46 protein-coding genes (1 of these 46 only partly in view) are annotated in these 57,671 nt (G+C 37.3%); 40 read left to right on the top strand and 6 right to left on the bottom strand.

Annotated elements, in window-relative coordinates; all coding sequences use genetic code 11:
• Nucleotides 1-140: 140 nt before the first annotated feature.
• Nucleotides 141-2,177 (top strand): glucose-specific PTS transporter subunit IIBC, encoded by a 2,037-nt coding sequence (ptsG, locus tag MKY65_RS18865; protein ID WP_339179544.1) that lies wholly within the window; start codon nucleotides 141-143, stop codon nucleotides 2,175-2,177.
• A 125-nt stretch (nucleotides 2,178-2,302) separates the two neighbouring features.
• Entirely contained in the window at nucleotides 2,303-2,542 is a 240-nt protein-coding gene (locus MKY65_RS18860) for a 4Fe-4S binding protein (protein ID WP_077601899.1), read from the top strand.
• Nucleotides 2,543-2,684: 142 nt separating this feature from the next.
• On the opposite strand, the gene MKY65_RS18855 is transcribed toward MKY65_RS18860, so the two are convergent.
• Complete coding sequence (locus tag MKY65_RS18855) at nucleotides 2,685-2,831, bottom strand: hypothetical protein (protein ID WP_193064245.1); 147 nt, start codon at nucleotides 2,829-2,831, stop codon at nucleotides 2,685-2,687.
• Nucleotides 2,832-3,165: 334 nt separating this feature from the next.
• Between MKY65_RS18855 and MKY65_RS18850 the strand changes: the two genes are divergently transcribed.
• The 6 genes from MKY65_RS18850 (at nucleotide 3,166) to MKY65_RS18825 (ending at nucleotide 10,550) form a co-directional block, all read left to right on the top strand.
• A complete protein-coding gene (locus MKY65_RS18850; protein ID WP_339179538.1) occupies nucleotides 3,166-3,918 on the top strand; it encodes an SDR family oxidoreductase in 753 nt (250 codons plus the stop codon).
• 318 nt (nucleotides 3,919-4,236) lie between these two features.
• Nucleotides 4,237-5,220, top strand: coding sequence for a LacI family DNA-binding transcriptional regulator (locus MKY65_RS18845; protein ID WP_042530096.1), 984 nt, complete (start codon nucleotides 4,237-4,239; stop codon nucleotides 5,218-5,220).
• Between the two features lie 211 nt (nucleotides 5,221-5,431).
• On the top strand, nucleotides 5,432-6,748 hold the full coding sequence (locus tag MKY65_RS18840; RefSeq protein WP_339179535.1) for an ABC transporter substrate-binding protein: 1,317 nt from the start codon (nucleotides 5,432-5,434) through the stop codon (nucleotides 6,746-6,748).
• A gap of 226 nt (nucleotides 6,749-6,974) precedes the next feature.
• Nucleotides 6,975-8,297, top strand: a complete 1,323-nt coding sequence (locus MKY65_RS18835; RefSeq protein WP_339179533.1) for an ABC transporter substrate-binding protein — start codon at nucleotides 6,975-6,977, stop codon at nucleotides 8,295-8,297.
• 145 nt (nucleotides 8,298-8,442) lie between these two features.
• Entirely contained in the window at nucleotides 8,443-9,714 is a 1,272-nt protein-coding gene (locus tag MKY65_RS18830; RefSeq protein WP_193064323.1) for a sugar ABC transporter permease, read from the top strand.
• Nucleotides 9,715-9,728: 14 nt separating this feature from the next.
• Complete coding sequence (locus MKY65_RS18825; RefSeq protein WP_193064254.1) at nucleotides 9,729-10,550, top strand: carbohydrate ABC transporter permease; 822 nt, start codon at nucleotides 9,729-9,731, stop codon at nucleotides 10,548-10,550.
• Nucleotides 10,551-10,639: 89 nt separating this feature from the next.
• On the opposite strand, the gene MKY65_RS18820 is transcribed toward MKY65_RS18825, so the two are convergent.
• From MKY65_RS18820 to MKY65_RS18810, 3 genes are all read right to left on the bottom strand, one after another.
• Complete coding sequence (locus tag MKY65_RS18820; RefSeq protein WP_339179530.1) at nucleotides 10,640-11,623, bottom strand: Gfo/Idh/MocA family oxidoreductase; 984 nt, start codon at nucleotides 11,621-11,623, stop codon at nucleotides 10,640-10,642.
• Nucleotides 11,624-11,682: 59 nt separating this feature from the next.
• Nucleotides 11,683-12,768, bottom strand: coding sequence for a Gfo/Idh/MocA family oxidoreductase (locus MKY65_RS18815; protein ID WP_339179528.1), 1,086 nt, complete (start codon nucleotides 12,766-12,768; stop codon nucleotides 11,683-11,685).
• Between the two features lie 399 nt (nucleotides 12,769-13,167).
• Complete coding sequence (locus tag MKY65_RS18810; protein ID WP_339185204.1) at nucleotides 13,168-14,352, bottom strand: IS110 family transposase; 1,185 nt, start codon at nucleotides 14,350-14,352, stop codon at nucleotides 13,168-13,170.
• Between the two features lie 313 nt (nucleotides 14,353-14,665).
• Here MKY65_RS18810 and MKY65_RS18805 point away from each other — a divergent pair, with 313 nt between their 5' ends.
• The 16 genes from MKY65_RS18805 (at nucleotide 14,666) to MKY65_RS18730 (ending at nucleotide 35,704) form a co-directional block, all read left to right on the top strand.
• On the top strand, nucleotides 14,666-15,478 hold the full coding sequence (locus MKY65_RS18805; RefSeq protein ID WP_339179525.1) for an SDR family oxidoreductase: 813 nt from the start codon (nucleotides 14,666-14,668) through the stop codon (nucleotides 15,476-15,478).
• A 438-nt stretch (nucleotides 15,479-15,916) separates the two neighbouring features.
• A complete protein-coding gene (locus MKY65_RS18800; protein WP_339179523.1) occupies nucleotides 15,917-16,909 on the top strand; it encodes a LacI family DNA-binding transcriptional regulator in 993 nt (330 codons plus the stop codon).
• A gap of 103 nt (nucleotides 16,910-17,012) precedes the next feature.
• A complete protein-coding gene (locus MKY65_RS18795) occupies nucleotides 17,013-18,668 on the top strand; it encodes an alpha-glucosidase (protein WP_339179520.1) in 1,656 nt (551 codons plus the stop codon).
• Nucleotides 18,669-18,687: 19 nt separating this feature from the next.
• The gene (locus MKY65_RS18790; protein ID WP_339179519.1) at nucleotides 18,688-20,136 is read left to right on the top strand and encodes a PTS transporter subunit EIIC; all 1,449 of its coding nucleotides are present in this window, start codon (nucleotides 18,688-18,690) and stop codon (nucleotides 20,134-20,136) included.
• A 255-nt stretch (nucleotides 20,137-20,391) separates the two neighbouring features.
• Complete coding sequence (locus MKY65_RS18785) at nucleotides 20,392-21,861, top strand: sucrose-6-phosphate hydrolase (protein WP_339179518.1); 1,470 nt, start codon at nucleotides 20,392-20,394, stop codon at nucleotides 21,859-21,861.
• 319 nt (nucleotides 21,862-22,180) lie between these two features.
• The gene (locus tag MKY65_RS18780) at nucleotides 22,181-23,719 is read left to right on the top strand and encodes a response regulator (protein WP_339179515.1); all 1,539 of its coding nucleotides are present in this window, start codon (nucleotides 22,181-22,183) and stop codon (nucleotides 23,717-23,719) included.
• A gap of 16 nt (nucleotides 23,720-23,735) precedes the next feature.
• Nucleotides 23,736-25,472 (top strand): sensor histidine kinase, encoded by a 1,737-nt coding sequence (locus MKY65_RS18775; protein ID WP_339185309.1) that lies wholly within the window; start codon nucleotides 23,736-23,738, stop codon nucleotides 25,470-25,472.
• 196 nt (nucleotides 25,473-25,668) lie between these two features.
• Entirely contained in the window at nucleotides 25,669-27,345 is a 1,677-nt protein-coding gene (locus MKY65_RS18770) for an extracellular solute-binding protein (protein WP_339179513.1), read from the top strand.
• Nucleotides 27,346-27,655: 310 nt separating this feature from the next.
• Nucleotides 27,656-28,510, top strand: a complete 855-nt coding sequence (locus MKY65_RS18765; protein ID WP_339185307.1) for an ABC transporter permease subunit — start codon at nucleotides 27,656-27,658, stop codon at nucleotides 28,508-28,510.
• A gap of 12 nt (nucleotides 28,511-28,522) precedes the next feature.
• The gene (locus MKY65_RS18760) at nucleotides 28,523-29,416 is read left to right on the top strand and encodes a carbohydrate ABC transporter permease (protein WP_339179511.1); all 894 of its coding nucleotides are present in this window, start codon (nucleotides 28,523-28,525) and stop codon (nucleotides 29,414-29,416) included.
• A 23-nt stretch (nucleotides 29,417-29,439) separates the two neighbouring features.
• Nucleotides 29,440-30,063, top strand: a complete 624-nt coding sequence (locus MKY65_RS18755; protein WP_339179509.1) for a YesL family protein — start codon at nucleotides 29,440-29,442, stop codon at nucleotides 30,061-30,063.
• Nucleotides 30,064-30,396: 333 nt separating this feature from the next.
• The gene (locus MKY65_RS18750; RefSeq protein ID WP_339179508.1) at nucleotides 30,397-31,404 is read left to right on the top strand and encodes a substrate-binding domain-containing protein; all 1,008 of its coding nucleotides are present in this window, start codon (nucleotides 30,397-30,399) and stop codon (nucleotides 31,402-31,404) included.
• 73 nt (nucleotides 31,405-31,477) lie between these two features.
• On the top strand, nucleotides 31,478-32,776 hold the full coding sequence (locus MKY65_RS18745) for an ABC transporter substrate-binding protein (protein WP_339179507.1): 1,299 nt from the start codon (nucleotides 31,478-31,480) through the stop codon (nucleotides 32,774-32,776).
• A gap of 21 nt (nucleotides 32,777-32,797) precedes the next feature.
• Complete coding sequence (locus tag MKY65_RS18740) at nucleotides 32,798-33,730, top strand: sugar ABC transporter permease (RefSeq protein WP_339179505.1); 933 nt, start codon at nucleotides 32,798-32,800, stop codon at nucleotides 33,728-33,730.
• A gap of 3 nt (nucleotides 33,731-33,733) precedes the next feature.
• Nucleotides 33,734-34,558 (top strand): carbohydrate ABC transporter permease, encoded by an 825-nt coding sequence (locus MKY65_RS18735; protein WP_339179504.1) that lies wholly within the window; start codon nucleotides 33,734-33,736, stop codon nucleotides 34,556-34,558.
• 27 nt (nucleotides 34,559-34,585) lie between these two features.
• On the top strand, nucleotides 34,586-35,704 hold the full coding sequence (locus MKY65_RS18730; protein WP_339179502.1) for a glycoside hydrolase family 172 protein: 1,119 nt from the start codon (nucleotides 34,586-34,588) through the stop codon (nucleotides 35,702-35,704).
• A 349-nt stretch (nucleotides 35,705-36,053) separates the two neighbouring features.
• Here the strand turns inward: MKY65_RS18730 and MKY65_RS18725 are convergent, their stop codons facing one another.
• Nucleotides 36,054-36,827 (bottom strand): AraC family transcriptional regulator, encoded by a 774-nt coding sequence (locus MKY65_RS18725; RefSeq protein WP_339179500.1) that lies wholly within the window; start codon nucleotides 36,825-36,827, stop codon nucleotides 36,054-36,056.
• 355 nt (nucleotides 36,828-37,182) lie between these two features.
• On the opposite strand from MKY65_RS18725, the gene MKY65_RS18720 reads away from it, so the two are divergent.
• Genes MKY65_RS18720 through MKY65_RS18705 form a run of 4 tightly spaced genes read left to right on the top strand, consistent with a single transcriptional unit; the run spans nucleotide 37,183 to nucleotide 40,971 of the window.
• Complete coding sequence (locus MKY65_RS18720) at nucleotides 37,183-37,890, top strand: ThuA domain-containing protein (protein WP_339179499.1); 708 nt, start codon at nucleotides 37,183-37,185, stop codon at nucleotides 37,888-37,890.
• A gap of 27 nt (nucleotides 37,891-37,917) precedes the next feature.
• Nucleotides 37,918-38,946, top strand: a complete 1,029-nt coding sequence (locus tag MKY65_RS18715; RefSeq protein ID WP_339179497.1) for a Gfo/Idh/MocA family oxidoreductase — start codon at nucleotides 37,918-37,920, stop codon at nucleotides 38,944-38,946.
• Between the two features lie 6 nt (nucleotides 38,947-38,952).
• Nucleotides 38,953-39,987, top strand: coding sequence for a Gfo/Idh/MocA family oxidoreductase (locus MKY65_RS18710; protein WP_339179496.1), 1,035 nt, complete (start codon nucleotides 38,953-38,955; stop codon nucleotides 39,985-39,987).
• 15 nt (nucleotides 39,988-40,002) lie between these two features.
• Nucleotides 40,003-40,971: a sugar phosphate isomerase/epimerase gene (locus MKY65_RS18705; protein ID WP_339179495.1), complete on the top strand. Its 969-nt coding sequence runs from the start codon at nucleotides 40,003-40,005 to the stop codon at nucleotides 40,969-40,971.
• 286 nt (nucleotides 40,972-41,257) lie between these two features.
• Here the strand turns inward: MKY65_RS18705 and MKY65_RS18700 are convergent, their stop codons facing one another.
• Nucleotides 41,258-43,018: a glycoside hydrolase family 13 protein gene (locus tag MKY65_RS18700; protein WP_339179493.1), complete on the bottom strand. Its 1,761-nt coding sequence runs from the start codon at nucleotides 43,016-43,018 to the stop codon at nucleotides 41,258-41,260.
• 325 nt (nucleotides 43,019-43,343) lie between these two features.
• Between MKY65_RS18700 and MKY65_RS18695 the strand changes: the two genes are divergently transcribed.
• From MKY65_RS18695 to MKY65_RS18640, 12 genes are all read left to right on the top strand, one after another.
• A complete protein-coding gene (locus tag MKY65_RS18695) occupies nucleotides 43,344-44,612 on the top strand; it encodes an extracellular solute-binding protein (protein ID WP_339179491.1) in 1,269 nt (422 codons plus the stop codon).
• Nucleotides 44,613-44,712: 100 nt separating this feature from the next.
• Entirely contained in the window at nucleotides 44,713-46,020 is a 1,308-nt protein-coding gene (locus MKY65_RS18690; protein WP_339179490.1) for an ABC transporter permease subunit, read from the top strand.
• Nucleotides 46,020-46,859: a sugar ABC transporter permease gene (locus MKY65_RS18685; RefSeq protein ID WP_339179488.1), complete on the top strand. Its 840-nt coding sequence runs from the start codon at nucleotides 46,020-46,022 to the stop codon at nucleotides 46,857-46,859. The genes MKY65_RS18690 and MKY65_RS18685 overlap by 1 nt, the downstream gene beginning before the upstream one ends.
• A gap of 86 nt (nucleotides 46,860-46,945) precedes the next feature.
• Nucleotides 46,946-47,965, top strand: a complete 1,020-nt coding sequence (locus tag MKY65_RS18680) for a LacI family DNA-binding transcriptional regulator (RefSeq protein ID WP_339185305.1) — start codon at nucleotides 46,946-46,948, stop codon at nucleotides 47,963-47,965.
• 457 nt (nucleotides 47,966-48,422) lie between these two features.
• A complete protein-coding gene (locus MKY65_RS18675; protein ID WP_339179486.1) occupies nucleotides 48,423-50,078 on the top strand; it encodes an alpha-glucosidase in 1,656 nt (551 codons plus the stop codon).
• A gap of 167 nt (nucleotides 50,079-50,245) precedes the next feature.
• Nucleotides 50,246-51,031 carry a flagellar motor stator protein MotA gene (gene motA, locus MKY65_RS18670; RefSeq protein WP_339179485.1) on the top strand — a complete coding sequence of 262 codons (786 nt, stop codon included), beginning with the start codon at nucleotides 50,246-50,248 and terminating at the stop codon, nucleotides 51,029-51,031.
• A complete protein-coding gene (gene motB / locus MKY65_RS18665) occupies nucleotides 51,024-51,851 on the top strand; it encodes a flagellar motor protein MotB (protein ID WP_339179482.1) in 828 nt (275 codons plus the stop codon). Before motA ends, motB begins: the two co-directional genes overlap by 8 nt.
• Before the next feature lie 17 nt (nucleotides 51,852-51,868).
• The gene (locus MKY65_RS18660) at nucleotides 51,869-53,959 is read left to right on the top strand and encodes a chemotaxis protein CheA (RefSeq protein ID WP_339179481.1); all 2,091 of its coding nucleotides are present in this window, start codon (nucleotides 51,869-51,871) and stop codon (nucleotides 53,957-53,959) included.
• 29 nt (nucleotides 53,960-53,988) lie between these two features.
• Complete coding sequence (locus MKY65_RS18655) at nucleotides 53,989-54,477, top strand: chemotaxis protein CheW (RefSeq protein WP_339179479.1); 489 nt, start codon at nucleotides 53,989-53,991, stop codon at nucleotides 54,475-54,477.
• 215 nt (nucleotides 54,478-54,692) lie between these two features.
• Nucleotides 54,693-55,430, top strand: a complete 738-nt coding sequence (locus tag MKY65_RS18650; RefSeq protein ID WP_339179478.1) for a Cof-type HAD-IIB family hydrolase — start codon at nucleotides 54,693-54,695, stop codon at nucleotides 55,428-55,430.
• A gap of 317 nt (nucleotides 55,431-55,747) precedes the next feature.
• Nucleotides 55,748-55,930, top strand: a complete 183-nt coding sequence (locus MKY65_RS18645; protein ID WP_040978795.1) for a cold-shock protein — start codon at nucleotides 55,748-55,750, stop codon at nucleotides 55,928-55,930.
• 304 nt (nucleotides 55,931-56,234) lie between these two features.
• A protein-coding gene (locus MKY65_RS18640) for an aldehyde dehydrogenase family protein (RefSeq protein ID WP_339179474.1) crosses the window boundary here: on the top strand, nucleotides 56,235-57,671 show its 5' portion. 84 nt of this gene lie beyond the right edge of the window; only the first 1,437 of its 1,521 coding nucleotides appear in the window; it begins with the start codon at nucleotides 56,235-56,237; its stop codon lies off the right edge, out of view.

The raw sequence follows: 57,671 nt of genomic DNA, 5'->3' as shown, positions 1-57,671 counted from the left end.
CGTGTGACTGATTCGATCAGGCATGAGTAGGAATACTTAGATAACGACGGGTACAGTATTTCTGTATCTGTATGCGCTATCCTTGTGTTTTTACTGATGCCTTTTTTACGGCTAGAAAGAAGGAGAGAGAGGTGTTATAGATGTTCAAAAAAGCGTTTGGAGGTCTTCAAAAAGTTGGCCGGGCGCTTATGCTGCCGGTGGCACTCTTGCCGGCGGCAGGTCTTTTGCTTGGGTTTGGCAATGCTGCCCAGCAGAACACCATGCTTGGCTATCTTCCGTTTTTGGAAGCAGACTGGATTCAGCTGACTGCAACCGTAATGGAAGACGCCGGCGGTATTATATTTGATAATTTACCGCTGCTTTTTGCAATTGGTGTGGCGATAGGACTGGCAAGTGACGGAACGGCCGGTCTTGCTGCGCTGGTAGGTTATTTGGTGATGAATCAGGTAATGGGTTCGTTTATGCAGGTAACCCCAGAATTGATAGCGGAGGATCCCGGATTTGCAAGTGTGCTTGGAATAGGAACCTTACAGACCGGTGTATTTGGTGGAATTATTGCCGGGGTGATAGCTGCCTATTGTTTTAACCGGTTTCATCATATGGAGATGCCATCCTACTTAGGATTCTTCGCAGGAAAACGGTTTGTCCCCATCGTGACTGCAGCTGTTTCTTTCCTTGCCGGCATTTTATTAATGTTTATCTGGCCGACAATCCAACATATCATGAACAGCGCTTCCTATTGGCTGATTGAAGAAGGTACATATATTGCTGTATTTATGTTTGGGTTTATTAAACGTCTATTGATTCCTTTTGGACTGCATCATATTTTTCACTCTCCTTTTTGGTATGAATTTGGCACATATACCAACCTTGCCGGTGAAATTATTCGTGGAGATATGACGATATTTTTTGCGCAATTAAGAGATAATGCAGAGATTACGGCAGGGAATTTTATGGCCGGTGAATTTCCGATTATGATGTTCGGGTTGCCTGCTGCAGCACTTGCGATGTATCATACGGCACGACCGGAGAATAAAAAACTGGTTGCGGGACTGTTGGCTTCAGGAGCTTTAACGTCCTTCCTAACAGGAATTACCGAACCGCTTGAGTTTTCATTTTTATTTGTATCGCCATTCTTATTCTTTATTCATGCCGTGTTGGATGGACTCTCCTTTGTATTGATGACATGGTTCAGTGTCAATGTCGGCTATACCTTCTCAGGAGGAGCAATAGACTTTGTGCTGTTTGGTGTATTGCCGAATCAGGAATCATGGTGGATAGCGATCATAGTCGGGTTTCTGTTTGCTATCCTTTATTACTTCTTATTCCGATTCTTTATCAAGAAGTTTAACCTGATGACGCCGGGAAGGGAAGAAGTAATTGAATCAGCACACAGCGGCGAACCAGCGAAGCCGGCTGATTTAGCTTATCATGTGCTGGAGGCCATGGGCGGACGAGAGAATATTACGCATTTGGACGCTTGTATCACACGGTTGCGTGCATCAGTAAATTCGATTAAACATGTTGATAAGAACCAGCTAAAACAGCTCGGAGCCTCAGGAATACAAGAGGTAGGGGATAATATTCAGGCCATTTTCGGACCGCGTTCGGAAATCATTAAAGGACAAATGCAAGATATCATATCCGGAAGAACGCCTAGACCAGCATTAGATAGTTTGGATGTATATGCGGTAGAGACAAATCATCAAAGACAGCATCCAGATAAGGCGGAAGGAATTGCTGCTCCTCTAAGCGGAAAACTCCTTCCTATTACAGACGTTCCTGATCAGCTATTTTCCAGCAGGATGATGGGAGACGGCTTTGCAGTTGAGCCGTCAGATGGAATCGTTGTTTCCCCGGTAAATGGAAGAGTCAGTAACATCTTTCCTACCAAGCATGCAATTAGTCTGGAATCAGAAACAGGTAAAGAAATCATGATTCATATCGGAATCGATACCGTGCATCTCAAAGGAGAAGGATTTGACATACTTGTCAAAGAAGGCGAAGAAGCGGAAACAGGCCAGCCTTTATTAAAAGCAGACTTAGAATATATCGGTAAAAATGCCAAGTCAACGATTACACCTATTATCTTTACCAATCTGGAAGAAGGACGGCAAATCGAATTACTGAAAACGGAAGGATATGCTGGAGAAAAAGGGGTTATTGAAATCAAATAATGTGAAAGCTTTATTTTTTCACAGAAAATACACATAAATAAAGGTGAAACAGTTTACTTCATTCTTTAAAAGAATTATCATTTAAGGTGAACCATGTTTATTCATGTAAGGAGGGTTTTCTTTCCATGGCTTTTGTTATTCTTGATCCATGCAGAGGTGAAAAAGCAGGAGAATGCGTCAGTGTTTGCCCTGTTGATTGTATAGAAGAAGGTATCAAGCAATTTTATATTGATCCGGATATTTGCATTGATTGCGGCGCATGTAAAGCAGTTTGCCCCGTGTCTGCAATTGAAGAGGAGTATGATTTGACTCCAGATCAAGAGAAGTATTTAGAAGAAGCAGAAGAATTTTTTGCGAATCGGTAGGTACTTTTGATTGGAGCGCGTTATGAAAATAGCCCGTCTGTTTAAAAAACAGACGGGCTATTTTGGTATGTTCTGATCAAACCGATAGAATGATACTCTTGAAAATCAATCCAGGAAAGTCTAATTTTTATCGATGCACCTGTTATTCATCTTCAGAGATTTCTTGTACTTCCTCAGCCAATTTACTGGCAATCCAGCGTTTTGCTGTTTCTTCGTCGATTTCATATTCTTTGCCGGCACGTAGTAAATCTCCGTGGTAGGCAGTTTGTACGTTCATTTTTACTTTCATGGGGATGCTCCTTCTGATGGGCTGTTTTCTCTATGATATCATAGAAGGAAGTCAATGTGTGTGGGTGCATAGTTATGTGCTTCAAATTTTTACAAACGTGGAATGGGTACGGTATTACTTGATATATTAAAAATACTTTTGTACGTAACTTTTGAGTTTTTAAATACCGATATTTGGTAATTCGATTAAGAATCTCTACCGACAGAGTTCTTTCTGTTCTTTGGAGGAAAAGATTCCCTTTACGTTAATTTTCATGCAAACTGAAAGGATGACGTAGAGTTTTATTTAGAAAGAAAGTGCAAATAGCTCGATACTAAATTAAAGGAGAATACGTATGTCTCATAAACTAAACGGAAAAGTGGCATTGGTTACAGGAGCTTCAAGAGGACTTGGAAAACATATAAGTAAAACGTTAGCAGATGCAGGAGCTACAGTCATCGTGAACTATGCGAATAATCACCAAAATGCGCAAGATACGGTTGATTTTATTGAATCGGATGGAGGAAGAGCGATAGCCATTCAAGGTGATGTACGGGATGAAGAATCAGTAGAAAAACTGATAAAACAGGCAGAAGAAGAAACACAAGGAAGTATTGATATATTGGTGAATAACGCCACTGGTCAACAGCCCGTATTATCCATCGAAGAACTAGCATGGCAAGATTATTTAGAGCAACTCGAATTCTTTGTGAAAGCGCCGTTATTATTAACAAAGGCTGTCCTGCCAGGGATGAAAGAAAAAAAGAATGGTCGAATTATAAATATCGGAAGTGAAGTAGTTCAGTTAGGTACTCCTAATCATTCAAACTATGTCATGGCCAAGGCTGCCCAGCTAGGGTTGACACGCTCCTGGGCAAATGAACTTGGTTTTTTTAGTATTACTGTTAATATGATTAACCCTGGGTTTATACCGGTTGAACGACATGAAGCAGAAGATACGAGTGAATATCGGAGTGGAGTTCCACTTGGCAGAATGGGAGTCCCTCAAGATATAGGAAATGCTGTTTTATTTCTTGCCTCAGACGCAGGGAATTTCATCACTGGCCAATCGTTATCTGTAAATGGAGGGAATACGTTAGGGATATAAGAGAGAAGCGAGCGATTGCACAGTCAATTATCTGATTGTGCAATCGCTTTTTGAATCCAAAAGAAATAATCAAAATTTGCATGATAAAGCTTTCTGTTTCATTAGAAAATGTTAGGTTATACTCTCAAAAATTATTACTGGGATGTAAATTCAAAAATCGACTCATCCTCATATAAAACAGTTTTCTATTGCTTTTATCGAATTATGTATTATGATAAAAATACAATGTAAAGGATTACATTTAGTTCAATTACTTTTTTAGAGAGGTGATATGGCTTATAAAAAAGTAGATTTATATGTTGAAAAGAGGGGATTATATTGCCGACAATTCAGGATGTTGCCAAACATGCAGGGGTTTCCGTTGCTACTGTATCGCGAGTATTAAACAATCCTTCATCGGTTGCAGAATTAACACGCAAGAAAGTCGAACAATCAATCCGGGAATTGGATTATTCACCAAATATCTTAGGCCGGAATTTACGGAATGCGGAAAGTAAGATGTTATTAGTGTTATTACCTAAGATATCTAACCAATTTTATTTGAAAATTGTAGAAGGGATAGAAGAAAAAGCACTTGAGTATGGTTATAATATTCTGCTTTGTCAAACGCATTCTAAATTGGAAAGGGAAAAAGTATATTTCGATTTATTAAAAAATCAACTGGCTGTGGGCGCGATTACGATGGATCCAACAATTGACCGTCAAGTATTGGTTAATATGGCAAAACGGTATCCATTTGTACAATGCAGCGAATATGTAAGTTCGAAAAATTTGCCTTATGTAACAATAGATAGTGAATTAGCAGCTTATCAAGTAACAAAATATTTATTAAAACAGGGACATCAGCGAATAGGACTCATAAATGTCAGCGAGTCATTTCTATACGCGAGGGATAGAAAAAAAGGATATCTTCGAGCGTTAAAAGAATTTCATATTGAACCGGAAGAAGATTGGTTCTATTCTGCCAACGATGTATCACTTGAATCGGGACAGCAGGTGATGCGCTCTATATTGAATAAGAAGAAGGATCTTACGGCAGTGTTTGCTGTTTCAGATATGTTAGCTATTGGAGCATTGAAAGAATTAAATACCAGAGGGATTGATGTTCCAAATGAGATGGCAGTAGTGGGATTTGATAAGATTGAATTTACCAGTATGACGTATCCCTCTTTAACTACCGTTGCACAGCCGATGTATAAAATGGGGGAGATATCGGTGGACATGCTGATAAAAAAAATACAGGGCGAAGAGGTAGAAGACATAATCTTAGAGCATGAGCTTATTATAAGAGAGTCAACCTGATTAGAGACGTACCTATTGTTACAACAGAGAAGGGGGTTTTATTTTATCTGACTCTTCCTGTTACTAGCTAAGCACATGTACTAACAGCTGATTTAATTCAAAACAAAGACTGAAAATTTAAAAAGAAACAATTGACCGGGTAGAACATTCTGCTATAATAAATGTAATCGATTTCATAGAGGGTCGATTAATAAAAAGAGGAGGATTTCTAATGCCGCAGATAAAGAAAATATTGCTGTTTGGAGTATTATATTTATTAGTTATTTTTATGGTTGCATGCAGTGGAGATAATGGTTCCGAGACAGATAGTTCAGAAGCAGAAAGTAATGAAGAAAATGAAAGCGCTTCCGATGAAAAGGTAACGATTGTCTATGCGACAGGTGTAGATACAACAGGTGCCACGGAAAGTCAAATTGAAGCATTTGAACAAGAACACCCGCATATTAACGTGGAGTATCGTGAAATGCCGGCCGATACAGGCCAGCAGCATGATCAATATGTAACGATGTTTGGTTCTCAGAGTTCGGAAGTGGATGTATATAATGGAGATATTATTTGGGCAGCGGAATTTGCTCAAGCCAACTATGCTTTGGAGTTAGATCGTTTTATAGAAGCAGACAGCTTTAGTTTAGATAATCACTTTGATGGTCCCATTCAAGCAGGTAATTACAATGGCAGACAGTGGGCCTTGCCGATATATATGAATGCTTCCTTTCTTTATTACCGTACAGATATAACAGATACACCGCCTGCGACTTGGGATGAATTAATTGAGCAAGCAGAAGAAATGCAAGGAGAAGAAGGAACAGAATTTGGTTATTTAATGCAAGGCTCTCAGTATGAAGGGATGGTAACCAATTTTATCGAAATTATCGCTTCTTATGGGGGAAGCGTTATCGATGAAAATAATAATGTAGTAATTAATAGTCCTGAAACCATTAAAGGTTTAGAAAAATTTGCAGAAATTGCACAATCTGATTTTGTACCAGGTAATATCTTGAATTTTCAAGAGATTGAAACAGAAAATGCATGGATTGCAGGGGATGCTGTATTTGCCCGTAATTGGACATATATGCAGTCTTCATCCAATGATGAAGAACGTTCAGAAGTCGCAGGAAATGTAGATATTGCACCTATTCCTGCAGGTGATGAGGGCAGCACCTCTGCACTGGGCGGATGGATGGCAATGATTAATCGATATTCTGAACATCCAGAAGAATCCTGGGAATTAGTAAAGTTCCTGGCAAGTGAAGAAGGTCAAAAAATTGGAGCAGTAGAAGGCGCACGTGCTCCAACTGTAGAATCCCTGTATAATGATCCAGAGGTACAGGAAGCTGGACCATTATTTTCAAATCCAAGTTTCGTAGAAGGCTTAAGTGTGGCTGTGCCACGTCCGGTATCCCCAATTTATCCAGAGATATCTGAAATTATTCAAATTGAGGTTTCTCGAGTATTAACAGGAGAACAGACGGCTGAAGAAGCGGTAGAAAATATGGAAGCACAATTGGAGGCAGCTTTAGAAGAGTAATGATAGATTGTTCATCTTGCTTTTTATTTACGTATATTTTTTATGAAAAAAGTGTCTGTTACATCTACTGATATCATTTAATTGAACTATTTATTTGAAAAATATAGTAGAAACAAGTAATAACTGAAAATTTTTAAAGAAACGATTGACTGGAAGGAACATTCTGCTATAATAAATGTAATCGATTTCAAAGAGGGGTCGACTAACAAAACGAGGAGGGTCTGTAATGCCACAGGTAAAGAAATTGTTATTGTTTGGAGTATTATTTTTATTAGTTGCTTTTATGGCTGCGTGTGGTGGAGATGGCGGTTCAGGGACAGATGATTCAGAAGCAGAGAATAATGAAGAAAATGAAAGCGCTTCCGAAGACGGCGAGCAAGTAACGATTGTTTATGCTACAGGTGTGGATACGACTGGTAAAGTAGAAGCACAAATAGAAGAATTTGAGGAATTAAATCCAAATATTAAAGTTGATTATCGTGAAATGCCTTCAGATACAGGACAACAGCATGATCAATATGTAACCATGTTTAGTTCGCAAAGCTCCGAGATCGACGTGTTTAACGGTGACAGCATTTGGCCGGCTGAATTTGCCCAGGCAAACTATGCACTAGAATTAGACCGTTTTATTGAAGCAGACGGCATTGATTTAGAAGAGCACTTTGAAGGACCGATTCAAGCAGGTAATTTTAATGGCAGACAATGGGCGCTTCCATTATTTATTGACGCATCATTCCTCTATTATCGTACAGATGTAACGGAGGAACCGCCAGCTACTTGGGATGAATTAATCGAACAAGCTGGTGAACTGCAAGGTGAAGGAGATACAGAGTTTGGTTATCTATTACAAGCATCTCAATATGAAGGCTTGGTGACAAACTTTGTTGAAATCATTGCTTCTTATGGCGGTGCTGTTTTAGACGAAGATGGTGAAGTAGTGGTAAATAGTCCAGAAACGATTAAAGGTCTGGAAAAATTAGCAGAAATTGTTCAATCTGATTTTGTACCAGGTAATATCTTAAATTTCCAAGAAATTGAAACAGAAAATGCTTGGATTGCTGGAGACTCCGTATTTGCCCGCAACTGGCCATATATGCAGTCTACTTCTCAAGATGAGGAACTTTCTGAAATTGTAGGGAATATGGATATTGCCCCGCTTCCAGCAGGTGATGAAGGAAGTGCTTCGGCATTAGGCGGCTGGACAGCAATGATTAACCGTTATACAGAGCATCCCGAAGAGTCATGGGAATTAGTCAAATATTTAGCTGGTGAACAAGGACAAAAAACAGGAGCAATTGTAGGAAACCATGCTCCAACTATCGAAGCGCTTTACGATGATCCAGAAGTACAAGAAGCTGCCCCTTTATTCGGAAATCCAGAATTTGTTGAGGGACTTAGTGCGGCTGTTCCACGACCAGTATCACCGATTTATCCTGAAATTTCCGATATCATTCAGATTCAGGTTTCACAGGTGTTAACAGGTGATCAAACAGCTGAACAAGCTGCAGAAAATATGCAGACACAAATCGAAAATGCTATGGAAGAATAAAGCTTTCTAAAGAGATGAGCAAGATGAGCGCTTTGAATTTCATCTTGCTCTTTCTATTAAGTACATCTAAGTGTGTGCTTAACGGAAAGGGAGGGGAAGAAATGTGAAGAAATTTCATTTGAATGAAAAGCGGCTGGGTTATTTGATGATACTTCCATCTATCATACTTGTCGTATTAATTACATTGTGGCCAGTTGCCCAGTCCTTTTATAATAGTTTATTTGATTATCGCTTAAATGATCCGACGAGGTCGGAGCGGATGTTAAGTGCTAATATGGATTTGGAACGTTATGTGGATAATTACTTTTATATTGACGGTCAGCTTAGCAATTTAGAAAGCAGTGCTGATGGTGATGACTTAGCTGCTATTCAGCAGGCTAGAGAAACAATTGAAGGATTTCATAGTGAATTGGAATCAGATAGCGAAATCAATGCTAAAATGGAGCAAATTGATGAGATGCTGATGAATTTCGAGCCGATTTCCGACAGCGATTTGAAATATGCAAAATTGGATAATGATTTTGCCGAAGATTATCGCACTGCTTTGAGTTCTCTCTCAGAAGAACTGCAGGTGATGGCTGCAGAGGCAGACAATGAGGATTTAGCACAGAATTATGAACAGACAAGCTCCTTAATTGAGGCTACCAGCACAAATATTTTGGAATCTAATTTTATTGGCTTCTCTAATTATGCTAAATATCTTCAGGATGGCCGAATGTGGAAATCATTAAGTAATACGATGATATTTACGATTGCTTCTGTTGCTTTTGAGCTTGTATTAGGTTTGGCTGTTGCCCTATTAATTAACCGTACCTTCAGCGGCCGCGGAATTGTACGTGCCTCCGTGTTAATTCCTTGGGCAATTCCGACTGCAGTAGGCGCGATGATGTGGGGTTTCTTATTAGATGGTCAAACGGGTGTTATAGCGCATTACTTTAATGAATGGAACCTGATACCCAATTCATCTTGGCTGCTGTCTACATCATCTGGCGGGATGTTCTCGATTATTTTTGCCGATGTGTGGAAAACGACACCTTACATGGCATTATTGCTCTTAGCTGGACTGCAGACCATACCGAATTCCTTATACGAAGCAAGTAATGTAGATGGAGCCAACAAATTTCAACAATTCTTTAAGATTACACTGCCATTGTTGAAATCTTCTATTCTAGTTGCTTTATTATTTAGAACACTTGATGCCTTCCGGGTATTCGATCTTATCTATGTACTAACTGGCGGAGGACCAGCGAATGCTACCGAATCTATTTCGATATACGCATACATAACCTTGTTCTCGCAACAGAACTTTGGGGAAGGTTCCGTATTATCGGTTATTGTATTCTTAGCTGTAGCATTGATTAGTTTTATTTATGTACGCTTAATTGGTTCAGATTTATTCGCAGGACGTACAAAATAGGAAGGAGAAGTAATATGAATAAACGAGCAGGTATAGGCTTCTATATATTTCTAGTAATATTTGTATTTTTGGTGATGTTTCCGTTTATTTGGGTGTTCTTAACATCGATAAAGCCTGTAGGAGAAATATTTACATCATTTAAATGGTTTACAACGAATCCTACGGTAGAATCCTATGAAGCTGCGGTAACGAATCGCCCGCTTATGCGATATATGTTAAATAGCTTTATTGTTTCATCTGTAACAACCATTTTAGCGGTTGGGTGTGCGGCCTTTGCGGCTTATGCGGTAACTAGATTGCCGATTAAAGGAAAAGGTTTATTCCTGGGAGTTGTATTAGCTGCTTCGATGTTCCCGCAAGTAGCAGTTATTTCGCCAATCTTCAACATCGTGACAGAGTTAGGCTTACGTAATAGTTATACGGGATTGGTTATTCCTTACATGACAATCAGTTTACCATTATCAATTTGGATTCTGTCTACCTTTTTTCAAAAGATTCCATTCGAATTGGAGGAATCTGCTAAACTTGATGGAGCCAGTCCATTTCAAACATTCCGAAAGATTATTTTACCGCTTGCGACACCAGGTATTTTTACGACTGCTATTCTGGTATTCATTGCGGCGTGGAATGAATATTTATTTGCTTTAACCATTAATAGTGATGATGTATGGAGAACGGTACCAGTTGGGATTTCCATGTACCAAAGTGAATATTCTGTTCCTTGGGGAGATATCAGCGCAGCAACAGTTATTGTGACCATTCCCATTGTTATCTTAGTGTTGATTTTCCAAAGACGAATTGTTTCAGGCTTAACATCAGGGTCTGTGAAAGAATAGAAATAAACATAGTTAGAGCGGATAACTTGAGGGTTATCCGCTCTAACTATGTGATAGAAATTCATCTCAGTAATTGTGGTTATGAGTCATTAAGGGTTTATCCAGCATCCTTCTTTGTTTGATTTCATTGCTATTTCGTTAACTAAGGTTAGATTAATAACATCAGACTTATTTATAGACGGGACAGTTCCATCTATAATTGCGGATGCCCATTGTTCCATAGGCATAGGCAATGCTTCTGGCGGGTTATCCGGTGTTGACCACTCCCCATTTCCGAATGTCTGGCGGATTTTGTTTCCTTCGATTAGTATCGTGCCTTCTGTTCCGTAGAGCTCTAATTGAAACGGACTGCCTTTGGACAGGAAACCAGTCTCGAGAATCCCCATCGCACCAGATTCATATTCTACTAAGACGACAGCATTGTCATCTGCTCCAAGGGTGTTTGTATGAATCATACGAGCAACCAGTTTTTTTACTTTACCAGCTAATCGGTTAGTCAAATATATTGGATGGGCGCCCAGATCAATTAATGAGCCACCTCCAGATTCCTCTTTGTCAAAAAAACGCTTCGGTAACCAGCCCTCGCTTTCTCCAGGACTTACGACCGCGCCATCATGAGCAGTACGGCATCGAATAGTAGTAAGTCTTCCAATCCAGTTATTATCTATTACCTTTTGCGCATATAAATAATAATCTTCTGTTAATCTTGGAAGTGAAACCATTAATTCAACGCCATATTGGTCTATCGTATTATAAATTTCCTCACAATCTTTCACTGTAAAAGCTAAAATTTTTTCAGTGAAAATATGTTTCTTATTTTCTGCAGCTGAGATAATTACTTCTTTATGCAAATTTGTTGGGGTGGTGACAACTACACCTTCAATTGTTGGATTTGTCAAAACCTTTTGAAGGTCAGATTCAAAAGGGACTCCCAATTCCTCTGCCCACTTTTCTCCTCTATCCGCATTTTCATCCCACACGAGTTTAATAGATAAATTATCATTAGCTTGAATTTCTCGGGCGTAGTCATCCGCATGTACATGCCATCTGCTTAACAATGCAATATTAACCAATTAGTTTTCCCTCCCTAAATGTATATTATTCTACAAAACTCATTTTTTTAACTTCTTTACTATTGATTAAAATAAACAGCTTTCCCCGTTCGTGCCGATTCGTATATTGCTTCCAATATTTGCGTGACAACAAGTGCTTCATTTGGTTTCACGACTGGTTCGGTATCATGGATAATACTTTCAATCCAATTTCTTGCTTCTAAATCAGGATCACTTTCAGAGTTACCGTCGTAAAATGCCACTCCTCCTGATTCCAATTCAATTTCCTGAGTATATAATTTGCCAAAGTCTTCACCATTAATTCGTAATCCATTTTTCATATCTGCACCACTTTTCGTGCCGCTGAGAGAGCATTTTGCTTCATCCACGTCTAAGGAATTCAATGCCCAGCTAGATTCTAGAACAATTGTGGCGCCATTTTCCATCGTTATAAAACCAAATGCAGAATCTTCTACTGTAAAGGCCTCTGGATCCCAAGGTCCCCAGGCATTTGCTGCATTTTCATTTTTCCCTAATTTATGATAGACCGTTCCCATAACCGATTTGGGTTTATAGTTATTCATCATCCATAATGTTAAGTCAAGCGCATGTGTACCAATATCAATTAATGGTCCGCCTCCTTGCTTTTCTTCGTCGAGAAACACTCCCCATGTAGGTACTGCCCTTCTTCTTATAGCGTGTGCTTTTGCATAATATATTTCTCCCAAATCTCCTCGCTCACAAAGCTTATGCAGATGCTGGCTGTCGGGTCTAAATCGGTTATTATACCCAATCGTTAATTTTTTGCCTGTTCGTTCAGCTGCTTCTACCATCTTTTTAGCTTCTTCTGTTGTCTTGGCCATAGGTTTCTCACACATGACATGTTTTCCAGATTCCAACGCAGCCACTGTGATTTCCATATGCGCATTGTTTGGGGTACAGACATGAACAACATCAATGGATGTGTCTTGTAATAATTTTTTAAAATCCACATATGTCTTCGCATCTTTCGTTCCATATTCCTTTGCAGCTTTTTCTGCCCTTTCAAGTACAATATCGCAAAACGCTGTCATTTCTACTTGCTCCAATTTGCTAAGGCTTGGCAAATGTTTTCCATTTGCAATCCCTCCGCAGCCAATAATTGCTATTTTAAGCTTTTTCCCCATAGTGTCTCCTCCTTTGAAAACGATTACATTTATCTTAGTTTAAATTTAATTTAAATGATTGTCAATCTTGAATTATTCATAGAATGAAGTCTCACTCCAAATTTAACCAATAAATCAGACGAAACCATATCAAGGCATTGTATTTAACAAAATAAAAGTTATAAAACAAGTGCTTTTTTCATATTTTCCCTTTATTTTATGTTAAAATACAATTTAAGAAAACGTTTTCATAAATTAGGTGAATAAAAAAACTTCAAGTTATTTATAAGCTGTATTTTAGAAAGACTAACTATATAAAGTCAAGTGAGAAATAAAAGAGATGGTTTTAGAGTTGAATAATGATTTTACAGAAATGAAAGCACACGAAATAAACCTGAGAAAAGTTCTTTTTTCGCAAGGTTATTGTCTAATTTCATAGGGTTCATTCTTCTTGAGTATCGCATGAATGATATAGCACAGTTTTCTAGCGACAGCTCCAACAGCCGTGAGGTGATGCTTTCCTTCTGAACGCTTTTTTTGATAGAAGTCTTTAAGAACAGGATCGTGTTGTGATGCCACCAAAGCAGCTGAAAATAAAGATTTTCGCAAATAAGGTGACCCTCGCTTGCTCATGACGTTATGTGTAGCTTCATATTCACCAGGTTGTGTGACAGAAGCATCTAAACCAGCATAAGCTACTAACTTTGCAGGATTGGAAAACTTATGAATATCGCCAATTTCTCCAAGAATAGAAGCACCGTTAATGGGGCCGATTCCTGGAACGGTTTCAATGACGGAATGTAGCGTATGCATAATTTTCTTGATTTCCATTTCTGTTTCCTTAATTTGTGTTTCGAGAAACTTCAGCTGTTCAATCATAGAGCGAAGTTGGAAAGTAAAGGCATCTTGGGCAAATTTGATTCCAAAAGAGTGTGACGCTGCCTGTTTTAATGATTCTGCTTTTTCCATACCTAATCGGCTTCGACTGGCTTCACTAAGTAATTCAGCTAATGTATCCGCCGGGACTTTATGAAGTTTTTCAGGGGAGCTATATTCAAGTAAAATTTCTTTGGACGCTTTTCCAAAGATACCTATTTTGCTAAATACAGAATCGTATTCAGGAAATACTTGATCCAATACGGCAATAATTTTTCGTTTAAAGTCACTGGATGTGCCAACCAAATAAGTACGATAACGAGACAATTGTTTGAGAGAGAATATGTTCTCATCGGAAAGGGATGTTTCTATGAAAGCTCCATAGCGAATTAAGTCTGCGATTAATACAGAATCGATAATATCATTCTTTCGTTTTCGAATTTCTGTTCCTTTCCGCCAACCATCTGTTTGAATGGGATTCAGGACATGGATTAAAAGATGACGGTCATGTAAAAATGAGTAGATGGCTAACCAATAGTGCCCAGTAGCTTCCATACCTACAGTAAAGTCGTCTATGGAAGGGGAAAAGGATTGGAGTTTTGTAAGTAATTTTTCTCCACCTTCTGTTGTGTTAGGAAAAGAGAATCCTTTAAGTACAACCTTGCCTTCTTCATTCATAACAGAAGCTACATGAGTACGTTTACCAATATCGATACCAAGGTAGAACATGAAATCACCCTTAAAAAATATTTTGGATTGAATGCCACTCATCTGAAAAGCGTTACTACCTTGTCCTAGATACGGAGTAAGGCGAAAGCCTTCAACATCTAACTCATTCGTAAACTGCTTATCAGAGAGAGGCGCCAGTCTTTCGATAACGAGTTCATAGACCCAAGGAGAAAACGGCTTAACCTCTCAATCCAATAAATATATTATCTCAGAAAAACTGAGTTAATATCTAACTAAATTACTTTGGTTCATAGAGTTTCCTATTAAAAATCGGAAGATAAAAACTCTAAATATAATATACAAGGAGAAAGTCATGAGCGAATTAAAAAGGAAACAGTATCCATTAAAAGGTAGAAAAATCTTGATCACAGGGGTCAGCAGACGAGCCGGAATAGGATATGCTATAGCCAGAAAAGCAGCTGCTTTTGGGGCTTCTGTTATTATTCAACATTATCAAGCACATGATCGAGAGCAGGATTGGGGAGCTGACGACTTAAATGCTGTGATAGAGGGAGTTAAAGCAGAGCTTGTAGAAGACGCATCATTTCATGAGTTTAAAGGAAATTTTATGGATGCTTCTGCTCCTAAGGAATTATTTAAAGAAATCAAAAAGCACTGCGGACATGTAGATGCTCTAGTTTGTAATCATGCCTTGAGTGGTTCCGATGGGCCTTTAGAAGAACTAACGGCAGAGATGATTGACAAACACTATATTATAAATACACGCTCTTCGCTGCTGCTTGCCCAATCATTTATGAAACAGCATTCATCCGAAAAAAATATTGGAAAGATTATTTTTATGACTTCCGGACAGCAGCAAGGTCCTATGCCCGGAGAAGTGGCTTATGCTACTGCAAAAGGCGGATTAGCAGAAATCGTCCTTACGTTAGCTGATGAATTAGCTGAAAAAAATATTACAATTAATACAGTGAATCCTGGTCCAGTAGACACAGGTTATCTAACAGAAAGTAAATGGAAAGAGGTAAGAAGTAAATTCCCATTTAATCGTTTTGGAGAACCCAGTGATACGGCTAATCTCATAAGCTGGTTATTAACGGATGAAGCTTCCTGGATTACAGGGCAGGTGATTAATTCAGAAGGCGGATTTGCACGATGGAGGACTTAAAGAGGGGGGAGTGTTGTTTGATTTATTTAATTGGTTTTAGATTTGATAATGAATATCTACTTAATTCCTATATTTAATGTATCTTTAAGCGTACAGTATAATTAGATTTAATTTATTAAAAATACCAAGTCACTCTATAAATGTGATTTGGTATTTTGGGTGTCATTTTGAAAATGACAGAAATGAAAATTAGTCCATATCAAAGTTAAAATAAATTTTAATGGTAAGCTAAAAACACTTAAATGAGCAATTTCTTATATTATTGCTTATTGCTTTATTTATTTGCAACGACTATACGGTGGTAGGTAAGAATTTGTAAGGCTGCAATATTCCAGGAATAATTCAGGTGTTAATTATACAATGAGTGAAAATGGCAGGATAATCAGATATAATATCTAATAAGAATAGAAGACGTTCAGAGCTGAAAGGATAGAAATTATGGCCACAATTCGAGATATTTCTGAAAAAGCAGGAGTTGCAAAGAGCACCGTGTCCAGGTATTTAAATGATGGATATGTCAGTGAAGCAACAAGAAAAAAGATTGAACAGACAATTAAGGAACTGGAATATATTCCTAACTCTTATGCACAAAATTTGCGCTTAGAAAGTAATCCCACAATTGGGGTGATTATTCCCAGATTTGACTCATATTCTGTAACAACAACGCTGCAGGGAATCGATAAAGAATTGAAACAGTTAAATTATAATATTCTTATTGAGAACACAGATAGAAGTTCTAAAAAAGAAATTGAATATTTGAAGCGACTGGCAAAAATGAAGGTTGCTGGAATTATACTCTTAGCTACAAAAATAACTGATGAACATATTCATGTGATTGAAGCGATAGAGGTTCCTGTTATCGTTATTGGTCAAGAGGATAAAAGATTAAACTGTATTGTATATAAGGATTACGAAGCAGCATATGATCTTGCAGATTATTTAACGTCATATAATTTTTCAAAGAAAGTTTACCTTGGAGTGGGGGAAGAGGATAAATCGGTTGGTTTTTTAAGGAAAAAAGGATTTGTTGATCGGTTTGCCCAGGAGCAGAATGAAGAAATCTTGACTTATTATACGGACTTTTCAATTGATAATGCAATGTATAAAACCAAAGAACTTTTAAGTGAAGTACAGCCGGATTTATTAATTTGTGCAACAGACAATATCGCCATTGGTGCAATGAAATCAATATATGAAAAAAATCTTCGTATTCCAGAAGATATTTCGTTAACGGGTTTTGGTAATTATCAAATTTCCAGCTACTTGACTCCTGAACTGACAACCGTTCATTATGATTATTATAAGGCGGGTCATATTGCTGCTGAAAGCATTGTTCGTATGAGAGGAAAGAAAGCCACTCCTGAAACAATGAAAGTTGATTATCAAGTGCTTCCCAAAAATAGTATTGACAAAACAAAAAGAAAAAGATAAGATTGCCCAAGTATTAAATATGTTATTATAAGAAATGTGGAACCGATTCCATATAATGAATGTGGAATCGGTTCCACAGGTAAGTATAAAGGAGGTTAAACTGTTGGAAACGAAGTGGTGGCAAGATGAAGTAGTATATCAAATTTATCCGAAGAGCTTTTATGATTCTAATGGTGATGGTATCGGAGATTTGAAAGGGATTACAAAAAAATTAGATTATCTGGAAGAATTGGGGATTACGATGATTTGGATTTGCCCTATTTTTACATCACCGATGATAGATAATGGCTATGATATTTCTGATTTTGAAGGAATAAATCCGGAATTTGGAACAATGGATGACTTTGACCAGCTTTTAGCAGAATCGAAAAAACGAAATATTAAAATTATATTGGATTTGGTTATAAACCATACTTCAGATGAACATTTCTGGTTTCAGGAAGCACTAAAAGATCCTTTAAGTAAATACCGGGATTATTATATTTTTAAAACAGGAGTTAACGGTAACCCGCCAAATAATTGGCGTTCTATCTTTGGAGGGTCTGTGTGGGAAAAACTCCCTAATGAAGATTTATACTACTTGCATGTGTTTGACAAAAAACAGCCGGATTTGAATTGGGAAAACAAAGAAATGCGTCAGGAATTATATGCTATGATTAATCGCTGGCTGGATAAAGGGGTAGAAGGTTTTCGAATCGATTCTATCACTTTTATCAAGAAGGATAGCGATTATGCAAGCCTTCCGGCGGATGGAGCAGATGGCCTTGTTTCCTGTAAGCATAAAACACGAAACCGTCCTGGAATTGAAAACTTTCTAAATGAGTTGAAAGCGAATACTTTTGAAAAATATGATGCAGTCACAGTGGGTGAAGCGCCAGGAGTAAAATATGAAGATTTTCATCGATTTATTGGCAAAGATGGTTATTTTTCAATGATATTTGATTTTCATTATGCAGATATTGATGTGGAATCAGGGTCGGATTGGTTTAAGCGGACAAACTGGACTGTTTCCGAATTCAAAGAGTTATTATTTCAATCCCAGCGTGCACTGCAAAATGCTGGTTGGGGAGCGAACTTTTTAGAAAATCACGATCAACCCCGTGTTCTATCTAAGATGGTGAGAGAGAAAGAATGGCAAACACCAGAAACTGCAAAAACATTCGGAATGTTGTATTTCTTTTTAAGAGGAACACCATTTATTTATCAAGGACAAGAGCTTGGAATGAAAAATTTTAATCGTTCGGCAATCGATGCATTTAACGATATTTCCAGCATTGATAATTATTACCGTTCTATACAGGAAGGGTTTACGGAAGAGGAAGCACTTCACTTTGTTAACATGCGAAGCCGTGATAATACGAGAACACCATTTCCGTGGAATGGGGAACGTTACGGCGGTTTTACAACAGGAAAACCATGGCTGGATATGACAGAAGAATATCCGGAAATCAATGCGGTGAATAATTCTGTTTATACATTTTATCAAAAAATGATTCAGTTAAGACGAAACAGTGCATGGAGCAGCGTATTAACTTTTGGAAATATAAAAGAAATAAAAGATGTTCCGGAAGAAGTCATTGCATATGAGCGTGCGGATGAAGAAAAAAGAATAGTTATTTTAGTTAATTTAAGTACAGAAAAGAAAAAAGTAGTATTAAACGAATCAGCCGAGAACATTATTTTACACAGTCAATCGAAGCCCGTGATAACAGGAGAAGAGATTATCATGGAACCCTATCAGGGAATTACAATTGGCTAACAGGGGGGGGAGCAAAAGAATGTCTGAGGATCAATACAAACAAACTGGGGAACAAATTGTAAAAATTATAGGGGAAGACAATATTGAATCGGTAACTCATTGTGCAACGAGATTGCGTTTTAATGTCAAGGATAAAGAGTCTATCGATCAAGAGGCGATTGAAGACATAGAATTAGTCAAAGGTGTTTTCTATCATTCTGGACAATTTCAAGTAATCCTTGGTACAGGGATTGTAAATAAAGTTTACAAAACGATTGCTGGTGAAACGGACAATGAAGAAAGACAGCAAATTAACCAGGGTGAACAAAGTCAAAAATCAAACAAGGGAAAAATACAGCGGGGAGTAAGAACCTTAGCGGATGTATTTATTGCAATTATTCCCGGAATTGTAGCAACAGGGCTGTTTCTTGGATTACAAGGTGTAATCCTAAATGAGACTGTTTTAGGTTTCTTTGGAACAAGTCCAGACGCTATCCCCGAGTCTATATTAACACTGATTTCCGTGTTGACGGATACTGTGTTTGCTTTTCTGCCGGCTTTAATCTGTTGGTCAGCCAATAAGAAATTTGGCGGAACCCCGATTATTGGGTTTGTTATCGGATTGATGCTTGTATCACCTGCCTTGCCAAACGCTTATGAGGTAGCGGATGCAGCATCAAGTGTAGAGCCTTTGCTTGCTTTTGGATTTATTCCAATTGTCGGTTATCAAGGAAGCGTTTTAACGGCACTTGTTGTAGGACTTATAGCAGCAAAAGTGGAAATAAGGTTACGTGCAAAAATGCCTGATTCTCTTGATTTAATGTTTACACCATTTTTCGTTATTATTATCAGTGTGCTGGGAGGATTGCTTGTACTTGGTCCGGTACTTCATGTTGTTGAAAGTGGGCTTGTATATGTTGTCACAGCATTGATTGAGGTGCCATTAGGTATCGGAGGGTTTATCGTTGGACTGATTTATCCGTTGGCTGTGATGACAGGGATGCATCATCTTTTCTTTATGATTGAAACAACCCTGCTGGCTTCGACCGGTTTTAATCCCCTCATTACAATTTGTGCGATGTATGGATTTGCGAACGCTGCCGTATGTTTTGCAATCAGCCGGCGCAGCAAGAAAAAGAATATTAAAGTAATGGGCACCAGTGCTGGGGTTACACAGCTATTAGGGGTTAGTGAACCTGCACTCTTCGGTATTACCATTCGATATGGAACACGTCCGTTAACCGTGATGCTTCTATCCTCGGCCTTGGGAGGAATGGTGTTATCTATCTTGGGTATACAGGCTAATTCATACGGATTGGCAGTTATTTTATCGCCATTAATGTACATTTACAGTGGATATCAATTTGTCACCTATGTTGTTGTAGGGGTTGCGACCTTCGTTTTAGCTTTTATTTTGACTTCTATCTTTGCCGTTCCAAAAGAGCTGCTTAGTGAACCGAACGAAAAACAGGAAACGAAAAGTGCTTAGAGAGTGTGTTCAAAAAGTTCAACACCACTCTGTGAAAGTCTGTTCGTTTATTTTCTGCAGCTTATGTATTAATTGCATAAATGCTGTTTCTTTGAAATGAACAGCACTGCTTTACTTTGTATCGAACTTTTTGAACACACTCATATAAATTAAGAGGTAATTTACTGGTAAGAGGAGAGCGTATCTTCTTACCTATGAAAATATGATAAATTTAGATTGATTCGTGGGATTTGGAAGGGAGCACTGAAAAATAATATGTCTTGGACAAGAGCAACGCGGTACCGCCACTACTGTGAAATGACAGAAGTAGAAGAACAGGAATTATTAGAAATAGTGAACAATAGCATATGGAGACAGAAATTTCATATACAGCCTCCATATGGATTATTAAATGACCCTAACGGTTTTACTTTCTATCAAGGAAAGTATCACTTGTTTTATCAATGGTTCCCTTTTGGACCTGTTCATGGAATGAAACATTGGTATCATGTTGAATCAGAGGATTTAATTCACTGGCAAGAAAAAGGGCTGGGCATCGCACCTGAATACGAGCATGAAAGTCATGGAATATTTTCTGGTTCAGGTATTGTCAAAGATGATTTATTGTATTTATTCTACACAGCGAATAAACGTGATCAGGATTGGAACCGTGAATCTTCTCAAAGCTTTACTGTCATGGATAAGCATGGAAAGTTTACTAAGCAGGAGGAGCCGGTTATTCCAAAACAGCCAGAAGGATATACTGCGAATTTTCGAGATCCTAAGGTTTGGAAGAATGATAATATATTTTATATGATTATCGGAGCAGAAAGAGAAAATCATACAGGCTGTGTTTTAATCTATAAATCTGTTGATTTACGTAACTGGAGCTTTGAAGGTGAACTAAAAACAAACTTTGAGAACTTTGGTTACATGTGGGAATGTCCAGATATCTTTCAAATTGATGGAAAAGATGTACTGTTACTATCTCCTCAAGGACTTGAATCAGAAGGGGATTTTTATCAAAATGTACATAACTCCGGATGCTTTATCGGGAGTCTTAATATAGAAGAGTATTCTTTCCAAAGCGGCGGTTTTCAGGAGCTGGATGCAGGATTTGATTTTTATGCGCCACAGACCACACAGGCTCCGGATGGACGTCAGATTTTAATTGGGTGGATGGGGCTTCCTGATATAACGTATCCTGCTGATAAAGATATGTGGGCGAATTGTCTGACAATACCTAGAGAACTGTACATTAAAAATAATAAGGTATATCAGTCACCAGTGAAGGAATTAGAAGAAAAGAGAGGCTCTCTGACGGAATGGCAAGGAAAGCTGAGCAAAGAAGAAAAATATCTAGAAAACTTTTCAGGGAAAACGTATGAGTTAGTTTGCAATCTGAAGGTGGAAGATGGTACAGGCGGACTAAAGCTTCGTACAGGAAAAGAAGAGGAGACATTGCTCTATTTAGACACGGAGCTTCAAAAAGTAGTGCTTGATCGCAGCAATTCCGGAGAGCCGGTAGCTGTAGATTATGGTACAATACGTCAGGCTGCTTATACAGATAATAAAATTTCTTTACGTATTTTTGTAGATACTTCTTCTATAGAGATTTTTGTAAATGATGGGGAACTTGTTTTTACGACAAGAATTTTTCCCCAAGAAGAGAGCCAAGGGGTTAAAATATTTGCTGATGATACGGAAGTATCTTGGGATATGAAAAAATGGGAATATGGGGATTGATCATTGTTGAAAAATTTATGATAAGCTATTTTCTTGGTATTGGAGGATAGTTCTTCTCGATTGTTAAATAATTTTAATTTAGTTTGAAACAAAGTGTAATTTAAAATAAAGCAGCCATTATAAGAACTCTTTTCTGGTAGTTAATTGTGATACTATTAACTTTATCGGAAATGGGTTCTTTTTTATTCATTATTTATCCTTTTTAAGTTATACATCAGACAAATGATAGTAAATTATGAAGTTTTCTCAAAAGATAAATTAGAATAACCATAGTTCATATCTTTAAATGAATGTTATATTTTAATAAAGAGGAGGTGGGATGATGTATCGTATTCTAATTGTAGATGATGAAAAAGATGAAAGAAACGTCATTCGTTTTTTATTAAAAAAATTTGATTTCGAGTTAGAAATCGTAGAAGCGTCTAATGGGAAAGAAGCTTTTGAAGAATTAGTGAGAAGCCCTGCTGATATTTTACTTACTGATGTGCAAATGCCTTTTGTAAACGGTATAGAATTAGCAACGAAAGTAAGAGAGCGCTATGATGATATAGAAATTATATTTTTTAGCGGTCATGATGATTTTAATTTTGTTAAGAAAGCGCTAACGCTAAGAGCTGATAATTATATATTAAAGCCTGTTAAACCAGAAGAATTTAATCAAACAATGACAGAAGTAATGAGGAATATTAGAAAACGTAAAGAGGAGCAAGAAAAAAGAGAAGTAAATCAATTATTTATAAAACAGCATATTCTATATCGTTTATTAAATCAAACACCGATAGATATATTGAAAAATGAATACCCTTTCTTAAATTTTGATTTTTTGAATGACTATAATCGAATGATTCTTGTCCATTCTGATACTGCTTTTTTGGATAGTTTGTTTGAGGAAGAAAATGAATATTTTTATGAAGTAATTAAGAGAGCCACGTTTGATAGTAAATATGACGTAATTAATCTAAATCCTTTTCAAATCGTCTTACTATTTAAAGATAATTTAAGGATACCAATTACATATAAGGAAGCTGCTACGCAAATACAACAAAAAATCCAAGAAACATATGGAATTAATTGTGTTCTTTCTGTAAGTAATCATATGAAAAATCCAGTTCAAATGGCTCAAACGTATAATGAGTTAGAAGGCTATTTAAAAGATCGCTTTTTTTATTCAGATGTCTTTATTTATCCAATTGATACACCATTAACAGATAGTAAAGAGTATAAAGAAGACGAATATTTATTAGAAGAAATTGAAAAAGCGCTTCAACAGGCAGATACGATAGAGTTAGAGAAAAAGATAACTGTCATTATTCAAAAGTACGATAAAAGAACGAAGACTTCACAAGGTTATCTTCGCTTCTTGTTCGCCCGGGTGCTGCAGCTGTTTTTTCAGACAATGCCGGAATACAGTAAAGACAGCATGAATAGGTACATTGAATTAATCTACTCTTATAAACATTTCTCTGACATCAAGCAGACTTTACTGGAAGTACAAAGGAAAGTAATAAAAGGATTAGAAGAAGAAAAAAATTCATCTAAACATGTCATTGAAATAGTAAAACAATATATTGTAGAAAATATAGAAAAGGACCTGGGTTTGGACATGTTAGCGGAAAAAGTATATTTAACGCCTGGCTATTTAAGTGATAAGTTCAAACAGGATACTGGGGTAGGAATTAATAAATATATTAAACAGGTAAGGATGAATAAAGCAGAGGAATTGCTTAGTAATACCAATATGAAAGTGAATACTATAAGTAAAACAATTGGTTATAAAAACGATTCCTATTTTATTAGAATTTTTAGAGAGCATTTAGGTGTCAGTCCCAAAAAATACCGGGAGATGAAAAGAAGGTAGAGGTGAAGTGAATGAGATGAATCTTTTTAAACAAGGCTTTATTAATTTAAAATTCCGAAAGAAAATATTATTGATTTGTATTGTTGCCAGCTGTTTGCCTATTATGACGTTAGGAAGTATGTGGTATTACCAAATACAAGATGCATTAGTTACCCGTGAAAATGAAAATCTTTCTGAAGCATTAAACCAGTCCATTCTAAATATAGATTATAAAATCGATAATTATTTGAATATAGTTAATCAAATTGTATGGAATGATGAAATAAAAAATGGATTAACTGCAGAGTATGATAACAACTATGAAATGTATAAGTTTTATAATGATACATTGGCTCCTACTTTGGCTACCCCGCCAACTTTACAGACGGATATTGATTCTATTACCGTTTATACCGATAATCAAATGAACCCGTATGATCAATTACTGAGACCACTGGCAGACATTAATCAAAATAGCTGGTTTAACAGTACCAAGGACTCAAATCGGCCAACTTTGATAGCTTCATCGGAGGATGAAACATTTAAGCTGATTTATCCAATATTTGATGAACGCAGAATGTATAATAATATTCTTCAAATGGAAATAAATTATCAACAATTTTTTGTTGCAATGTCCAGTTTATTTGAAGAGGATTATGGTGTCGCAATTTTGGACAGTGACGGAAATCCTGTTTATTCATATGAAACATTTTCTGATAGAAGTCTGGAAGGTAAATTTTCGTTATTAGAGTCAGCAGAAGGTGTTGATAACATTGAATCTGATTTTGTCATTCAACAAGCTGAATTACCTTCTTATAGTTGGACTGTTTATTTATATCGGCCGACTGATATTATTTCTGCTGCTACGCTTCCGATGAGAGTAACGGTTGTATTGGTTATCTTATTAAGTATTTTAATTATGGTATTATCTATTTATTTATTGGCAAAAGTAGTGGTTAGACCACTAGAAAAACTATCGAAAAATATGCGAAAGATAGAAGAAGGAGATTTGACAGTCTCCGTTTTTAACAGCGGTACGGATGAAATTGGAAGCTTAATCAAACAATTTGGAGATATGGTCAATAAATTAAATAATATGATCAATCAGGTATATAAAAGTAAAATTGCCCAGCAAGAATATGAAATGAAAGCTTTACAGGCGCAAATCAATCCGCATTTTTTCTACAATAGCCTTTCATTGATTAATAGTAAAGCTATTATGGCAGAACAAGAAGAGATCAGCCAGATGGCTCAACACCTGTCCAGCTTTTATCGAACTACTTTAAATAAAGGGAGAAGTATTATAGAAGTAGAGAAAGAACTTGAAAATGTGATTTCTTATATAAATATTCAACAATTAATGCATTCCAATTCATTTGATGTACATTATGAACTGGATAAATCAACTTATCACTATACCATGTTAAATTTACTTTTACAGCCATTAGTGGAGAATGCTATTAATCATGGAATCGACCATAAAGAAAGTTCTGAGCGTGGGAAATTGATGATCAAATTAAAAAGAATAGAAAATACATTAGAATTTTCTGTGACTGATAATGGAGTAGGAATAGACCCAACGAAGCTACAGTCCATCTTAACTACCAAGGCGGAAGGATATGGTGTTAGAAATGTCCATAATAGAGTGCAATTATTTTATGGTTCTTCTTACGGTTTAAGGTATGAAAGTGAAATGGATTACTATACGAAAGTAACTTTGGTTATCCCAATTGTTCATGGAGAGACACAATTGTCTCACCATGTAGATGAATAGGAGAAAAACTCCACAAAATAGTTGTGGGGTTTTTTTAATTCAAGCATGAAAATAATAAAATATTCCGGAAAATAGTATATGAAAACGGATTATTTGATATTTCCCATGCGTCAAACATCAATTAAAATAAATTTATACGAAATCGATGGCCATGATTTTGCTAGAAAGACAGAATATGAAGGGGGATTACAAGGAAATGAAAACGGATTCATTTAAAAGTATTAAATTCTTAATAATTTTATTGATGCTAACCAGTACATTAGCTGCATGTGTACAGAAATCTTCCAATGATGGGGAAACAACAACAGAAGATGGCAAGCCTATTATCAATATCGGCCGTTCGACAGGCTCCAATCCTAAACTGCCTGAAGGGGATACTTTTGAAGATAATGCGTATACTCGTGTAGCTGAAGAAGTATTAGATATAGAGATTCGAAATGCATTCGAAGCAGAGGGAGAAGACTATAACAGGCAAGTAGCTTTGGCTATTTCTTCTGGAGATTTACCAGATATGATGATCGTTTCCAGAGAGGAGCTAAAAGATTTAGTCGATAATGATTTAATTGAAGATTTAAGCGATGTATATGAAGAAAATGCGAGTGATTATATTAAAGAAACCTATGCCACCTATGATAATCAGCCTTTAGAAGATGCGACCTTTGAGGACAGCCTTATGGCACTTCCAGGAACGGAGTCTCTGGCAGCACCGCAAATGGTTTGGATACGTGAGGATTGGTTAGAAGAATTAGATTTATCAATAGATGAAGATGGAGACAGCCTGATTACTTTGGATGAATTGGAAGAAGTTGCGAAATCTTTCATCGAAAATGATCCAGGTGATTCTGGCAATCCGGTTGGGATACCTTTTGAAAATTATTTAAATGCAGGAGATTATGGATCATTTACGATGAATTCTATTGCTGCGGTTTATGAAGGACAGCCTAAAAAATATTTAATAGAAGAAGATGGCAGTATTTCCTATGGATCAACGTCAGAAGGTACAAAACAAGCACTTGAATTAATGAATGACTGGTTTGAGGAAGGTATCATTGACCCGCAATTTGGAACGAGATCATTTGATGACATTATGGCCTTGCTTACAAATGGGCAAACAGGTATCGCAACAGGCCCTTGGCATATACCGGACTGGGGGTTATCGAATATTAGAGAGATGGATAATGATGCAAGATTTACAGCTTATGCATTAGCGGATGATGAGGGCAAAGTAAATGTACCCGAACAAAAAACAACAGGCAGTAATTTTATCGTTGTCAGGAAAGGATATGAGCATCCAGAAAAAGCAGTCGAAATGTTGAACTTATTTTATGACGACATTGAAAATACAACAGAAGAGGATATGGAAAATACGTTCCCTGAGGTCGCAGAATATTTGGAACAAGGTGTCGATGATTCAACGAAACCATTTAACATCGTAGTTCTTCCAATGCAGACATATTTGGATGATTATCAAGATGTTCAAGCTGTTTTGAATGAAGAGATGGCTGTTGAAGAAATTACTAATCCTCAAGTTAGACAAAGTATAAATGGAATTGAAAATTATACGGAAAATCCTGAGGACGCACCAACTTCTAACTGGTCCAGCTATCATTCCCGTATTGTAGGGTGGGGGTTAATGAACAAGCTGACGGAAGAAGAACGATTTAATTGGGTAGAAGCAGCTTATGTGGTGAACACACCAACCATGGAACAAAAAGGAGCTAACCTAACAAAGTTAGAAGAAGAAGACTTTATTAAGATTATAACAGGAGCAGAGCCGGTTGATTATTTTGATACGTTTGTTGACAACTGGCATAATCAAGGCGGTAACGAAATCCTGGATGAAATAGAAGAAGAGCTGACTCAACAAGAATAGATAGTGAAGAGGGGCTGAGCAACAGCCCCTCTGTTACACATTAGGAAAGCATAAAATTTTAGCGCAGAAGTGATTCGACGTAGTAAAAATTTTTAGGTACCAAGTATAAGCGCAACTAAGGCATTCGCCGAAAGGCTTGCACTCCAGAGCATAAGGGATTCTAAGAAAGCAAAATACGCTTTCAAGACTCCCTTTAACGAATACCAAGTTTTCTTTAAAGGAGGGAAAGAAGTTGGCAATAAATAATCAGGTTGCACCTACACGTGATCGTAAGAAAGATGTGAAAAAGGCGAAATTAACCTACCACGCTATGCTAGCGCCAGGAATGATTTTTTTGCTTATATTTAGCTTTGCGCCAATGTTTGGAATCATCATGGCTTTTCAGGATTTTGTACCGGCAAAAGGTTTCTTTGGCTCAGAGTTTGTAGGACTGGAACATTTCAGTTATATGTTCAACCTTCCTGATATTGGAAAAGTGTTTCGGAATACAATTGTAATTGCATTAGGGAAAATTATTTTTGGTTCGCTGCTTGCAATTGCATTTGCGATTTTATTAAATGAAATTCGTGTGAAATTGCTTAAAAAATCTGTACAGACTATTGTTTATTTACCTCACTTTTTATCATGGGTAGTTTTGGCAACGGTTGTGGTCAATTTATTTAGTTTGGACGGAACGGTTAATCAAATTTTAGATTCGTTCGATCTGGATAGAATTAATTTTCTTGGAAGTAATACCTGGTTTCAGCCCTTATTAATTGGTTCGGATGTCTGGAAAGAGTTTGGCTTTAACTCCGTGATTTATTTAGCTGCTATTGCTTCTATCGATCCAGGCTTGCATGAAGCTGCCAGTATGGATGGAGCAAATTGGTGGAAACGTGTTTGGCATATTACCTTACCGGGGATGCTGCCGATTATCCTGCTCTTAGCCATTTTAAGTCTCCCAAGTGTATTAGAAGGCGGCTTTGATCAAGTATATAACCTCTATTCTCCAATGGTTTATGAAACTGGAGATACGATTGATACTTATGTATATAGAGAAGGTCTGGTCGGGCGTGATTACAGTTTTGGAGCAGCTGTAGGTTTGTTTAGATCTGTAATTGGTTTGATTCTAATACTGTCAGCTAATAATATAGCCAAAAAATTCACAGAAAGAAAATTATTCTAAGGGGGAGTATAAATGATACAAGGAAATAGTCTCTCCACGAAAATGGGAAAATTTATCATTTATCTTATCGTTATATTTTTGGGGTTAATATGTCTATTACCCTTGTGGAATATCGTTGCTATATCCTTCAGCAGCGGGGCAGCAGTGGCGGCTAACATAGTTGGACTTACGCCGGTCAATTTTTCAACAGGTGCTTACGAAATGATTATGGAGGATGCACAGTTCTGGAGATCATTCTTTATATCTGTACAGCGCGTGGTGCTTGCTTTAGTAATTAACTTGACATTAATTGTGTTAATGGCTTACCCATTATCCAAAACGAAACGTGAATTCAAGAGTAGAAATATCTATATGAACATCATTATTTTTGCCATGTTATTTAGCGGCGGATTAATTCCGACCTATATTATCATCAGGAACCTGAATTTATTAGATACCATTTGGGTTTTAGTCTTACCGGGGGCAGTACCAATTTTTAGCGTGATTTTAATTATGAATTTCTTTGTCGGTGTCCCAAAATCTTTGGAAGAAGCAGCTATTATTGATGGTGCCAGTCCACTGCAAATATTAACTAAAGTCTATATTCCGGTTTCTTTGCCTGCTCTGGCAACAGTGGCATTGTTTAGTATTGTAGGTAACTGGAATGATTTTATGACGGGACTTATTTATATGAGTCAAGTAAGTAACTATCCGATTATGACCTATATTCAGTCTCTTACCATTGATATTTCTGAGTTGGTGAGGTCTGGTACAAATAGTGATGCGCTGCAGAATATTGCTGAAGTACAGAATCGTAATCTTAATGCTGCAAAGATAGTAGTTTCTACGATTCCTTTATTATTGATTTATCCTTTTCTTCAAAAATACTTTGTAACGGGGATTGTTGTAGGATCTGTTAAAGAATAGTGTCAACTGGGGAGGAATAAAACATGGGTAGTATCTTAAGGATAGATGGTCCTGTATATCATTTTTTGTCTAGAGTAGTAGAATTGATTTTACTAAATATAGTGTTTATCCTTTGCTGTTTGCCAATTATTACAATTGGTGCTTCTGTTACTGCCATGTTTTCACTCACGTTGAAAATGGTTAGAGGGGAAGAGGGCGGACTAATCAACGGATTTTGGCAGGCATTCAAAAATAATTTCAAACAAAGTACGCTTGTTTGGGGATTTTTAGCTTTATTCGGTATGATTTTAGTGCTAAATTATTTCTTTTTACAATTTTATACTGGAAAATCTTCAACAATCATTTTAATGAGTTTAGTAATGTTCTCGGCAATTTTCTGTATATATCTTGTATTGATTTTTCCATATATTGCTCGTTATAAGTGTACGATCAAACAAGCTTGCATAAATGTATTAAAAATGAGTATAGCTAATCCTTTTCTAACGTTATTAATTATAGTTATGACACTGGGGCCAACTGTTTTAATGTTTTTTTCACCGTTCGTATTCGTGATAAAAATATATTTGGATATTTTTATCGGTTTTTCATTAATTATTTATATTAGCTCGTTTATGATTAGGAGATTATTTGATAAGTATGAAACTTAACAGTAGATTTTTGGAAACTAATATTAGTAACAGCTGAATAAAATTCTAGTATATTAAACAAATTCTTTGATAAACTGTCAGATTTTAGCGGGTGAGTTCGCGGAATTTCTTAATAAGTTGTTTAAGTCAACTTATTAAGAAATTCTATTTAAACATTGTATGGTGTTACTACAAAGAGTGTTGCATTTACTAATGCAATATATATAAATCGAATTAATAAATTTGTCTTTTGTTTCTAAAAAAATTCAATAATTATTGACAATTGAAAGCGATATCTTTATTATGTAATTAAATATTAAACGTTTAACTTTTTTATTTAGGAGAGGGTGTCTTTTGAACGTAACTTTAAAAGATGTAAGTAAACATTGCGGTTTATCAACAGCTACAGTATCGCATGTATTACATGGCACAAAATCTGTAAAGAAAGAAACGAAAGAGAAAGTGTTAAAATCTGTTGAAGCATTAGGTTATATACCACATGCATCCGCTCGCCAGCTTAAATCTGGTTCTAGCCAACTAATTGGTGTTTTAACCATTGGTTATAATCCATTTTTTACAGATGTACTTAATGGAATACAGGTTCAAGCAGAAGCCTTAGGGTGGAAAATTATTGTAGGAAGTACAGGGGAAGACATAGAAGCACAACAATCATTTCTTGATTCTCTGATGCAACAAAGAGCAGAAGGAATTATTATGGCACCAACAAAAGGATGGACAAAGGAAAAATTAAAACGCTATCTAAATAACACATCTATGGTTTTTTTGGATCGTAAAGTGCCTGGTCTGGAAGAATATACGTTAGCTACAAATAATGAACAAATTTCAGTTGAAGCAGTGAATCATCTAATCAACGAACATTCCTATAAAGAAATAGGTATTATTTATGCAAATACGGAAGTTTCCTCTATGGAAGATCGAAAGCAGGGATATATGGAGGCAATGAAATCTGCTGGTTTCCCTGTAAAAGACAGCTTTATAGCTTGTGGTGACGGAAGTATTGAAACTGGTCAGAAAGCAATGAAACAATTATTGGACCAAAATCCTCGTATAGAAGCAGTTTACATTACGAATAACCAATTACTTTTAGGAGCATATAGAGAGTTGAAAAAAAGAGATAAAAAAATTCCTGATGACATTGCAGTTATAGGATTTGACATAGAACCATGGATGGAATTTTTACATCCGCAAATCACTATTATTGAACAACCTGTTCAAAGAATAGGGGAGCAAGCAATACAAAAGTTATTAGATATAAAAAACGGAGAAAATAAAAAGACAGAGGAGTTAAATAATAAATTGATTATTGGAGAGACATGCGGATGTACTCAAAGTAAAATTTAAATAATAAATTTGATAAACTTCTTATTTTTAATTTTAAAGTTAAACGTTTAACTTTTCTTGGAGGATGAAGAAAATGAAAAAAATCATTTGGTTTTCTAGTCTTATTCTACTTTTATTAATAGTAGGTTGTAGTAACAATGAGAATGCTTCTTCTGAAGAGGATATGCAGGAACCTGTAGACTATTCTGAGCCAGAAGGAACAATTGTATGGTCAAGCGGAGGCCTTTCTGGATTAGGGTTAAGACAAGAATTAATAGAAGGGTTTGAAGAACAATACCCAAACGTTAATGTTGAGTTGGAGGAAGCGCCGTCTACTACAAATCAATCACAAACTTATTATACGACCACAATTGGAGGGCAAAACGAAACACCGGATATTTACAGCGGGGATTCCAATTGGCCAGCACAATTTGGGAATGCAAACATTGCGATGGATTTGTCAAATGTAATGCCAGAGGAATTTTGGAATCGTTTTCCAGAAACATTGATTGATTCTGTTACTTACGAAGGCGGAATCTATGGTGCTCCATTCTATGATAATATCGGCGTTCTTTATTATCGCGAGGATATTTTAGAAGAAGCGGGGTTGCCTGTTCCGAGCACATGGGAAGAATTGCAAGAAACCTCCATACAATTACAAGAAGAGGGATATGTGGACTACGGGTTCGTTTGGCAGGGAGCTTCTTATGAAGGGTTAACGACAAATTTCTTAGAATATTTACGTGCAGCAGGCGGGGATGTCTTAGATGAAGATGAGAATGTCGTGATTAACTCACCGGAAACTGAAAAAGCTTTGTCCTTTGTAAAAGAATTGTTTACGAGCGGTGCAACACCAAATGCAGTAGCTACTTTTCATGAAGATGAAGCAACGAATACGTTTAGTTCAGGATCAGCAGCTTTCTTACGTAATTGGATGAGTTACTATGGTCAATTACAGGATCCGGATACCTCTGCAATAAGTGAAAATGTAGGAATAGTACCGCTTCCTTCCTTTAAAGGCGGAGAAAGTAATACAACACAATCCGGATGGAATGTGTTTATCAATCCAAATACAGAGAACCTAGAAGCATCTTTAGCTTTTATGGATTATTTAACAGGTGAAGAAGCTCAAAGGCTGATGGTAGAAAAACATGATATGATTCCGACCAATATCAGTATTACGGAAGATCCTGAAATGATTCAGGAATATCCTATATTAGAAATTTATCAAGAAGCAGTTCCGACACCAAGGCCGAAATCTCCAAATTATAATGCTATTTCTGAAGGTATATATATGAATGTGAATGATATGTTTGTCAGAGATCGAGGTGTTAAGGAAATACTGGAAGTTATGGAAGAACAAATAAAATCAGCAAATGAATCTGGATTATAACACAAGAAAAGAGGTTTAGGCATGTCAAATAGAACTAAAAATGTGAACCAACAACCCTTGCATCATAGACCATGGAAAAAAAACGTGCCCGGATATTTAATGGTGCTTCCTGCTTTTCTAGTGCTTGCAGCGATTATGTTCTATCCCATTTTTTACACCATTCGTATGAGCTTAAGCAATGTAGATATCTCAAGTAGCGGGTATATATTCGATTTTATTGGGCTGCAGCATTACATTGATATCTTCACCAATTCGGTTTATTGGGATAGCATATGGTTTACATTCTATTTTGCTTTTGTCACGGTTGCTGTTGAAATTGTTCTAGGACTGTTAATTGCGCTAGCGATTAATAAAGTGAAGCGTTTATTAAATGTATCTCTGGTTGTTATGTTAATCCCATGGGCATTAATCACTGTCGTATCCGGACAGATGTGGTCATACATCTACAATGCTGTTTATGGCGTATTAAACTATGTTTTGGAAACACTTCATCTGATTGACAGCCCAATTGCTTGGCTGGCGACTCCCGATACAGCTGTTATCAGCATGATGATTGCAGAAATATGGAAGACCACACCATTTGTTGTCATTATATTATTAGCAGGATTACAAATGGTTCCAAAGGATCAATATGAAGCAGCCTCGATGGATGGAGCAAATGTTTGGCAACAATTTTGGAAGATTACATTGCCAGCTATTAAAGGTAGTATTGCAGTTTCTATTATTTTTCGCTTATTACAAGCTTTTGGGGTATTTGATTTACCGTTTGTATTAACAGGCGGCGGACCGGGTAATGCTACGCAACCAGTTGCAATGTTAGCACAAAAATCATTGTTTCAGAATTTGAATTTTGGTCTAGGTTCAGCGATTGCTGTAAGCGTTGTATTTTTCATTATTATGTTGTCAATTACATTTTATCCGCTGATTCGCTCTGTTGTGAAAGGAGAGTCTTAATCTATGCGACGGTTATCCACTGCTGGCCGTTATGCCGTTTTGATTAGTTTTTTGGCTATTATTATAGCCCCATTCTATTGGATAGTTATTACGTCTTTTAAACCGGCATCTGAATTGGGGGATTATCCGCCCAGTTTAATACCGGAAACTTGGACACTAGATCATTATCGGGAAGCATTAGTTGATTTTGGTTTTTTAGAAAATTTATTCAACAGTATGATTGTATCTGTATCCGCAACAATTATTGTACTAATATTTTCAAGTATGGCAGCCTTTGCTATAGCAAAACTGCCATTACCGAATAAATATCCAATGATGGTGGGATTGCTGATTCTATCGATGTTTCCTCCAGTTACCGTTGCACCAGCTATTTATATTATGCTGAATAATCTCGGCTTGTTGAACACATATACTGGACTGGTTATTCCTTATATCGCTTTTAATTTGCCTTTCGCTGTTTGGTTACTACGAAATTATTTTGTACAGATACCGACTTCGTTGCTAGAAAGTGCAAGAGTTGATGGAGCGAATGTATTTACTATTTTTTACAAAATATACCTTCCCTTAATTAAGCCAGGGTTATTTACAGCAGCAATTTTTACTTATATCGCAACATGGATTGAATTTTTCCTGGCATTAATTATAAATTCCGATCCGTCTATGCGGACGGTTTCGGTTGGTATTGCATTGTTCAGCGGACCATATTCTATTCCATACGGTACTATATTTGCTGGCTCAATCATTGCCATGCTGCCGATTGTTATATTGACAGTTATATTTAGAAAAGGAATTATTTCCGGTCTAACCGGAGGAGCAATAAAAGGATAAATTATAATATAGAAAGGGAGTTTTAAAATGTTTACACTAGAAGGAATTGAAAAGTTAAAAAAGAATAAAAGCAGGTCTATTAATCCAGAGAATCCTACTGGAGCAGCCGGAGAAGGTGGTAAAGAAGGAAGCGGTTTAGGTCCAAGCAGAAAAGGGAGACCATTGATCCAATTGAAGAGTGGAGAAACCGTGACATTGGCAGAAATAGAGGGACCGGGAACTATTCGTCATATTTGGATGACAGTAACAGATGCAACTATACACGGAAGCTTTGTACTAAGAGACCTTGTATTGCGGATGTATTGGGATGATGAAGAAACCCCATCTGTTGAATCTCCGTTGGGAGACTTCTTCTGTAATGGCTTTGGGACACGTTGTGATATTAATTCCATGCCTATTGTAGTTAATCCATCGGGAGCGATGAATTGTTATTTCCCAATGCCGTTTCGTAAAAAGGCACGTATCGTAGTAACAAATGAACATGAAGAAGATATTGATGCTTTCTTCTACACGATTAACTATACAGTGGAAGATGAAATAGACGACGATACAGCATATTTTCATGCCCAATGGCGTAGAGAAAAATATACACAGGAAGCGAAAGATTACACGGTAGTCAGTGACATCAAAGGAAAAGGGCATTATGTTGGAACCTATCTTGCTTTAACTGCACTCGAACGCTATTGGTGGGGCGAAGGAGAATTTAAATTCTATATTGATGATGATGAACAATACCCGACTATTTGCGGCACAGGTACCGAAGATTATTTTGGCGGAGCTTGGGCTTTTCATAAAAAACATAAAGATGGAGTTATTAGATCATCTACTTATAATACACCATTTTTAGGTTATGCTTTCCAATCTGCAGAGGATCATACAAGGGATAATTTCCCAACCAAGGATAGTATTCCAACGCATGGATTCGGGAGAGATGCGTTGCCAATGCATGGACTGTATCGTTGGCATTTACCTGACCCAATTCGTTTTGATGAAAAGCTGACAGTGACACTTCAACAAATAGGTAATGATGATATTAAATTGTTTGAACGTGCAGATGACATTTCATCTGTTGCATATTGGTATCAAACAATGCCGCATCAACCGTTTCCGAAATTTCCAGAAACAAAAGAGAGGCGGCCAAGGTAAGATACAGGAATAAAAAGAGAAACTTCTTAGCACAAAACAAGGAAGTTTCTCTTTTATTGAGAGTTTTCTAGCCTAATCTCTCACGGCATAACTGCAATTATTTTAATAAGAGATTTGCTAATTGCCATTAAAATAGGACTTTAGCATAGTTCATTAAATAACTATTTTTTAAATTAACTTTTAATTTTTGACTTCCTGGACTGCAATACTTAAATGTGCTATTGCTATAAGCCTACAAAGGGGTATAGAGTTATAAGTAATTCAAACATAGGCTGTTTAAAGGTATAAATTCTATTTAGCTCTGGATTGTTCAATGACTTTTTAATTTACTGACTTGCTTATTCAACAATTATGATTCAAACATTTTCTCCCGATATTCCCTTGGAGAAACAAGATGAAATTTCTTGAAAACACGGTGAAAATACGAATAAGAGCCAAAACCGCAGTTTTGCGCGATGTTTTCTAATGTCATTGTTGTATATTTCATCTGATTGATTGCAGCAGAAATCCGAATCGATTGTGCATATTCAACCATTGTTTGTCCAATATATTCTTTAAAAAGGTGGACGCACCTTGATACACTCATATTACAATAATTAGCAATATCTTTGATCGTGAACTCTTGTTTAGTTGCATTTTCTTCAATATAGCGCATCATCTTTGTAACAATATAAGGTCTATTAATGTCTGTTGATTTTTTATCCAGTGAGCGTTCTAGAGAAACACAAAGTGCACTTAGCAGATAGTGAGTTAATTTACTATTCTTTTCTTTTTCCGGTCTTCTTTCTTCAATAAAGAGAGATTGCCATAAATTTAAGACGGTGTGATCCATCGTAATTTTGGAAAGTACTGGCCTGTGGCGGAAAAGCTGATCAACTTCTTCACCTTCACAATATAAGCAATAGTCACCGCTTTGTTGGCCTTCTGCTACATGCAAATCATAGGTTTCTCCGGGTTTGACAATTAATAAATCGCCTTTTTCAATATGATGCGTTTCATTGTTTACTTTGATTTTCGCTTTACCTTCGATCTGTAATCGAAACAAATAAGAGGCATAACGAGATTTATGCATCGTGTGAAATAATTGGTTATGATAGGAATAACCGCAAAAGCTGACTTTCATATTTTTACCCCTTTTAGAGGACGATCAAAAAGTCCAATAAAAATGACACTGCGAATTTCTGCGTTGATGAGATTTTTCCGTTACTCACGTATTTAAAAGCATACGCTCCGTTCGGAAAAATTTCATCGCCTTGAACTTCTTGGTCCTTTTCATCGAACTTATTGAACCCGCTCTTTTATAATTAAATAGTTCATGTTTTCATTATATCATTTATGTTAAATTGATAGAATATCATTTATGATAATAATTAGATTATCTGTAAATGAAAGCGATTATATCCTTGTGATTTGTTTTTCTTTCTATTGGATTTATTAATCGTTACTTTACGCAAATAAGACAACTAGGAGGTACAGGAATGAATATAACTGTATGGAATGAAAATCGTCACGAAAAAACAAATGAAACCGTTGCATCCATTTACCCAAAAGGTATCCATGGCGCAATCGCCGGCTTTTTAACAGAAGCAGGGCATGACGTAACAACAGCGACATTAGACGAAGCGGAGCATGGACTAACAGAAGAAGTGCTGAATAATACAGAAGTCCTGGTTTGGTGGGGACATATGGCGCATGGTGAAGTACAGGATGACATTGTGGAACGCGTAAAACAGCGTGTATTAGAAGGAATGGGATTAATTGTTCTTCACTCCGGTCATTTCTCTAAAATCTTTAAATCTCTGATGGGGACAGGCTGTGACTTGAAATGGCGTGAATCGGATGATACAGAGCGTGTATGGAATGTAGATCCATCTCATCCCATTGCCAAAGGAATCGGCGAATACTTTGAAATTGAAAAAGAAGAAATGTATGGGGAGCATTTTGATATTCCTGCTCCAGATGAATTGGTTTTTGTCAGCTGGTTTACCGGCGGAGAGGTCTTCCGCAGCGGAGCAACATTCAAACGCGGCAGAGGGAAGATATTCTATTTCCGTCCAGGCCATGAAACCTATCCGACGTATCATCAGGCTGAGGTTCAGCAAGTAATCAAAAATGCAGTAGAATGGGCTAAGAATCAAGATACTCCAAAGCATACGTATGGGAATTATCAGCCGATTGAAAAATAAACCAAGATAGAGAGAGGAAGAGGTAAATTGAGTTTAAAAATAGCAGTTATCGGATGCGGCAGTATAGCAAAACACCGCCACCTGCCGGAATATGCAGCAAATAAACATGTAGAAATTACAGCAGTATGTGATATTGTCGGAGAACGGGCAGAAGAAGCAGCGGCTAAATATGAAGCAAAGGCATATACAGATTATCAGGAAATGTTGAAACAAGATGACATTGATGCTGTCAGCGTTTGTCTGCCAAATTACTTACATGCACCTGTCAGTGTAGATGCACTGAATGCCGGAAAGCATGTGCTTTGTGAAAAGCCGATGGCAACCTCTGCAGAAGAGGCAGATCAGATGATTGAAGCGGCAAAGCGGAGTGGAAAGAAATTAATGATCGGACATAATCAGCGTTTTGTCAACTCGCATCAAAAAGCCAGAGAACTGATTGCATCTGGAGTGGTTGGCAAGGTTTACAGCTTCCGTACCACATTCGGACATGGCGGTCCAGAAGGATGGAGCGCAGATGGCCAAGATAGCTGGTTCTTTAAAAAAGACGAAGCATTTATTGGGGCAATGGGAGATTTAGGCGTGCATAAAGCAGATTTAGTCCGTTATTTATTACAGGATGAATTTATAGAGGTCGGTGCGTTCGTGGAAACCAGTGCAAAAGAAAATGCGGATGTAGATGATAATGCGACGCTGATACTCAAATCAGAAAAAGGCACGATTGGTACATTAGCAGCCAGCTGGGCTTATACAGCAAAAGAAGATAATTCCACCATTATTTATGGAGAAAAAGCTACATTACGTTTAGAAGATGACCCGGCGTACTCTTTAGTTGTTCAATATACGAATGGCGAAACTGTAAAATACGAGCTTGGCGCCATTCAGTCCAATGATGAAGGCGGCCAGACAACGACACATGTAATCGATCATTTTATTGATTCCATTCAAAATGATACAACACCATTGATTGACGGTGAAGAAGGAAAGAAATCGCTCGCTATTATTTTAGCAGCGTTAGAATCCGTTGAAACAAAAAGAATCTATTCCTTGGAGAAGTGACAAATCATGAAGTGTTTGAAAATGGGACTAATTGGAGCAGGGGGAATAGCGGAAAACCGTCATATCCCTGTTTATCAATCATTAAGTGATAAGGTAGAAATAACAGGTGTGCAGGATGTTAACTTGGTCCGGGCTAGGGAAGTAGCGGAAAAATATGCGATTCCTCATGTATATGAAAACTATTCGGACATGCTCAAGCACGTAGATGCAGTGACTATCTGCACACCGAATAAATTTCATGAATCGATAGCAGTTGCTGCCTTAAATCAAGGGGTTCATGTTTTATGTGAGAAACCAATGGCAATGAATGCAGATGAAGGAAAGCGCATGCTGGAAGCGGCAGAAGCAAATAATAAACTATTAATGGTTGGCTATCATTATCGTTTTGTAGATTCTGTGATGCTGGCAAAAGAGTCGATGCCGGAAGTGGGAGCACCTATTGTTACGCGCGTGCAAGCCATGCGTCAAAGGAAGGTCCCGGGCTGGGGCGTATTTATAAACAAACAGCTTCAAGGCGGAGGAAGCCTGATTGACTGGGGATGCCATTTACTCGATACAGCCCTTTGGCTTGTTTCCCCTTCGAAGCCAATAGAGGTCAATGCACAAACCTATCAGTGTTTAAGTAAGCAGCCAGATCAGGTCAATGATTGGGGAAGTTATGATCATGAAGCGATTGATGTTGATGATCATGTGAGTGCTTATATCCGTTTTGATGATGGAAGCACCCTGTTATTTGAATGCTCCTGGGCCGCAAATATCAAAGCGGATAAAACACATATCTCCATATCCGGCGAAAATGGAGGGGTAAATGTCTTTCCTTATGAATTCTATCAGCCGAAGTATCATAGAATGATGGAGACACATGCCGGTACGAAGGAAGATCAACAGGAAGCGGCCCTTTTGCAGGCAGAGAATTTTGTGGATGCCTGCTTAGGAAAAGATACATTGAAAAGTAATCCAAAGGATGCATTGCTGGTAACGAAAGTCATTGATGCCATTTATGAAAGCAGTGAACAGGGAAAAAGTATCTCGATAAACTAGAGGGAGGCCAAAAAAATGAAATTAGGCGTATTTACGGTTTTATTTGCAGATAAAAAGCTGGAAGACATGCTTGATTATGTGAAAGGTGCTGGACTGGATGCGGTAGAAATAGGGACAGGCGGTAATCCCGGTACAGCGCATTGTCAAATCGATGAATTATTGGAAAGCAGTGAGAAGCGAAAGGAATTTAAAGATAAGATTGAATCACGCGGGCTAACCATCAGCGCATTCAGCTGTCATGATAATCCTGTTTCCCCAAACAAAGCTCAGGCAAAAGCCAGCCATGATACATTTATCAAAACGGTGCGTTTGGCAGAGATGCTGGATGTTCCGGTTGTTAATACATTTTCCGGTACGCCGGGTTCTAATGAAGATTCGAAATATCCTAATTGGCCGGTAACCCCTTGGCCGACGGAATACGCCGATATCTTAAAATGGCAATGGGAAGAAAAATTGATTCCGTATTGGAAAGAGCAGGGGCAATTTGCAGAAGACCATGGTGTTAAAGTAGGCTTGGAGCTGCATGCCGGTTTTCTTGTCCATACACCGCATACGATGCTAAAACTGCGGGAAGCAACAAACAATGCGATTGGTGCGAACCTGGATCCGAGTCATTTATGGTGGCAGGGAATTGATCCGGTAGCAGCAATCAAGATTCTGGGTAAAGCTGGTGCCATTCATCATTTCCATGCCAAGGATACGTATATTGACCAGGATAATGTGAATATGTACGGGCTGACTGATATGCAGCCTTATGGAGAAGTGCAGACCCGTGCCTGGACTTTCCGTTCCGTAGGGTATGGGCACAGTATTCAGGAATGGTCGAATATTGTGAGCGCGCTTCGGACATATGGCTATGATTATGTGATTAGTATAGAGCATGAAGACCCGATTATGTCGGTTGAAGAAGGTTTTCAAGCTGCAGTGAAGAACTTAAAACAGGTGAATATCGTGGAGCCTCCAGCTTCGATGTGGTGGGCTTAAAACAAAAACACTGAGAATATAACTAGCTAAAAATAAAAAAAGGAATTTCGCATCTTATGTTATGTGAAATTCCTCTTTTATATCTTATAAAAATAATATGCTTTCTGCGGTCTATTGTCATTAATGCAAATCCTAATACATTTCCATTTTTATTACAAGATATCTTTCAGTTACTTCTACCCTATATAATTTCATAATGAAAAAATTAAGCCCTTATTTTTACTATTTATTTTAAATAACACTCAGTGAAAGAAATTAGAAAATAATATTATATCACTAGATAATCCTAATTTTGTAACTTTAAAATAAGGAAATCATTAGCTGGCACTTCTATGCGTAAATTATTATTTTTAATGGACATTTTCTTTTGATTCCATAGATTAAAAACATGATTAGTAGAAGTACAGTCAAGTGACACCTCAGCCGGTTGATTCGCAGGATTTATAAAAAAGTGAATAGAGCTATCTTCAACCGTTCGGATAAAATGAAAATAATAGACATTTTCTTTTGGCTGAATAATAGATAGCTTCCCTTGTGTAAATGCTTTTTCAGTAAATCGCAGTTGAATAAATTGTTTAATAAAGTTTTTTAGAGAGGTATTTTGATCCTCCTCGTCCCATACCATGCATTTTCTACATTCGGGATCTTCTCCCCCAGTCATCCCAATTTCATCACCATAATACACACAAGGTGTTCCAGGGAAAGAGAATAACAGAGCATACAATAGACGAACCTTTTTAATATCCCCGCCGCATTCTGTCAAAACTCTAGGAGTATCATGACTGTCGAGCAGGTTAAAGGCCACTTCATTACTGTTTTCCATATAAGAAGCATAAGATTTGGATAATCGGTCAGCAAATTGTTTAGTATCAATCTTTTCTTTGGCAATATAATCTAAACCTGCCAAGGTAAATGGATAGTTCATGACTGCATCAAACTGGTCTCCTTCCAACCATGGGAGTGCATCATGCCATATTTCTCCAAGAATATATAAGTCAGGTTTAATCGATTTAACTCTCTTGCGAAATGCTTTCCAGAAGGAATGATCTACTTCATTTGCTACATCCAGACGCCAGCCGTCAATATCAAATTCTTCAATCCAGTAAGCGGCAACATCTAAAAAGTAAGAACGGACTTCCGGGTTCTCAGTGTTTAGCTTTGGCATTGATTCAACATATCCAAATGTATCATAGTTAGGTGGATAAACATCTTTTACTGGAAATTCATGCAGATGAAACCAATCTTTGTATTTTGATTTCTCTTGATTTTCCAACACATCCTGAAAAGGACCAAAGTACAGACCGCTATGATTAAATACAGCATCCAGCATCACACGGATTCCTCTTTGATGACATTCATCCACAAGCTTTTTAAACGTTTCTTTGTCTCCGAATTGCGGATCAATTTCCATATAGTCAATGGTATCGTATTTGTGGTTGGAATATGCTTTAAAAATAGGAGTCAGATAGATCCCGTTTATTCCCAAATCAGTTAAGTAATCCAAATTGTTAATGATACCTTCAAAATCCCCGCCAAAAAAGTTGTCTAAGGCAGGTGCTTCACTAGCCCAGGGCAAAACCTTCTCCGGATCATTTTTCTTATTTCCATTTGCAAACCGGTCCGGGAAAATTTGATACCACACTGTCTCTTTCACCCAATCAGGTGTTTTAAAAATATCAATTGGATTGATGAATGGAAAACAAAAATAGTAGGATATATCGTCAGTTTCTATATTTGGATAAAACCCTTTTTCTGTATAAATTAATGTATTCTTCCCATCGCTTATTTCAAAACCATATCTTAAGCGTCTCGTAGGCACATCAAGTTCAATGAACCAGTAATCAAATAAGTCATCTGAAGCGGAAATAGACATCGGCTTTTTCTTATAAGTCCATTTTTTTTTCTTCCAATCATAGGGATCACCGTAAATCAAACTTACTTTGTTTGCATCTTTTTTCTTCGTCTTCAGCCGAATATGCAATGTTTTCTCTTTGTAAGCGTAAGCAAAATTTCCTTTCGGTCTATGGTATATGGCTTCTTTTAACATGGAACTCCTCCTTAAAAATAAACAACCCCTGCTTTCTGGTTAAGAAAACAGGGGTTGTTGTTATGACAAAGCATTGCCCTTAAATTTTTAGTGAAACATGAAGTAGTTAAATATATTATTGGCAAAAAGCTATCATAAGTCAAGAGGAAAATAAAATAGAATTTTTTCTTTTGGAAAAAATGACTATTTTTCTAACATTTATCCATTCAACAAGAAAATATTTTTTGAAACCCCTTGCAAAAAAATATGTAATAGATTAGTATTAATTTTAGAATATTTGTGCAAACGTTTGCGCAAATGTGAAATAAAAAAAGGAGTTGGGAATATGAGAGGGAAAGTTCGTTTCTTTGCATTAATTTCTTTTTTGTTTGTTCTAATTTTAGGAGCATGTGCACCTGACAGAGAAGAACCTGGAGAAGAAAGTGCTGGCGGAGAAGAGGAAAAACCAGAAGAACTGGTGATTTGGATGAATGATCAAGATGAGCAAATGGAAGCTATTAATGAGATTGTAGAGAGGTACGAAGAACAGGAAGGCATTTCAGTTAGGGTAGAAGGGCAACCAATGGTTGAACAATTACAGCAGTTATCATTAGCTGGACCTGAAGGAAATGGGCCAGATTTGTTCTATCAGCCACATGACCAAATTGGAAATATTGTTGCGCAAGGACTAGCAGAACCTCTTGATGTTACTGATGATGAATTAAATAGATATGTAGATGCAGCAGTAGACGCTGTTACTTATACTTATGATGATGAAACAGATATATATGGATTACCTGCAGTTATTGAAACATACGGTATTTTTTATAATACAAGTATAGTTGGTGAAGCTCCAGAAACAATGGAAGATGTGTTAGGCATTCTTGAAGAACATACAAACGCTTCTAATGACGAATATGGATTTTTAATGAGACCAAATGATTTCTATTTTGCTTATCCGTTCTTAGTAAACTATGGCGGTTATATCTTTGGTGGAGAAGCTGGAAATTATGATGTAACAGATGTAGGTTTAGCAAATGATGGCGCAATTGAAGGCGGAGAATTTTATCAAGAATTTTTTGGGCCTGGGAAAATCCCTGCAGGTACAAATGCAGATGTAATTGACGGATTGTTTACGGAAGGGAAAATAGGTGCAGTTATAAATGGACCATGGAGTATTCCGGTTTATGAAAACGCTTTAGGTGATGATTTAGGATTTGCTCCTTTCCCACAAATAAATAATGAGCCAAGCGCTACATTTGTAGGTGTTAAATCTTGGATGGTTTCATATTATTCAGAGAATAAGGATTGGGCTCAAGATTTAGCAATGTTTATTACAAATGAAGAGAACCAACAAACTTATTATGATATTGCAGGAGAGTTACCTCCGAATGAAGAGGCTTTAAATAATATCGAAGATCCTATGTATGCAGACTTTGCTGAACAAATTGAGTTTGGCGTCCCAATGCCGAGTTCCCCGGAAATGGCTCAGGTGTGGGAACCGATGCAAAATGCATTACAATTCCTGGCTGAAGGGCAAGATGCCCAAGAAGTGTTAGAAGAAGCTGTAGATCAGATTAATAATAATATACAATCTGCAGGCGGAGGAGAATAATAAAAAAAGAGGAGATAAGCTCCTCTTTTTAATTTAAACAAACTGCATATAAAAGAGGTTTTATTATGTACATTAACTTAAAGTTGAAGGAGGGGGAAGGTTGACTACTCCAGAAAAAAAGCCAAAAAAGAATTTTCAAAAACATAATCCTGCTATTGCTACTATACTTTCCATATTATTTGCAGGGTTAGGTCAGTTATATAACCGCAGATACATTAAAGGAGCTATCTTTATTGTTATCGAAGGGGCATTTCTATTTGCATTTTTAGAGGCGATAAATTATGGCCTTTGGGGTTTACGTACATTAGGTACTATCCCAGGGGTTGACCATTCCATTCGATTACTCGTATTAGGAGTATTGTCTTTAATTGTTACAGTGATAGCAATTACACTTTATGTGTTTAATGTGCTCGATGCTAGAAAACAAGCCCAAAAAATAAAAAAGGGATGGGTACCATTAAGTTTTAAACAAGTTATTAAAGAAGTTTATGACTATTCGTTCCCTTATATTATTACTTTTCCAGGTTTATTCTTAATGATTTTTGTTGTTATTTTTCCTTTATTGTTTTCTCTGTTATTAGCATTCACAAATTATGATTTATACCATTCCCCGCCACGGAACTTAGTAGACTGGGTCGGTTTGGATAACTTCAAAAACTTATTTACTGTTCCAATTTGGCAAGAAACCTTTTTCAGTGTATTTGTCTGGACCATTGTCTGGACGGTAGTTGCTACAACGTTACAGATTGCTTTAGGTTTCTTTCTAGCAGTATTGGTAAATGACGAAAGACTAAAATTTAAAAAATTAATTAGGACAATTTTAATTTTGCCATGGGCTGTTCCAGCGTTTGTGACCATTCTTGTATTTGCTGCGATGTTTAATGATGATTTTGGAGCGATTAACCGAGATATTATTATTCCTTTATTTGGCGGGGATGGGGTGGCTTGGCTGAGTGACCCGCTCTATAGCCGGGTAGCTATTATTATGGTACAAACATGGCTCGGGTTTCCATTTATCTTTGCACTATTTACAGGGATACTACAAAGCATTTCAAAAGATTGGTACGAAGCAGCAGATATTGATGGGGCTTCACGGATTCAAAAATTCAAAAATATTACGTTTCCTCATGTTATGTTTGCGACTGCGCCATTATTGATCATGCAATATGCTCAAAACTTTAATAATTTTAACGTCATTTATTTATTTAATGAAGGCGGTCCTGCTGTACGAGGACAGAATGCTGGCGGTACGGATATTCTGATATCTTGGGTCTATAAATTAACTTTTGATACAAATAATTACTCAATGGCAGCTGTTATTTCAATTATTATGGGATTAATTGTATCAGGATTTGCTTTTTACCAATTCCGTAGAACAAGATCTTTTAAAGAAGAAGGTGACATTTAATGAATTCAAAATTAAAATCGAAACTAGAATTAACTGCTATTTATCTCATATTGGCAGTTGTTGCCGTTGTTATTTTTTATCCGCTTCTTTGGACAATTGGTATGTCACTGAATCAGGGTACAAGTCTGTATTCTTCTAGTATTATTCCAGATAATTTTTCATTGGAACATTATCAATGGCTATTCAGTCCGGAAAGTGATTATCTATTATGGTATAAAAATTCGTTAATTGTTGCTTTCGCCAACGCTGTTGGAAGTGTTGTTTTGACAGCATTTGTTGCTTATGCTTTTTCAAGGTTTAAATTTGTAGGACGTAAAAATGGACTATACATCTTTTTGCTTTTACAAATGTTCCCAGTAATGATGGCGATGGTAGCACTATACATTTTCTTAAATATGATTGGATTATTAGATTCTTTAACAGGATTAATTTTAATTTATTTAGGAGGACAAATACCATTTAATGCCTGGCTTGTAAAAGGGTATTTTGATACGATTCCAAAGGAACTGGATGAAGCAGCTAAAATCGATGGAGCAGGACCTATTAGGATTTTTTGGAGTATTCTTTTACCACTGGCAAAACCAATTCTAGCAGTGGTTGCTTTATTTAATTTTATGGCTCCATTATTTGATTTCTTACTTCCTTCTATTGTGTTATCCAGTGAAGAGAATTATACATTAGCTGTAGGGTTGTATAATTTTATTAATGATCAGTTCGCTAATAATTTTACTAGATTTGCAGCAGGTTCTGTATTAATTGCTGTACCAATTGCAACAATTTATTTGTTCTTGCAACGATTCTTAATTTCTGGTTTGGCTTCAGGCGGTACAAAAGGCTAGGGTATAGGTTAAAATATAAGAAAGGATATTATATATAATGTTTTAATCTAAATTTGTATAAACCAGCTAATTAGAGGGTGATAAAAATTGTTACTATTAAGGATATAGCAAAGGCTACCGGATGTTCTCCATCCACCGTATCACGAGTGATTGCTAATAATTCGAGGATTAGCGAGAAAACAAAGCAAAAAGTTAGAAAAGCAATGCATGATTTAGGTTATCATCCTAATCTAACCGCAAGAAACTTAGTTGTACAGTCAACAAAGACAATTGGTGTCATTATGCCTTCCTCCGCAGATAAATCTCTGCAAAATCCATTTTTTGCAGAGGTTTTAAGAGGAATAGGTTCTTATTTTCATCAAGAACAATTTTCAATACTTTTATCAACTGGCCAGACAGAACAAGAAAAGTTTAAAGAAGTTGAAAGAATGGTTTTAGGAAAGTATGTGGACGGAATAATTTTACTTTATTCCCGTTTAAATGATCCAATTATAGATTTCTTAAAAGAGAAAGATTTTCCATTTGTTATAGTAGGAAAACCTTTAGAGTATAAAAATGAAATTGTTCATGTAGATAACGACAACATAAAAGCAGGAAAAGATATTACCGCGTATTTAATAGAAAATGGGCACAGTCGTATTTCCTTTATTGGAGGAGCAGCTGATCTTGTTGTAACTATTGATCGGCAAAAGGGTTATGAAATGGCTTTGGAGGAAGCTGCGATTCCTGTGCTAAAAGAATATGCGCTTCATACAGAATTTTTAAAGTCTGGCGGCAGAGAGGCTGTGGAACAAATTTTAAAACTTGAAGTTAAGCCGGATGCAATTGTTGTAAGTGATGACTTAATTAGTGTTGGTGTTATTAGCATGTTAGAGGAATATGGACTTAAAGTTCCTGAAGATATCTCGTTGGTTAGTTTCAATAATATTTATTTTTCAGAGATTATAAAACCAGCGCTGACAACTGTCGATATTCAAATTTATCAGCTAGGTGTAGAATCAGCAAAAGCAATTATTAAAATGTGCATGAATCAGAAGCTAACTAGAAAAAGGATTATAATTCCACACGATATTGTTTACCGTGAATCTGTTCGCTTAAAAAAGTGAAAAAATATAAATTTTAATAGAACTTTTTCATTTCTTTGTAAATATACTTTATATTGTTATTTTAGCGATTTGGACAGATAAAAAGTGTTTATTTTGAGTGTGAAAAACAGTATAAAAAATAAATGAATTTATCTTTTAATATATCTGATTGAATTTATGGACAAATTATCAAATATGATAGTATCGAATAAAACCTATACTATTTTATTCATGTCTTAATTGAATATTAATTAGTATTGCCAATTAAATTAAATAGGTGTCGCTATATATAATATTTGGCTTTTTTTTTTCTGATTAATAACGATTATGATAAGTGTAATCGTTATTTTTTTGATGAGTTTGATTTTTCTGTTTTATAGAGTCTTTTTATTTGTTTATTAATGTTATTATAATACTATAGACTTATTTTGATTTAAGCGAAAAACATGCAAAGTGATCGAAGAAAGGAAGTCAAAAAATGAATAAAAAATGGTGGAAAGAAGCAACAGCGTATCAAATTTACCCAAGAAGCTTTATGGATTCCAATGGAGATGGTATTGGCGACATTCAGGGCATTATTTCCAAATTGGATTACTTAAAGGACTTAGGAATCGATGTTATCTGGGTAAGCCCTGTCTATCAATCTCCGAATGACGACAACGGCTATGATATCAGTGATTATCAAGCGATTGCGGAAGAGTTTGGGACCATGGCAGACTTTGATGAGCTGCTTGAAAAAACGCATCAAAAAGGCATGCGCCTGATTATGGATTTAGTTATCAACCATACCTCTGATGAGCACCCGTGGTTTATCGAGTCCAGATCCTCGAAGGATAATCCATACCGTGACTATTATATTTGGCATCCCGGGAAAAAGAATGAAGAGGAGCCAAATAATTGGGAATCTATTTTTGGCGGCTCCGCCTGGAAGTATGATGGGCAGACAAAAGAATACTTTATGCATATTTTTTCTGAAAAACAGCCTGATTTAAATTGGGAATATGAAGCAGTACGCAACGATTTATATAAAATGGTCAACTGGTGGCTGGATAAGGGAATTGACGGATTTCGTGTGGATGCCATCTCCCATATTAAAAAGAAACCCGGTTTTCCAGATATGCCGAACCCGAAGAAGAAAAAATATGTTCCTTCCTTTAAAGGTCATATGAATCAGGAGGGAATCCATGAATTTCTGCAGGAGTTTAAAAAAGCAACGCTGAATCACTATGATATTATGACTGTCGGGGAAGCTAACGGCGTGAAGCTTTCACAGGCAGATGACTGGGTCGGCGAAAAGCATGGCGTGTTTGATATGATTTTTCAATTTGACCATCTCAACCTCTGGGAGCGTGAAACAGGGGAAGGGCTTGATTTAGAAGAGCTGAAGGACGTGTTTACGACTTGGCAGAAAGGGCTGGAGAAAGCGGGCTGGAATGCATTGTTTTTAGAAAATCATGATCAGCCGCGTTCTGTTTCTAGCTGGGGAGACCCGGAAAAGTATCATGCAGCTTCAGCAAAAGCTTTCGCTGTACTATATTTTATGATGCAGGGGACGCCATTTATTTATCAGGGGCAGGAAATTGGAATGACGAATGCGCCATTTGAATCAATTGAGGAATATGATGCTGTGGATTCCAAGAATTTTTATAAGGAGCAGCTGGAAAAAGGTGTTCCGAAAGAGCAAATATTGGCTGCATTAGCTAAGACGAGCCGAGACCATTCACGTACACCAATGCAGTGGAACGATGGAGCAAATGCCGGTTTTACAACAGGGGTGCCATGGATGAAAGTGAATCCAAATTATTCAGATGTGAACGTAGAAGAGCAGCAAAGCAAGACTGATTCTATTTTAAATTTTTATAAACAGCTGATTGCATTACGGAAACAAGAGCAGGGACTCATCTATGGAAATTATAATCTTGTGATAGCGGAGCATCCAGATATATATGCATATACGCGGACATATCAAGAAGATAAGTGGCTTATCCTGGTAAACGTTTTTGGAAAAGCAACGGAATATAAACTACCAGGAAAATTAAGGGATAAAAATTTAAAACTGCTAATCAATAATTACGAAGAAGCAGCGCTTGGGAAACTCAAACCTTATCAAGCTGTTATCTATCAAATTAGCTAAAGAAAAACAGGCTCGTGCAGAGATTGCGCGGCCTGTTTTTCTTTAGATTAATCAATCATCTGTAAAATACTTGTCGATTCATGCGAAATTTACCTTCCGAGGGACTTCATAATTTATGAATTTTACCGATATTAATAGTAGGTACAATGGAAAACGGGAGGATACATATGGATAAAACATCAGTCATAGGATTAATATTAGGACTAATTGCTATCGGTGTAGGGATGGTATTAAAAGGTGCAGAAATAAGCGCATTGCTTGAGCCGGCAGCATTTCTTATCATTCTATTAGGAACAGTTGCAGCAGTTACAATTGCCTTCCCGGGAAGTGTGTTGAAAAAAGTCCCGGCATTATTTAAAAAATTATTTTTTGAAGAGAAACAAACAGATTCCAAAGAACTTATTGTCTTATTCATGGATTGGGCAGATCAAACACGTAAAGAAGGGCTGCTTTCTTTAGAGAATCAAGTAAGTGAAGTGAATGACCCCTTTCTTTCATCGGGTCTGCAATTAGCCATTGATGGACAGTCACCGGATTTTATCAAAGATGTCATGATTGAAAAAATAGAAGCAATGGAGCAGCGGCATGAAGAAGGTGCTGCCATTTTTTCGCAGGCTGGTACCTATGCTCCGACGCTGGGAGTGCTTGGTGCAGTAATTGGATTGATTGCAGCGCTAGCGGATATGTCTGATATCGATGCGTTGGGACATGCCATTTCAGCAGCCTTTGTGGCAACATTGCTGGGGATTTTCACAGGTTACGTACTATGGCATCCATTTGCTAATAAATTACGTGAAAAATCGAAGCGGGAAGTAATGCAAAAAGAATTGATCGTTGAAGGCGTCTTATCTATTACAACAGGCGATTCCCGATTAATCGTGCAGGAAAAATTAGGTTCTTTACTTTCTTCTAAAGAACTGGCAGAACTGCAGAAGAGGGATAGCGATGGCTAGAAGAAAAAGAAAGAAAAAACAATCACATGTAGATGAATCTTGGCTGCTTCCTTATTCCGATTTATTAACGTTATTAGTAGCCTTATTTATTGTTTTATTTGCTTCCAGCGATGTCAATGTGGAAAAATATTTCCAGCTTGCTAACGTCTTTCGTGATGAATTATCGTCCGGGTCAGGAACAGGTCTCTTGGATTATGAGTCCGAACCAATTCCACCCAGTATGGAAGAAGGACGGGACGAGGATGATTATATGGAAGAAGGCACAGATGATGAGGAAGGAAGCGAAGAAGAAGGAATTGATGAAGCGGATTTAGAAGGGGAACAGGAGCTTCTCAGGCTCAGGCAGGTCGAGGAAGAAATTAATATATATATTGAAGAAGCAGGCCTCACGGAAGAATTTGGAACAACATTAACCGGTGAAGGACTGCTTGTTACAATGCGTAATGATATCCTGTTTGATTCTGGAAGTGCAGTGGTTAAACAGGAAGGGGTGCAAGTTGCAGAAGATGTTTCTCAAATCCTGCATACAGAACCCCCGCATCAGGTTGTTATCAGCGGGCATGCCGATGATGTTCCGATTCACAATGCAGCGTTTGAATCAAACTGGGAATTAAGTGTGACACGAGCAATGAACTTTATGCAGATTTTGATGCAAAATGATGATCTTGACCCTACTTTGTTTAGCGTGAAGGGCTATGGAGAGTTTGAGCCGGCTTTTCCCAATGATACAGAAGAAGACAGAGCAAGGAACAGACGTGTAGAAGTTCTGGTTTTACCTAATTACGAGATCAATGTTCCGGAAGAAACAAATGAAGATTAGAATAGAGGGGAAGTCTTATGGATACGCAACAATATTTGGATATTTTCTTAGATGAAAGCCAGGAGCATTTACAGTCAATCAATGATTTTATATTGAAGTTAGAAGAAGACCCTTCTAACTTGGAGTATGTACATGAGATATTCCGCTCTGCACATACGTTAAAAGGGATGGCAGCAACCATGGGGTATGATGATATCGCCTCATTGACGCATAAAATGGAGAATGTACTGGACCTGATTCGTAATGAAGAATTAATGACAAACACGGAAATCATCGATACGTTATTTATGTCTATTGATGACCTGGAGGATATGGTTGACTCTGTCCGCAATGGCGGAGATGGTAAAAAAGATGTCAGTGAACATGTAAAAAAGCTGGAAGCGATTGAAAAAGGGGAAAATATTTCTGAATCTGCGGCAACTGTAGCAGCAGAGAAAAAGGAAGATACAGGAAATTACTTCAAAGCTTCCGATTTAGATGAATTTCAGTTCACGGTTGTTCAGCAGGCCAAGGAGCAAGGGATGATTCTCTATGATTTAAAAGTAACGTTTGAAGCGAGCTGTATTTTAAAAGGTGCCCGGGCGTTTATGGTGTTTGAAGTATTAGAGAACTTGGGAGAAATCATCCGTACTTCCCCGACTGTGGAAGAGATTGAGGAAGGAGCATTTGATTCAGGATTTACACTTTTATTTTTGACAGATCAAGAGCCGGACGCCTTGGTGGAAGCAGTGAAAAATGTATCCGAAGTGGAAACGGTTGAAGCACATGTAATCGAAACGGATGAAACGGCGCCCGATACGCAAGAACAGACAGGAGAAAAACCAGCAAAGAAAGAAATCGTGCAGGCAAATAAAAAAACGGTCAGTGAAAAGGTGACAGAGGTACCAGCGAAGAAGTCTGAATCAAAGGCAGAAGTGTCGAAAAATAAAGAGGCTGCGCAAAATAACGGAAAGAAAACTGCTTCTAAGAATATCCGGGTAAATCTCGATAAGATTGATAATCTTTTAAACTTATTTGAAGAGGTTGTGATTGATAGAAGCCGGCTTGAAGTGCTTGTTTCCTCAATAGACAATAGTGATTTAAGAGAGACTGTGGAGCATTTAAGCAGAGTAAGTTCGGATATGCAATCGCTGATTCTGGCGATGCGGATGGTTCCAATCGAGCAGGTTTTCAACCGTTTTCCAAGAATGATCCGTCAATTATCCAAAGATTTAAATAAAAAAATTGCCCTGGAAATAAAAGGTGCAGAAACAGAAGTAGATCGCACAGTCATTGACGAGATTGGAGATCCGCTGGTCCATCTGATTCGTAATTCGTGTGATCATGGAATTGAAAGCCCGGAGAAGCGGGTTGCGAGCAATAAGCCGGAGGAAGGCAAGCTCGTATTACGTGCTTACCACAGCGGAAATCATGTTTTTGTCGAAATTGAAGATGATGGTGCAGGAATCAACCGCGAAAAAGTATCGGAAAAAGCGATTGAAAATAATATTATTACACCTCAAGAAGCCGAAGAGTTAACCGATGATCAAGTTGCAGCGTTAATTATGAGTTCAGGATTCAGTACAGCTGATACGATTTCCGATGTATCGGGACGCGGTGTTGGCTTAGATGTTGTAAAAAATAAAATTGAAGCATTAGGCGGTAAAATTTCCGTAACAACCATGACAGGGAAAGGAAGCACCTTTTCCATCCAGCTGCCTTTGACCTTATCGATTATTACTACCATGCTTGTCCATGTTAAGAAGGAAACCTTAGCGATACCATTAACTTCTATTTTAGAGACGATTATGCTTCCTAAAGAAAAGATTATGTGTGCGCAAGGAGCAGATGTTATCGATTATCGCGGTAAAATTATACCTGTCTTGTCTTTAGGCAAGGTGCTAAAGGTTCCTGATTATGATACGGAAGCAGATCGTTATTCTACTGTAATCATCAAAAAGGGAGAAAAACTGCTGGGATTGATTGTTGATGAATTGATTGGTCAGCAGGAAGTTGTATTAAAATCGCTCGGGAATTATCTTGGAGAAGTATTTGCCGTATCAGGAGCAACCATATTAGGTGATGGTGAGGTCGCTTTGATTATTGATCCTAATGCGCTGATTGATTAAAGCGCATTTAAAGAAAGGGGGGAAAGTAAATGGATACAGAGAAACATATTATATTCAGATTAAAAGAACAGACCTTTGCTGTTCATGTGCAGCAAATCGTTTCCATAGAGCGGGCATTATCTCTAACAGAGATACCGCGTACTCCTGGTTTTATGAAAGGTGTTACGGAAATGCGGGGAGTAATGACTCCTATTATTGATTTACGTGAAAGATTGAATCTCGGCGGCGTTGATATCACAGACCAGACGAGAACACTCGTGGTACAAGTTGATGAGATGCAAATTGGGATGGTGGTTGACCAGGCAACAGAGGTAAAGGATATACCAGCTTCCTTCATTAAATCTGCCCCTAAGCTTGTCGGTGAGATAAAGGATACCTTTTTATTAGGTGTAGCAACAATTGACGATGAACTTATTTTGCTATTAGATTTGGAACAGATTATTCAATTCACCGAAAAGAACCAGCTTCAGGAAATCATCAATGATATAGATGAATCTGGGGAAACTATTGAAAGCTAGCTATTTAGAAGGCACTTAATTAGAAATATCTGATTAGGTGTTTTCTTTTTGAAAACGAGAAAAAGAGTATTTCCTGGGAAATATAATAGGAAAATTTGTAGAAACAGCAGTTTTTTAATAATCTTATGGATGCACCAAGCTGCGTTTTAGTAGTAAAAGTATCCGGGTTTCCAGTATACTTAAACAAGATAACAGAGAAATGAGGTATGAGTGAAATGACAAAATCGGTAAAGTTAATTGCCTTGGATATGGATGGAACATTGTTAAATCCGGCACTTGAGGTATCAAAGCGTAATAAGGAAGCCATCCAGGAGGCATTGCGTCAAGGTATCCAAGTAGTATTAAGTACTGGACGAGGGATTGATACATGCTATCCTTATGCAGACGAGTTAAAATTACAGACATTTATGATTACAGCTAACGGCGGCCAGGTATGGACAATGGAAAAAGAGTTGCTCCAGCAGAAACTGCTTGCTAATGATACAGTAGAAAAACTGCAGCAATATACCGAAGAAGCAGGGGTACACAGATGGATGATTTCTACGGAAGGTGTATTTCAAGGGGCTGACAAAGTAAATATACAAGATTATCAATGGCTGAAATTCGGATGTGCTTCAGAGGATCTGGATAGACTGCAGGAAGTCAAAGATAGGTTAAAAGAGCTGGAAGGGTTAGAAATAACAAACTCTTTGCCGACAAATATTGAAATTAACCCTGAAGGTGTAAGCAAAGCAAATGCATTATCTTTTCTTTGCGAGCGTACTGGGATCTCCATGGAAGAAATCATGGCAGTCGGTGACAGTCTGAATGATTTGAAAATGATTCAGCAAGTGGGCGTAGGTGTTGCGATGGGCAATGCGCAAGAAAAAATAAAAGAAGCAGCTAATGCTGTGACAGACAGTAATCTGGAAGATGGTGTCGGTAAAGCAATTGAAAAATTTGCATTGAAATAATTGATGATATCCATATGTTCCACCTATAGGAATACAAAAGGAATTGGGCAGAGTTCAAAAAGCTGTCCAATTCCTTTTGTATATATGAATCTTTTTATCATATATAGCCATTCAGCGCATATAATTAAAATAGAGCATTTCGCTTTTAGACAGTATATCGAAAAGGAAAGTAGTACAAGCTATAAGAAGCAGCTGTTGCATGAATTATTGAAAATAAAGGTACAATATTTGAAAAAAGTATGAAAAGTTGTTATGCTCAAAAGTTTCACTCTTTCAAAATTTAGCGTATACTGTATATAAGGAAGGGAGATGCTATAATGTCTTTTTCGCGTGGACCTAAGGAACCAGTGCCAGAGGTTGAAACAAACGTCTGGTCATGCACTCAAGAAGATTGTCAAGGATGGATGAGAGAATCGTTTAGTTTTGAAGCTGAGCCGAGCTGCCCTTTATGCCAATCTGAAATGGCAAAAGAAGTTCGGGTAATTCCTGAATTGAAGTAAATAGTATCTCTATAATTTACTGATGATAGAACGAAGCTAAGATGTAGCGGATTGATTTTGATTCGCTGCATCTTAGCATTCGTTAATCAGGAAATAGAACGCTTATTTTTCCATATGGTATAGTCAAGTTCAAATATCCATAACTGAGCAGGGCTTCTGCACATGAATATAAAAGATTTTCGTACATAAAAAATTTAATAGTTGAAATTATTGTAAATGTAAGATAATATTTGCTATACTGTAATAACAAATTAATATATTATTTACATTAAAATGTAATCGCTTACAATAAGGAGGAGTTTAAATGAGGTATGCTAATCCAAACACAGAAGGTGCTATCGTAAACTATGAAAAACGTTATGATAATTACATTGGGGGAAAGTATCAGCCGCCGCTAAAGGGAAACTACTTTGAGAATACAACTCCGATTACAGGTGAAGTTTTTTGTGAGATAGCCCGTTCCACAAAGGAAGATGTGGATGCGGCAATTGATGCAGCATACGAGGCGAAAGATGCGTGGGGGCAAACATCTGTCGCAGAGCGGGCACTGATTTTAAACCGCATTGCTGACCGGATGGAAGAGAATTTAGAAAAGCTGGCCGTAGCAGAAAGCTGGGAGAACGGAAAAGCAGTACGGGAGACCTTGGCAGCGGATATTCCATTAGCAATCGATCATTTCCGTTATTTTGCAGGGACGATTCGCGCGCAAGAGGGGACACTGAGTCAAATTGATAATGATACGGTTGCTTATCATTTTCATGAGCCGTTAGGAGTCGTCGGCCAAATTATTCCATGGAACTTTCCAATATTAATGGCTACCTGGAAGCTTGCCCCGGCATTGGCTGCTGGAAACTGCGTTGTATTGAAGCCTGCTGAACAGACACCGGCTTCGATTCATGTGTTCCTGGATTTAATCAGGGACTTATTACCAGACGGTGTGGTGAATATTGTTAACGGCTTTGGAGTAGAAGCAGGGAAACCGCTTGCCACAAACAGCCGTATCGCGAAAATTGCATTTACAGGAGAAACCACAACTGGCCGTCTTATTATGCAATATGCATCTGAAAATATCATTCCAGTAACCTTGGAGCTGGGAGGCAAATCACCAAATATATTCTTTGAAGACATATTAGATAAGGATGACAGCTTTGTAGATAAAGCAATTGAAGGTATGGTCATGTTTGCCCTGAACCAGGGAGAAGTTTGCACATGTCCGTCCCGCGCACTTGTCCATGAATCAATTTATGACCGATTTATGGAAAAAGCAATTGAACGTGTTAATCAAATTAAAATTGGCCATCCGCTGGACACAGAGACGATGATGGGCGCACAGGCTTCGGAAGAACAATTTGAAAAAATTAAATCCTACCTCGATATTGGCAAGCAGGAGGGAGCAGAGGTCCTTGTCGGCGGGGATGTTAATAAGCTTGACGGAGAACTGGCTTCCGGGTATTATGTGCAGCCGACGATTTTCAAAGGAAATAACAAGATGCGTATTTTCCAGGAAGAGATTTTCGGTCCGGTATTATCTGTAACGACATTCAAGGATAAGGAAGAGGCGCTGGAAATCGCGAATGATACACTATATGGTTTAGGTTCCGGTATCTGGACACGTGATATGAATACAGCATATCGTTTTGGACGCGGTATTCAAGCTGGACGCGTCTGGACCAATTGTTATCATCAGTACCCTGCACATGCCGCATTTGGAGGGTATAAAAAATCAGGAATCGGCAGAGAA

This window comes from Oceanobacillus sp. FSL W7-1293, from assembly GCF_037969815.1.
GTDB lineage: Bacteria > Bacillota > Bacilli > Bacillales > Amphibacillaceae > Oceanobacillus > Oceanobacillus oncorhynchi.
The sequence above is the reverse complement of the archived record's forward strand: the minus strand, read 5'-3'. Positions and strand labels throughout refer to the sequence as shown.

What these genes read in the sequence shown, in the direction of transcription:
- MKY65_RS18720 (WP_339179499.1), top strand. Translation starts at nt 37,183, where the DNA reads ATGAATATAACTGTATGGAATGAAAATCGTCACGAAAAAACAAATGAA.
- MKY65_RS18650 (WP_339179478.1), top strand. Translation starts at nt 54,693, where the DNA reads ATGACAAAATCGGTAAAGTTAATTGCCTTGGATATGGATGGAACATTG.
- MKY65_RS18710 (WP_339179496.1), top strand. Translation starts at nt 38,953, where the DNA reads ATGAAGTGTTTGAAAATGGGACTAATTGGAGCAGGGGGAATAGCGGAA.
- MKY65_RS18785 (WP_339179518.1), top strand. Translation starts at nt 20,392, where the DNA reads ATGTCTTGGACAAGAGCAACGCGGTACCGCCACTACTGTGAAATGACA.
- MKY65_RS18760 (WP_339179511.1), top strand. Translation starts at nt 28,523, where the DNA reads ATGATACAAGGAAATAGTCTCTCCACGAAAATGGGAAAATTTATCATT.
- MKY65_RS18700 (WP_339179493.1), bottom strand. Translation starts at nt 43,018, where the DNA reads ATGTTAAAAGAAGCCATATACCATAGACCGAAAGGAAATTTTGCTTAC.
- MKY65_RS18730 (WP_339179502.1), top strand. Translation starts at nt 34,586, where the DNA reads ATGTTTACACTAGAAGGAATTGAAAAGTTAAAAAAGAATAAAAGCAGG.
- MKY65_RS18695 (WP_339179491.1), top strand. Translation starts at nt 43,344, where the DNA reads ATGAGAGGGAAAGTTCGTTTCTTTGCATTAATTTCTTTTTTGTTTGTT.
- MKY65_RS18685 (WP_339179488.1), top strand. Translation starts at nt 46,020, where the DNA reads ATGAATTCAAAATTAAAATCGAAACTAGAATTAACTGCTATTTATCTC.
- MKY65_RS18840 (WP_339179535.1), top strand. Translation starts at nt 5,432, where the DNA reads ATGCCGCAGATAAAGAAAATATTGCTGTTTGGAGTATTATATTTATTA.
- MKY65_RS18725 (WP_339179500.1), bottom strand. Translation starts at nt 36,827, where the DNA reads ATGAAAGTCAGCTTTTGCGGTTATTCCTATCATAACCAATTATTTCAC.
- MKY65_RS18645 (WP_040978795.1), top strand. Translation starts at nt 55,748, where the DNA reads ATGTCTTTTTCGCGTGGACCTAAGGAACCAGTGCCAGAGGTTGAAACA.
- MKY65_RS18755 (WP_339179509.1), top strand. Translation starts at nt 29,440, where the DNA reads ATGGGTAGTATCTTAAGGATAGATGGTCCTGTATATCATTTTTTGTCT.
- MKY65_RS18855 (WP_193064245.1), bottom strand. Translation starts at nt 2,831, where the DNA reads ATGAAAGTAAAAATGAACGTACAAACTGCCTACCACGGAGATTTACTA.
- MKY65_RS18705 (WP_339179495.1), top strand. Translation starts at nt 40,003, where the DNA reads ATGAAATTAGGCGTATTTACGGTTTTATTTGCAGATAAAAAGCTGGAA.
- MKY65_RS18655 (WP_339179479.1), top strand. Translation starts at nt 53,989, where the DNA reads ATGGATACAGAGAAACATATTATATTCAGATTAAAAGAACAGACCTTT.
- MKY65_RS18765 (WP_339185307.1), top strand. Translation starts at nt 27,656, where the DNA reads ATGCTAGCGCCAGGAATGATTTTTTTGCTTATATTTAGCTTTGCGCCA.
- MKY65_RS18740 (WP_339179505.1), top strand. Translation starts at nt 32,798, where the DNA reads ATGTCAAATAGAACTAAAAATGTGAACCAACAACCCTTGCATCATAGA.
- MKY65_RS18805 (WP_339179525.1), top strand. Translation starts at nt 14,666, where the DNA reads ATGAGCGAATTAAAAAGGAAACAGTATCCATTAAAAGGTAGAAAAATC.
- motB (WP_339179482.1), top strand. Translation starts at nt 51,024, where the DNA reads ATGGCTAGAAGAAAAAGAAAGAAAAAACAATCACATGTAGATGAATCT.
- MKY65_RS18735 (WP_339179504.1), top strand. Translation starts at nt 33,734, where the DNA reads ATGCGACGGTTATCCACTGCTGGCCGTTATGCCGTTTTGATTAGTTTT.
- MKY65_RS18675 (WP_339179486.1), top strand. Translation starts at nt 48,423, where the DNA reads ATGAATAAAAAATGGTGGAAAGAAGCAACAGCGTATCAAATTTACCCA.
- MKY65_RS18830 (WP_193064323.1), top strand. Translation starts at nt 8,443, where the DNA reads ATGATACTTCCATCTATCATACTTGTCGTATTAATTACATTGTGGCCA.
- ptsG (WP_339179544.1), top strand. Translation starts at nt 141, where the DNA reads ATGTTCAAAAAAGCGTTTGGAGGTCTTCAAAAAGTTGGCCGGGCGCTT.
- MKY65_RS18815 (WP_339179528.1), bottom strand. Translation starts at nt 12,768, where the DNA reads ATGGGGAAAAAGCTTAAAATAGCAATTATTGGCTGCGGAGGGATTGCA.
- MKY65_RS18860 (WP_077601899.1), top strand. Translation starts at nt 2,303, where the DNA reads ATGGCTTTTGTTATTCTTGATCCATGCAGAGGTGAAAAAGCAGGAGAA.
- MKY65_RS18810 (WP_339185204.1), bottom strand. Translation starts at nt 14,352, where the DNA reads ATGTTCTACCTTGGTATCGATATTGGTAAACGTACTCATGTAGCTTCT.
- MKY65_RS18850 (WP_339179538.1), top strand. Translation starts at nt 3,166, where the DNA reads ATGTCTCATAAACTAAACGGAAAAGTGGCATTGGTTACAGGAGCTTCA.
- MKY65_RS18770 (WP_339179513.1), top strand. Translation starts at nt 25,669, where the DNA reads ATGAAAACGGATTCATTTAAAAGTATTAAATTCTTAATAATTTTATTG.
- MKY65_RS18660 (WP_339179481.1), top strand. Translation starts at nt 51,869, where the DNA reads ATGGATACGCAACAATATTTGGATATTTTCTTAGATGAAAGCCAGGAG.
- MKY65_RS18790 (WP_339179519.1), top strand. Translation starts at nt 18,688, where the DNA reads ATGTCTGAGGATCAATACAAACAAACTGGGGAACAAATTGTAAAAATT.
- MKY65_RS18800 (WP_339179523.1), top strand. Translation starts at nt 15,917, where the DNA reads ATGGCCACAATTCGAGATATTTCTGAAAAAGCAGGAGTTGCAAAGAGC.
- MKY65_RS18835 (WP_339179533.1), top strand. Translation starts at nt 6,975, where the DNA reads ATGCCACAGGTAAAGAAATTGTTATTGTTTGGAGTATTATTTTTATTA.
- MKY65_RS18775 (WP_339185309.1), top strand. Translation starts at nt 23,736, where the DNA reads ATGAATCTTTTTAAACAAGGCTTTATTAATTTAAAATTCCGAAAGAAA.
- MKY65_RS18780 (WP_339179515.1), top strand. Translation starts at nt 22,181, where the DNA reads ATGATGTATCGTATTCTAATTGTAGATGATGAAAAAGATGAAAGAAAC.
- MKY65_RS18745 (WP_339179507.1), top strand. Translation starts at nt 31,478, where the DNA reads ATGAAAAAAATCATTTGGTTTTCTAGTCTTATTCTACTTTTATTAATA.
- motA (WP_339179485.1), top strand. Translation starts at nt 50,246, where the DNA reads ATGGATAAAACATCAGTCATAGGATTAATATTAGGACTAATTGCTATC.
- MKY65_RS18825 (WP_193064254.1), top strand. Translation starts at nt 9,729, where the DNA reads ATGAATAAACGAGCAGGTATAGGCTTCTATATATTTCTAGTAATATTT.